Source organism: Agrobacterium leguminum, from assembly GCF_015704895.1.
Classification (GTDB): Bacteria; Pseudomonadota; Alphaproteobacteria; order Rhizobiales; family Rhizobiaceae; genus Agrobacterium; species Agrobacterium leguminum.
Window position 1 is genome coordinate 170,591 of the sequence record NZ_JADQWB010000006.1, and the last position, 57,671, is coordinate 228,261.

General features: G+C 60.5%; 47 protein-coding genes (1 of these 47 cut by a window edge). 16 read left to right on the top strand and 31 right to left on the bottom strand.

Annotated features, from left to right (window positions below):
• Nucleotides 1–82: 82 nt before the first annotated feature.
• The gene (locus I3J13_RS11705; protein WP_196378901.1) at nt 83–670 is read right to left on the bottom strand and encodes an IMPACT family protein; all 588 of its coding nucleotides are present in this window, start codon (nt 668–670) and stop codon (nt 83–85) included.
• 53 nt (nt 671–723) lie between these two features.
• On the opposite strand from I3J13_RS11705, the gene I3J13_RS11710 reads away from it, so the two are divergent.
• On the top strand, nt 724–1,968 hold the full coding sequence (locus I3J13_RS11710) for a TIGR03862 family flavoprotein (protein WP_196378902.1): 1,245 nt from the start codon (nt 724–726) through the stop codon (nt 1,966–1,968).
• Here I3J13_RS11710 and I3J13_RS11715 read toward each other — a convergent pair.
• From I3J13_RS11715 to I3J13_RS11725, 3 genes are all read right to left on the bottom strand, one after another.
• Nucleotides 1,960–3,021: a quaternary amine ABC transporter ATP-binding protein gene (locus tag I3J13_RS11715; protein ID WP_174058403.1), complete on the bottom strand. Its 1,062-nt coding sequence runs from the start codon at nt 3,019–3,021 to the stop codon at nt 1,960–1,962. The two genes, I3J13_RS11710 and I3J13_RS11715, sit on opposite strands and share 9 nt — an antisense overlap.
• A complete protein-coding gene (locus tag I3J13_RS11720) occupies nt 3,014–3,901 on the bottom strand; it encodes an ABC transporter permease (RefSeq protein WP_035263623.1) in 888 nt (295 codons plus the stop codon). Before I3J13_RS11720 ends, I3J13_RS11715 begins: the two co-directional genes overlap by 8 nt.
• 220 nt (nt 3,902–4,121) lie before the next feature.
• A complete protein-coding gene (locus tag I3J13_RS11725; protein ID WP_035263625.1) occupies nt 4,122–5,120 on the bottom strand; it encodes an ABC transporter substrate-binding protein in 999 nt (332 codons plus the stop codon).
• A 364-nt stretch (nt 5,121–5,484) separates the two neighbouring features.
• On the opposite strand from I3J13_RS11725, the gene I3J13_RS11730 reads away from it, so the two are divergent.
• Complete coding sequence (locus tag I3J13_RS11730; protein ID WP_196378903.1) at nt 5,485–8,460, top strand: PAS domain-containing protein; 2,976 nt, start codon at nt 5,485–5,487, stop codon at nt 8,458–8,460.
• 16 nt (nt 8,461–8,476) lie between these two features.
• On the opposite strand, the gene I3J13_RS11735 is transcribed toward I3J13_RS11730, so the two are convergent.
• From I3J13_RS11735 to I3J13_RS11780, 10 genes are all read right to left on the bottom strand, one after another.
• On the bottom strand, nt 8,477–9,421 hold the full coding sequence (locus I3J13_RS11735) for a 2-hydroxyacid dehydrogenase (RefSeq protein ID WP_196378904.1): 945 nt from the start codon (nt 9,419–9,421) through the stop codon (nt 8,477–8,479).
• A gap of 246 nt (nt 9,422–9,667) precedes the next feature.
• Entirely contained in the window at nt 9,668–12,016 is a 2,349-nt protein-coding gene (locus tag I3J13_RS11740) for a polysaccharide biosynthesis tyrosine autokinase (RefSeq protein ID WP_196378905.1), read from the bottom strand.
• Between the two features lie 108 nt (nt 12,017–12,124).
• Entirely contained in the window at nt 12,125–13,030 is a 906-nt protein-coding gene (locus I3J13_RS11745; protein ID WP_035263633.1) for a UTP--glucose-1-phosphate uridylyltransferase, read from the bottom strand.
• Between the two features lie 67 nt (nt 13,031–13,097).
• Complete coding sequence (locus tag I3J13_RS11750) at nt 13,098–14,093, bottom strand: glycosyltransferase family 2 protein (RefSeq protein ID WP_196378906.1); 996 nt, start codon at nt 14,091–14,093, stop codon at nt 13,098–13,100.
• Nucleotides 14,093–15,037, bottom strand: a complete 945-nt coding sequence (locus tag I3J13_RS11755) for a glycosyltransferase family 2 protein (protein WP_196378907.1) — start codon at nt 15,035–15,037, stop codon at nt 14,093–14,095. Before I3J13_RS11755 ends, I3J13_RS11750 begins: the two co-directional genes overlap by 1 nt.
• The gene (locus I3J13_RS11760) at nt 15,034–16,032 is read right to left on the bottom strand and encodes a glycosyltransferase family 2 protein (RefSeq protein ID WP_174037252.1); all 999 of its coding nucleotides are present in this window, start codon (nt 16,030–16,032) and stop codon (nt 15,034–15,036) included. Before I3J13_RS11760 ends, I3J13_RS11755 begins: the two co-directional genes overlap by 4 nt.
• A gap of 17 nt (nt 16,033–16,049) precedes the next feature.
• Entirely contained in the window at nt 16,050–17,231 is a 1,182-nt protein-coding gene (locus I3J13_RS11765) for a glycosyltransferase family protein (protein ID WP_196378908.1), read from the bottom strand.
• Nucleotides 17,232–17,292: 61 nt separating this feature from the next.
• Entirely contained in the window at nt 17,293–18,084 is a 792-nt protein-coding gene (gene exoK, locus I3J13_RS11770; RefSeq protein ID WP_196378909.1) for an endo-1,3-1,4-beta-glycanase ExoK, read from the bottom strand.
• A gap of 4 nt (nt 18,085–18,088) precedes the next feature.
• On the bottom strand, nt 18,089–19,237 hold the full coding sequence (locus tag I3J13_RS11775) for an acyltransferase family protein (protein WP_269829364.1): 1,149 nt from the start codon (nt 19,235–19,237) through the stop codon (nt 18,089–18,091).
• A gap of 372 nt (nt 19,238–19,609) precedes the next feature.
• A complete protein-coding gene (locus I3J13_RS11780; protein ID WP_196378910.1) occupies nt 19,610–21,088 on the bottom strand; it encodes a lipopolysaccharide biosynthesis protein in 1,479 nt (492 codons plus the stop codon).
• Between the two features lie 118 nt (nt 21,089–21,206).
• Between I3J13_RS11780 and I3J13_RS11785 the strand changes: the two genes are divergently transcribed.
• Entirely contained in the window at nt 21,207–22,172 is a 966-nt protein-coding gene (locus I3J13_RS11785) for a glycosyltransferase family A protein (protein WP_003522136.1), read from the top strand.
• 52 nt (nt 22,173–22,224) lie between these two features.
• Entirely contained in the window at nt 22,225–23,193 is a 969-nt protein-coding gene (locus tag I3J13_RS11790; protein ID WP_196378911.1) for a polysaccharide pyruvyl transferase family protein, read from the top strand.
• Nucleotides 23,194–23,467: 274 nt separating this feature from the next.
• On the opposite strand, the gene I3J13_RS11795 is transcribed toward I3J13_RS11790, so the two are convergent.
• Nucleotides 23,468–24,457, bottom strand: coding sequence for a glycosyltransferase family 2 protein (locus I3J13_RS11795; protein ID WP_135398630.1), 990 nt, complete (start codon nt 24,455–24,457; stop codon nt 23,468–23,470).
• 110 nt (nt 24,458–24,567) lie between these two features.
• Complete coding sequence (locus I3J13_RS11800; protein WP_059756990.1) at nt 24,568–24,846, bottom strand: exopolysaccharide production repressor protein; 279 nt, start codon at nt 24,844–24,846, stop codon at nt 24,568–24,570.
• A 340-nt stretch (nt 24,847–25,186) separates the two neighbouring features.
• Between I3J13_RS11800 and I3J13_RS11805 the strand changes: the two genes are divergently transcribed.
• On the top strand, nt 25,187–25,453 hold the full coding sequence (locus I3J13_RS11805) for a DUF6074 family protein (RefSeq protein ID WP_035239160.1): 267 nt from the start codon (nt 25,187–25,189) through the stop codon (nt 25,451–25,453).
• 72 nt (nt 25,454–25,525) lie between these two features.
• Here I3J13_RS11805 and I3J13_RS11810 read toward each other — a convergent pair whose 3' ends face one another.
• Together I3J13_RS11810 and rpsU are read right to left on the bottom strand one after the other, a co-directional pair.
• A complete protein-coding gene (locus I3J13_RS11810) occupies nt 25,526–26,422 on the bottom strand; it encodes a tetratricopeptide repeat protein (RefSeq protein ID WP_142781003.1) in 897 nt (298 codons plus the stop codon).
• Nucleotides 26,423–26,555: 133 nt separating this feature from the next.
• Nucleotides 26,556–26,783 carry a 30S ribosomal protein S21 gene (gene rpsU / locus I3J13_RS25735; protein WP_003508541.1) on the bottom strand — a complete coding sequence of 76 codons (228 nt, stop codon included), beginning with the start codon at nt 26,781–26,783 and terminating at the stop codon, nt 26,556–26,558.
• Between the two features lie 316 nt (nt 26,784–27,099).
• Here rpsU and I3J13_RS11820 point away from each other — a divergent pair, with 316 nt between their 5' ends.
• From I3J13_RS11820 to I3J13_RS11840, 5 genes are read left to right on the top strand one after another with little or no spacing between them, the layout of a single operon-like run.
• Nucleotides 27,100–28,353, top strand: a complete 1,254-nt coding sequence (locus I3J13_RS11820; RefSeq protein ID WP_196378912.1) for a sarcosine oxidase subunit beta family protein — start codon at nt 27,100–27,102, stop codon at nt 28,351–28,353.
• On the top strand, nt 28,353–28,763 hold the full coding sequence (locus I3J13_RS11825) for a hypothetical protein (RefSeq protein WP_196378913.1): 411 nt from the start codon (nt 28,353–28,355) through the stop codon (nt 28,761–28,763). Before I3J13_RS11820 ends, I3J13_RS11825 begins: the two co-directional genes overlap by 1 nt.
• A gap of 11 nt (nt 28,764–28,774) precedes the next feature.
• Nucleotides 28,775–29,089 (top strand): sarcosine oxidase subunit delta, encoded by a 315-nt coding sequence (locus tag I3J13_RS11830; RefSeq protein WP_003508553.1) that lies wholly within the window; start codon nt 28,775–28,777, stop codon nt 29,087–29,089.
• Nucleotides 29,086–32,046: a sarcosine oxidase subunit alpha gene (locus I3J13_RS11835; RefSeq protein WP_196378914.1), complete on the top strand. Its 2,961-nt coding sequence runs from the start codon at nt 29,086–29,088 to the stop codon at nt 32,044–32,046. The genes I3J13_RS11830 and I3J13_RS11835 overlap by 4 nt, the downstream gene beginning before the upstream one ends.
• A complete protein-coding gene (locus I3J13_RS11840) occupies nt 32,039–32,593 on the top strand; it encodes a sarcosine oxidase subunit gamma (RefSeq protein ID WP_196378915.1) in 555 nt (184 codons plus the stop codon). Before I3J13_RS11835 ends, I3J13_RS11840 begins: the two co-directional genes overlap by 8 nt.
• On the opposite strand, the gene I3J13_RS11845 is transcribed toward I3J13_RS11840, so the two are convergent.
• From I3J13_RS11845 to I3J13_RS11890, 10 genes are all read right to left on the bottom strand, one after another.
• A complete protein-coding gene (locus I3J13_RS11845; protein ID WP_196378916.1) occupies nt 32,590–33,633 on the bottom strand; it encodes a DUF2332 domain-containing protein in 1,044 nt (347 codons plus the stop codon). The two genes, I3J13_RS11840 and I3J13_RS11845, sit on opposite strands and share 4 nt — an antisense overlap.
• Before the next feature lie 23 nt (nt 33,634–33,656).
• A complete protein-coding gene (locus I3J13_RS11850; RefSeq protein ID WP_080853869.1) occupies nt 33,657–34,145 on the bottom strand; it encodes a MaoC family dehydratase in 489 nt (162 codons plus the stop codon).
• Nucleotides 34,146–34,199: 54 nt separating this feature from the next.
• Nucleotides 34,200–36,155 carry a glycogen debranching protein GlgX gene (gene glgX / locus I3J13_RS11855; RefSeq protein ID WP_196378917.1) on the bottom strand — a complete coding sequence of 652 codons (1,956 nt, stop codon included), beginning with the start codon at nt 36,153–36,155 and terminating at the stop codon, nt 34,200–34,202.
• Between the two features lie 106 nt (nt 36,156–36,261).
• Entirely contained in the window at nt 36,262–37,890 is a 1,629-nt protein-coding gene (locus I3J13_RS11860) for an alpha-D-glucose phosphate-specific phosphoglucomutase (protein WP_196378918.1), read from the bottom strand.
• 4 nt (nt 37,891–37,894) lie between these two features.
• Entirely contained in the window at nt 37,895–39,337 is a 1,443-nt protein-coding gene (glgA, locus tag I3J13_RS11865; protein ID WP_196378919.1) for a glycogen synthase GlgA, read from the bottom strand.
• Between the two features lie 5 nt (nt 39,338–39,342).
• The gene (gene glgC, locus I3J13_RS11870) at nt 39,343–40,605 is read right to left on the bottom strand and encodes a glucose-1-phosphate adenylyltransferase (RefSeq protein ID WP_003522150.1); all 1,263 of its coding nucleotides are present in this window, start codon (nt 40,603–40,605) and stop codon (nt 39,343–39,345) included.
• A gap of 21 nt (nt 40,606–40,626) precedes the next feature.
• On the bottom strand, nt 40,627–42,834 hold the full coding sequence (gene glgB, locus I3J13_RS11875; protein WP_035263407.1) for a 1,4-alpha-glucan branching protein GlgB: 2,208 nt from the start codon (nt 42,832–42,834) through the stop codon (nt 40,627–40,629).
• The gene (locus I3J13_RS11880) at nt 42,834–45,296 is read right to left on the bottom strand and encodes a glycogen/starch/alpha-glucan phosphorylase (protein ID WP_003522152.1); all 2,463 of its coding nucleotides are present in this window, start codon (nt 45,294–45,296) and stop codon (nt 42,834–42,836) included. The genes glgB and I3J13_RS11880 overlap by 1 nt, the downstream gene beginning before the upstream one ends.
• A 441-nt stretch (nt 45,297–45,737) precedes the next feature.
• Nucleotides 45,738–46,508 carry a class II glutamine amidotransferase gene (locus I3J13_RS11885; RefSeq protein WP_035263410.1) on the bottom strand — a complete coding sequence of 257 codons (771 nt, stop codon included), beginning with the start codon at nt 46,506–46,508 and terminating at the stop codon, nt 45,738–45,740.
• Nucleotides 46,509–47,222, bottom strand: coding sequence for an aspartate/glutamate racemase family protein (locus I3J13_RS11890; RefSeq protein WP_196378920.1), 714 nt, complete (start codon nt 47,220–47,222; stop codon nt 46,509–46,511).
• A gap of 167 nt (nt 47,223–47,389) precedes the next feature.
• On the opposite strand from I3J13_RS11890, the gene I3J13_RS11895 reads away from it, so the two are divergent.
• A complete protein-coding gene (locus tag I3J13_RS11895) occupies nt 47,390–47,851 on the top strand; it encodes an Lrp/AsnC family transcriptional regulator (protein WP_003522155.1) in 462 nt (153 codons plus the stop codon).
• A gap of 18 nt (nt 47,852–47,869) precedes the next feature.
• On the opposite strand, the gene I3J13_RS11900 is transcribed toward I3J13_RS11895, so the two are convergent.
• The 3 genes from I3J13_RS11900 to I3J13_RS11910 all read right to left on the bottom strand — a co-directional run bounded on the left by I3J13_RS11900 (nt 47,870) and on the right by I3J13_RS11910 (nt 50,750).
• Nucleotides 47,870–48,853: an aldose 1-epimerase gene (locus I3J13_RS11900; RefSeq protein WP_196378921.1), complete on the bottom strand. Its 984-nt coding sequence runs from the start codon at nt 48,851–48,853 to the stop codon at nt 47,870–47,872.
• Between the two features lie 159 nt (nt 48,854–49,012).
• Nucleotides 49,013–49,906 carry an NAD(P)-dependent oxidoreductase gene (locus I3J13_RS11905; protein ID WP_196378973.1) on the bottom strand — a complete coding sequence of 298 codons (894 nt, stop codon included), beginning with the start codon at nt 49,904–49,906 and terminating at the stop codon, nt 49,013–49,015.
• 88 nt (nt 49,907–49,994) lie between these two features.
• Nucleotides 49,995–50,750: an SDR family oxidoreductase gene (locus tag I3J13_RS11910; RefSeq protein WP_196378922.1), complete on the bottom strand. Its 756-nt coding sequence runs from the start codon at nt 50,748–50,750 to the stop codon at nt 49,995–49,997.
• A gap of 220 nt (nt 50,751–50,970) precedes the next feature.
• On the opposite strand from I3J13_RS11910, the gene I3J13_RS11915 reads away from it, so the two are divergent.
• From I3J13_RS11915 to I3J13_RS11935, 5 genes are all read left to right on the top strand, one after another.
• A complete protein-coding gene (locus I3J13_RS11915) occupies nt 50,971–52,002 on the top strand; it encodes an L-idonate 5-dehydrogenase (RefSeq protein WP_003522159.1) in 1,032 nt (343 codons plus the stop codon).
• Nucleotides 52,003–52,461: 459 nt separating this feature from the next.
• The gene (locus tag I3J13_RS11920) at nt 52,462–53,040 is read left to right on the top strand and encodes a GbsR/MarR family transcriptional regulator (RefSeq protein WP_003522458.1); all 579 of its coding nucleotides are present in this window, start codon (nt 52,462–52,464) and stop codon (nt 53,038–53,040) included.
• 17 nt (nt 53,041–53,057) lie between these two features.
• A complete protein-coding gene (gene cydD, locus I3J13_RS11925; RefSeq protein WP_196378974.1) occupies nt 53,058–54,854 on the top strand; it encodes a thiol reductant ABC exporter subunit CydD in 1,797 nt (598 codons plus the stop codon).
• Nucleotides 54,851–56,542, top strand: a complete 1,692-nt coding sequence (gene cydC / locus I3J13_RS11930; RefSeq protein ID WP_196378923.1) for a thiol reductant ABC exporter subunit CydC — start codon at nt 54,851–54,853, stop codon at nt 56,540–56,542. The genes cydD and cydC overlap by 4 nt, the downstream gene beginning before the upstream one ends.
• Nucleotides 56,543–56,609: 67 nt before the next feature.
• Nucleotides 56,610–57,671: the 5' portion of a cytochrome ubiquinol oxidase subunit I gene (locus I3J13_RS11935; RefSeq protein WP_196378924.1), read on the top strand. 516 nt of this gene lie beyond the right edge of the window; 1,062 of the gene's 1,578 nt are visible here — the first part of the coding sequence; it begins with the start codon at nt 56,610–56,612; its stop codon lies off the right edge, out of view.

A 57,671-nucleotide genomic window follows, 5' to 3' on the forward strand; every position in this document is an offset into this window, starting at 1 on the left:
GTGGACCCCGGTTTTCCGTCCGGAAATGCGCCAAAACAAAGAGTTAGAGTGCTTTCGCGATTCGAAGAAAAGCGAAAAAACTCTAGTCGGGAATATGCAAATTGACGCGTCCGCTGGTCAGGTCGCTTAAAAGCCGGGTGAGCCGTTCGGCTTCCTCCGCCGGAACCGAAAGCAGCATATCCGCGCCGGTGCCGGTGAAATCTTCCCTTTCCAGACGCAGATTCGGTGTGGCGGAAAGACGCGATTTCACCAGCGCCAGATCGGAAAAGGGGCAACTCAGCGTCGCGCTGACATAGGCGATGACCGGCGAGGTTTCTCCAAGCCGGAGACACGCTGCCGCCGTGCCGCCATAGGCGCGCATCAGCCCGCCGCTGCCGAGCAGGATGCCGCCGAACCAGCGGATGACGAGAACGGCGACATTGTCCAGCGCCTGGCCGTCGATAGCCTGAAGGATCGGTTTCCCGGCCGTGCCCGAAGGCTCGCCGTCATCGCTGAAACGATAGGTCTGGCCGCTTCGCCATGCCCAGCAATTATGGTTCGCATCCGGATCGGAATGCGCCGCTAGAAAGTTTTTCGCATCCTCTTCGCCCGTCACAGGCGCGGCAAAGGCGATGAAGCGGCTTTTCTTGATATCCTGCGAAAAGGTGACGGGGCGGTCGAGCGTGAACATGGGCGTTTCAATATCGCATATATTCGCATGCGGAAATCGGTATAAGGCTCGGAATGGCGAAGATGGCGATGGAGAGGGTTTTGGCAAAGGCGAGGCAGGTCGCGATTATCGGCGGCGGACCGGCGGGGCTGATGGCGGCCGAGATGCTTTCGGCCGCAGGCCATGCCGTGACGGTGTTCGAGGCGATGCCGACCGTGGCGCGTAAATTGCTGATGGCCGGAAAATCCGGCCTCAACATCACCCATGCCGAAGATTACGACAGCTTCCGTCACCGGTTCGGCGATGCGGAACCGAGGCTGCGCGCCGCTCTCGATGATTTCACGCCGGATATGCTGCGCGACTGGGCGCAGGGGCTGGGGCAGGAAACTTTCGTCGGCAGTTCGGGCCGGGTGTTTCCCACCGTCATGAAGGCCTCGCCGTTGCTGCGGGCATGGCTTGCCCGGCTGGAGGTGCAGGGGGTGACCATCAGGACACGGCATCGCTGGATGGGTTTTTCCGGTGAGCACCTGCTTTTCGCGACACCGGAGGGCGAGGTCGCCATCAAGGCCGATGCCGTTCTTCTGGCGCTCGGTGGCGCGAGCTGGCCGCGTCTCGGCTCCGATGCCGCATGGGTTCCGGCGCTGGCGGAGAAAGGCGTGGCGTTTTTCCCGTTCCGCCCCGCCAATTGCGGTTTCGACGTCGACTGGAGCGATATCTTCCGCGCGCGTTTTGCCGGTGAAGCGGTGAAATCCACCATCACCATTTCGCCGGCCGGAGCTTTTCAGGGCGAATTCGTCATCACGAAGCATGGTATTGAAGGCAGCGTGATCTATGCCCATTCCGCCGCGCTGCGCGACCGGCTGGAAGAGGCGGGCAAAGTGTCGCTCGCAATCGATCTTGCGCCGGGACGTACGGTGGAACGCCTCAGCCGCGATCTGGCGAAACTCGGACGGAAGGAGAGTTTTGCAAACCGCATGCGCAAGGCGGCCGGCTTATCGGCTGTGAAGGTCGGGCTTCTGCGGGAAATCTTTCCCGACATCGCGGCCATGCCGGATGAGTTCGTCGCCGCGAGAATAAAACATGCGGAGATACCGCTTTTGCGGACGAGACCGATTGCCGAGGCGATTTCATCTGCCGGTGGCGTCGCGTGGAGCGGTCTCGATGAGAACTACATGCTGGAAAAGCTCCCCGGCATATTTGCTGCCGGGGAAATGCTGGATTGGGAAGCGCCGACCGGCGGCTATCTCTTGACCGCCTGTTTCGCCACAGGCAGGGCCGCCGCAAAGGGCATGGCCGCGTGGCTTGAAGGCTCAGCCTGACAAGCGTTCAGCCGTGCCTGCTTCCTCACCATGTGCGGTCCTGACGAGGCAGCGCATGATGGCATCGGTGGTGACGGCGCCAAGCGGTTTGCCATTTTCCCCGACGACTGTGGCGCTGCTGACATTTTCCCGGACGAGCGCACGCAGGCCCTCTTCGACCGTCATATCCGCATCGAGCTGAAGCCGTGACTGGCCGGATAATTCCGGCTGGACGATGGCGCCGAGGCGAATGACCCTGCCGCGATTGACCTCCTCCACGAAGGCCTCGATATAGCTGTCGGCCGGCGACATGACGATTTCGGCCGCCGTGCCCTGCTGGATGATTTCGCCGTCGCGCAGAATGGCGATCTTGTCGCCCAGCCGCAGCGCTTCATCGAGATCGTGGGTGATGAAGACCACGGTTTTTTTCAGTTCTTTCTGCAGTTCCAGCAGCACCGTCTGCATATCGACGCGAATGAGCGGATCGAGCGCCGAATAGGCTTCGTCCATCAAAAGGATTTCGGCATTGTTGGTCAGCGCCCGCGCCAGACCCACACGCTGCTGCATGCCGCCCGAAAGCTGGTTCGGATAATGGCTGGAGAAGCCTTCCAGCCCCACGCGTCTGATCCAGACTTCCGCCCTTTCCTCCCGCTCGCGCTTGTCGACGCCCTGCACCTCGAGACCGTAGACGACATTCTGCAGCACGTTGCGGTGTGGCAAGAGGCCGAATTTCTGGAACACCATCGCCGTCTTGTGGCGGCGAAACTCCAGCAGATCCGCTTCGTTGAGGCGGCACACGTCCGTGCCGCCATAGAGGATTTCGCCGGCGGTCGGGTCGATCAGCCGGTTGACGTGGCGGATCAGTGTCGATTTGCCGGAACCGGAAAGGCCCATGATGACGGTGATCTGCCCGCCCGGCATGGTGATGTTGATATCGCGCAGGCCGAGCACATGACCATGTTTGGCGTTGAGATCCGCCTTGGACATGCCGGCCTTGACGGGTTCGACATAGTCGGCCGCCCTGGGGCCGAAAATCTTGTAGAGGCTGCGAATTTCGATCGATTGACTAGCCATGCGCCACTTCCCGGTGTTTTTGCAGGCGAAGGCCATAGGCCTGGCTGATGCGGTCGAAGATGATGGCGATGCCGACGATGGCAAGCCCGTTGAACACGCCGAGCGTGAAATACTGGTTGGCGATGGCCTTCAGCACCGGCTGACCGAGGCCCTGCACGCCGATCATGGAGGCGATGACGACCATGGCGAGCGCCATCATGATGGTCTGGTTGATGCCGGCCATGATGGTGGGCAGTGCGAGCGGCAGCTGCACCTTGAAAAGCTTCTGGCGCTTCGAAGAGCCGAAGGCGTCGGCAGCCTCCAGCACGTCGCGGTCGACCATGCGGATGCCGAGGTTGGTAAGCCGTATCATCGGCGGAATGGCGTAGATGACGACGGCGATGACGCCGGGCACGCGGCCGATGCCGAGCAGCATGACGACGGGAATGAGATAGACGAAACTCGGCATCGTCTGCATCACGTCGAGAACGGGATTGACCACGCTCTGCAGGCGGTTGGAGCGCGCCATGGCGATGCCGATGGGCAGGCCGACGACGATGGACAGCACGGCGCAGACGAAGATCATCGAGACCGTCTTCATCGTGTCTTCCCACATGCCGAACCAGCCGATGGCGAAGAGAATGCCGCAACAGAGCGAAACAATGGTGGCGCTGCGGCTGCCGAACCAGGCAAGCGCGCCGACAATAAGAATAACGACCGGCCAGGGTGCGCCGATCAAAAGCCTTTCCGCCCAGATGAGGAAGCTCTGAAGGGGAGTAAACAACCCCTCGATTGCGCCGCCATAGGTTCGGGTGAAAGCCCGGAACCCCTCGTCGATGACTTTTTTTAGCGCGCGCAGAGCATCGTCATTCATGGTCGGAAATTTGAAAAGCCATTCCATATCCTGTTCTCCATGACGAACCGGAGGCGGGGATCGATATCCTCCGCGCTCCGGGAGTAAAATCGTCAGAGCGCCGCGCATCCGTCAGGACGCAGGGCGGAACGCTCTGTTGAACCGGCGCATCGTCACCGGAAAGCCGGGAGGCATTCCAGGGCCGATGCGGGCGCGGCGTCGCCGCTGGCGGACGCCGTTTGCCGGGCAGATATGCAGGGGCCGGCTTTTAAAGGGCGGCCTTTACCTTTTCCGCGACGTCAGGAGATACCCAGCCCGTCCACAGCGCCTCGTTTTCCTTCAGGAAGTGCTTGGCGCCGTCTTCGCCGGTCGCCTGGTTGTCCGTCATCCAGGCAATCAGCTTGTTGACGGTGTCGTTGGTCCAGGCGCGCTTGTTCAGATAGTCCATGGCCGGGCCGGCACGATCGGCAAAGGTCTTGCTCACCAGCGTCTGCACGTCATCCACCTGCCATGCGTTCGGCTTCGGGTCCGCGCAGTCGGCGACGGATGTGCAGCGCTTCCATTCAGCCGCATCGTAGTCGGCGCCGAAGCCGAGCTTCACCATCTCATATTTGCCGAGCAGCGAGGTGGGCGCCCAGTAATAACCGACCCAAGGCTGCTTGGCTTCGTAAGCCTTGGCGATGGAGCCGTCGAGACCTGCCGCGGAGCCGGTGTCGACGAGGGTGAAGCCGGCCTTTTCACCGCCGAAAGCCTTGAAAAGCTGCGCAGTGACGACAGTGCCGCCCCAGCCCTGCGGGCCGTTGAACACGGCGCCCTTCGACTTGTCTTCGGGCGAGGGGAAGAGTTCGGGATGTTTGAAGAGGTCCGGAATGGTCTTGAGATCGGGATTGGCGTCGGCGACATATTTCGGAATCCACCAGCCCTGGACCGCGCCGTCAGAGAGGATCTTGGCGGCCGCAACGACCTTGCCGCCTTCCAGCCCCTGCTTGACGATTTCCGGCTGCAGGCTGACCCATGCCTCAGGCGCGATATCCGGCTGGCCTTTTTCGGCCATGGAGGTCAAAGTCGGCACGGTGTCGCCGGTGACGATTTCAGCGGAGCATCCGTAGCCCTTTTCGAGAATGAGCTTGTCCAGATTGGCGGCGACTTCGGCGGATTGCCAGTTCATGCTGGCGATCGTCACGTTTCCACAGTCGGCGGCATAGGCCGCGCCGCCTGAAAAGGCGAAGCCGGCGGAAAGAATTGTGGCACCCAAAAGTATTTTCATTGTTGTTCCCTCTGGTCGCGGTGTGGCGAAGACCCGGGCGCTGACGGCACCGCGACCGCCAGCACCCTTATTGAGGCTTAATAATTCCTTTGTCGCCATCCCGTTTGCGGCAATTTCTGGCGTATTGAGGATGCCAATTGTCAAACGAAGGCGGGGTCGTAGGGATATATTAGAGAAATTTCTCGCGCGAAGGTCCTGAAATGTCTGATGGTTTAGCATTCGCCTTGCGACATTTACGCTGCGATGGAACTTTTTCAATTTTCTGAAAAGCTTGGGAACAATAAGCGGAAGTTTCTGTTTTCTTGGACTTTTATCCTGTTCTGTATTACGGGAGATTTTCTCTCGGTTTTTGTGGTGATGTTGAATGACCAATCTTGGTGCTGCGCCGGTATGGCCGATCGGTGGCGGTGAAACGGGTGAGCTTGTGCGCCGCTTCGACTGGTCGAAGACATCGCTCGGTCCTATTTGCGACTGGCCGCAAAATCTGAGGCAAAAAGCCAATTCCGTCGTCAACTCGCCCATTCCGCAGGTGCTGATGTGGGGCAGGGATCATGTGATGATCTATAATGACGGCTATGCGGAGATCGCCGGCAATTATCACCCGCAGGCGCTGGGCGGAACCGTACCCGGCATCTGGCCGGAAATATGGGACTGGAACAGCCGCATTCTCGAAGCCGGTTTTCGCGGTGAGGTCATGGCCTATCGCGACCAGCCGATGACGCTGATGCGGCATGGCCTGCCGGAGGAGGTGATCTTCGATCTGTTCTACACGCCGATCTACAATGAGGGCGGCACGGTAGACGGCGTTTTATGCACCGTGCTTGAAAATACCGATAAGGTGAAGGCCGTGGAGGCGCTGGAGCAGAGCCGCAAGGAACTGAGCCGGCTTACCAATGCCCTGCCCATTCTGGTCGGATATGTCGACCGTGATTACGTTTATAAATTCGCCAATGACGGCTATCTGGAATGGTTCGGTCGCCGCGCCGAGGAGGTGATCGGCCGCAGCGTTCCCGAAATCGTCGGCGAGGCGTTTTTCGAGGCCCGCAGGGCCTATCTCGACCGCGCACTCAGCGGCGAGAAGATCGTTTCGGATACCGTGATCAGCAGACCGGACGGCAGCACGCGCGCCGCCGAAATCCGCTATGTTCCGCGTTACATTGCCGATGGCTCCATCGACGGCATCTATGTGCTGATTATCGATATCGAGGAGCGCAAGCGCTCGGAGCGGGAAATCCTCATCAGCAACAATCGTTTCCGTGCTGCGGTGAATGCCGTGCACGGTGTGCTGTGGACCAACAGCGCCGAAGGAATGATGCTGGGCGAACAACCCGCCTGGAGCGCTTTGACGGGTCAGACTCCGGAAGACTATCAGGGTTTTGGCTGGGCGGATGCGGTCCATCCCGAGGACAGGCAGGGGTCTGTCGACAGCTGGAACAAAGCGGTCGCGGAAAAGTCGACCTATATCTGGGAACATCGGGTGCGCCGCCATGACGGCGTCTACCGCACTTTTGCGATCCGTGGCGTACCGATTTTCGACAAGGCCGGCGCCATTGCCGAATGGGTCGGCGTCCATACGGATGTCACCGAACAGCGGCGGGCTGAAAACACCCTCAAGGAACATGCGAGCAATCTCGAGCGCGAAATTCGTCACCGCATCCGGGCGGAAGAGCAGCTTCGGCAATTGAACGAGAGCCTCGAGGCGCGTGTCGAGGCGGAAATGGCCGAGCGTCGCCAGACCGAAAAGGCGCTACAGCAGGCGCAGAAAATGGAATCCATCGGCCAGCTCACCGGCGGCGTGGCGCATGATTTCAACAATCTGCTACAGGTGATCGCCGGCAATCTGCAATTGCTGTCAAAGGATGTGATCGGCAATGAACGTGCGGAGCGGCGGCTGGAAAACGCGCTTGCCGGCGTTCATCGCGGCGCAAAGCTGGCCAGCCAGCTTCTGGCCTTCGGCCGCCGCCAGGCGCTGGAGCCGCGCGTCATCAATATCGCCCGTTTCGTAACCGGCATGGACGATCTGCTTCGCCGCTCGCTCGGCGAGGCGATCGAGGTGGAGGTCATCACCTCCGGTGGTCTCTGGAACACCTATGCCGACCCCAACCAGGTGGAGAACGCTCTTCTCAATCTGGCCATCAATGCGCGCGACGCCATGGAAGGGCAGGGCAAGCTGACCATCGAGGTCGGAAATGCGGTTCTTGACCGTGATTATGCCCGCAAGCACTCGGAAGTTTCGGCGGGGCAATATGTGATGCTCGCCGTCACCGATACGGGTTCGGGCATGTCGCCGGAGATTCTCGAAAAGGTCTTCGAGCCGTTCTTCTCGACAAAACCGGAAGGCAAGGGCACCGGCCTCGGGCTTTCGATGGTTTATGGTTTTGCGAAACAGTCCAGCGGCCATGTCAACATCTATAGCGAGGTGGGGCAGGGCACGACGGTGAAGATGTATCTGCCGCGCTCCGCCGCCGATGAGGACAGGGAAGTGGTGATGCCGACCGGCCCCGTGGAGGGTGGCACGGAAACCATTCTTGTGGTGGAGGATGACGAGGAAGTGCGCAACACCGTCGTCGAGACCTTGAGCGATCTCGGCTACCGCGTGCTCACCGCCCGCGATGCGCAGGCCGGTTTGACGGTGGTGGAAAGCGGCATTCCGATCGATGTCATCTTCACCGACGTGGTGATGCCCGGACCGTTGAAAAGCAGGGAAATGGCGCGCCGCGCGCAGGAACGGCTGCCCAATCTCGCCGTTCTCTTCACCTCGGGTTACACCGAAAACTCCATCGTGCATGGCGGCAAGCTGGATGCCGGGGTGGAGCTTCTCTCCAAACCCTATACGCGCGAAGCGCTGGCGCGGCGCATCCGCCACGTCATCGCCAACCGCAAACAGGTTTCGCTGTCGAGAGCGCGGCCGACATCGGCGCCGGGTTCTTCGAAACTTTCCGAACCGGTCAGGGCGGTCGAAAATCAAAACAGGTCCATACGCGTTCTTCTGGTCGAGGATGACGAGTTGATCCGGATGAATTCGACGGAGATGCTCTCGGAGAGCGGCTTTGCCGTCATCGAGGCCGGAAATGCGGCGCAGGCGCTGAAGGCTATCGAAGTGGATCAGATCGACGTGCTCGTCACCGACATCGGCCTGCCCGACATGAAGGGCGGCGAACTGGCGGTGGAGGCCCTGCGCCGCAAGCCGGGGCTTGCCATTGTGTTTGCGACGGGAGACAGCCATTTGCCGGAAGGAGCGCCGGCAAGCGCGGTTCTCTTGACCAAGCCCTATGACGAACAGCAGATCGTCTCCGCCGTTGAACAGGCCCATACGGGCAAGTCGGTGGCGGCCGAATAGGCCGCCTTGCCTCCGTTCAGTAACCGCGGGCCATGTCGACCGTCTCCGGCAGCCCGCCCGTTTCCCGCCATGTGCGGACATTGCCGGCCACGATCCGGGCCGAACTTTCCCGGCTTGTCGGCGCGGAAATATGCGGCAGGACCGTAACTTTGGGGTGTTGCCAGAAGGCGGAAGCGGCGGGCAACGGCTCCTGCTCGAAGACATCGAGAACGGCGTGCGAAAGCCCGCCGGAATCAAGCGCCGCAATCAGGTCATCGGCGACGATGACCGCGCCGCGGGCGAAATTGATGAGTGCCGCCCCCGGTTTCATTGCGGCGAGACGGCCGGCATCGAGAAGACCGCGCGTCGCATCGGTAAGCGGCACGAGGCAGACGAGAATGTCGCTCTTTTCCAGCAATGCCTGCAGCCCGTCATCGCCGGTCAACGTTTCCACGCCCTTTATCGCCTTGGCCGAGCGGCTCCAGCCTGCAACGTTGAAACCGGCATGGATAAGGCGCTCCGCCGCAGCCGTGCCGAGCGCTCCGAGGCCGAGGAGACCGACGGTCATCTCGCCGGGGTGGCGATAGTCCAGCTCCTGCCAGAGCGCCTTTTTTTGGTTTTCGCGATAGGCGGGCATGTCGCGTTGCAGGTAATAGGTCCATGCCAGCACGGCTTCGGCCATCACACGGGAAAGCTCCGGGTCCTTCAGCCGAACGATGGGGGCAGCCTTATCGCCCAGTTCCAGCACCAGCCGCTCGACACCCGCCCACAGGCTGTGGATCCATTTGAGGCCCGGAAGTGCCGCGATATCGGCCGGATCGGGATTGGCGACGATGGCGAAATCCACTGCCCGTCGCTGCTCGTCCGTCAATTCGGAAAAGGAAAGGATTTCCTCCTGGGGCATGGCGGCGCGCAGCGCCTGTTTCCAGACGGCTTCCGTTTCCGCATTCATCCGTGAAACAAAGGCGATGGGTGATGGCATGGGACTGATCCTGCTTGCGATTTTAGCTTCACGCCATCAATGCGCAATTTCGGCGGGCAATACCATGGGTGGAATGGGGGAATTTGTGATTCTTCCGTCATGCCGGACTAGATCAAGCATCCAGCCGCCGCGCGTCTGCGCGGCGCCAAGACTTCTTTTCAGCCCAAGGACTTGGGCTGGCTGGACCCCGGCTCGGGGGCCGGGGTGACGGAGTGTGGATGCAACCGGCCTGTTAAATCTTCACGATCACGCGTCTTCCTTTACCGGCGGCTTCGCATCGCCGTAATAGGCCGAGAATTTCTCGTGATAATGTTCCGAACCGCCGGGGCCGGCATAACGCTGCAATTCCGTCATGTCGGTCTTGTTCAGCACGATGCCGAGCGTCTTGTTGGCGATCTGCGGTTCGTTGGCCATCAGGTTCTGCACCATCTGGATCGGCGTCTTGCCCCATTCGGTGACGAAGACGAAACCGTCCACCTGCGGCGCAAAGGCCTTGGCGTCGATGACGGGAACCACGGGTGCAAGGTCGACGATGATGTAATCGCAGGCCTCGCGGGCGGAGTCGATGAACTTGCGCATACCGGAGGAGGAGAGCAGCTCGCTCGAATGGGCGAACTGGTTGCTGGTGGAAACCGGCAGGATGCCCATTTTCGTGCGCGTATCCACCTTCACCGCCTGCGTCCACGGAACTTCATCGAGCACGACTTCGACGAGGCCGGCGGATTGCCGTGTCGTCAGCATGCGGCTGAGGCCGGGATTGCGGATATCCGCATCCACGACCAGCGTGCGCTTGCCGGTGGAGGCGATCAGCCCGGCAAGATTGAGCGCCACAACCGACTTGCCTTCGTTCGGCAGGCAGGAAATCACGCCGATGACCCGGCACTGGCGTTCCTGAATGACGACATCCGCCGTCAGCTTCACGTTACGCAGCGTTTCCGCAAAGCTGGAGCGCGGGCTGTCGACGGCAAGGCGCAGCATTTTCTGGAACGAGACCTGTCCGCTTTCGTCAAGCGTCGCATTCTCGCCGCCGGGGGTGGCGGCGCTGTTGCCCGCCTTGGCGTTTTCCACGCCCCTTTCACCGATGAAGGGCAGGTAACCGAGAAAACGCATGCGCAGATTGTCACGCACATCATTGCCGGTGTGGAAGAAGCGATCCCGGAATTCGAGAAGCGCTGCGATACCGCCGCCGAGCATCAGGCCGAGAACGACCGAAAGCGCCATGGTCATGGTCTTTTTCGGGCTGGAAGGCGATGTCGGCAGGCCCGCTTCGGAGATGATGCGCGCCTTGGCGATGGGCAGCGACTGCTTCTGGGAAGCCTCCTCGAAGCGGCCGAGATAGGACTGGTAGAGGGTGCGCAGCGCCGTTGCCCGCTGCTCGAGTTCGCGCAGTTGGACCATGGTGATGTTGGCTTCGGAATTGCGGCCTGCCACCTTGTCGATATTGTCGCGCAGCGACTGAACGCGGGAATTGGCGACGTCGTATTCGTTCTTCAGGCTGCCGGTAAGCTGCTGCAGTTCCTGATAGATCTGCCGCGAAACCTCTTTCTTCTCGGCGTCCAGCGCGATCGCCTGCGGGTGATCGGCGCCGAATTGCTGGACGATGCCCTGCTGTCGGTCGGAAATGGTGATGTAGCGTTTGCGCAGATCCTGAATGACCGAATTGTCGGTGTCACGGGCGGAAACGACGGCATTGTCGACGGCCGCATCCGGTCCGCGGTCGATGATCGATTTATACTGGTTGTAACGGGCAGAGGCCGTCGCGGCATCGGCCTGCGCGGCGATCAGCTGGCCGTTCAGGTCGGCAAGCTGGCCTTCGGACATCAGCTCGCCGCGCGAGGAGACGATGTTGTTGTCCGATTTGAATTTCTGCACAGCCAGTTCAGCCGCCTGGGCGCGCTGGTTGAGGTCCGTCATGCGTTCCTGCAACCATACCGAGGCGCGCTCGCTGGCGTCGAAATTGGCGTTCAGCTGTTCGGTAAGGTAAGCTTGGGCATAGGTTTTGGCGATCTGCGCGGCAAGCTGGCGGTCGGTCGAGCGGGTGGAGATGGCGATGACCGAGCTGCGGCCGACGCGTTCCACCGTGAGCGACTGCTGCAGAACGGCGGCGGCCTTTTCGCGGCGTCCGGCGCGGATTGCGGCTTCGGAAACCGGCGGATCGCCCGGCAGGACGAGATCGAGAATGCCGCGCACGGAGGATTTGACGAGTTCGACCGGCGACATCGGCGGATTGACGATGGTGTCGTTCTCATCGAGCCTGGCCTTGTCGACCACCGTCAGCGCCATTTCCTTGGATTTCAAAATTTCAACGGCGCTGGCGATGCGGTTGTCGACGATCTGCGCGGCGGGTACCGGCGATTCCTCTTCCGCATAACGGGAAAGGCTTTCATCCAGGAGCACCTGCGTCATCGCGGTGTAAACGGGGGTCGCAAGCACCAGATAAAGGCCAGCCAGAACCACGGCGGCAATGACCGAAGCGGCAATGACATTGGCGCGACGCACCACGGCGGCCCACAGGCGGTCGAGGTCGATGAACGTGTCGGAATCCTTGCCGGACTCCGGAAAACCGATATTGGATTTAAAGGTCTTGTGGTGCATGGACCTACCTTGTGAATTAAAATGGTACGCGGGAAGCCGAACACATGCTCGCCTTCCCGCCTCCCGTTATTGGTGCGCCGGCCGCCTCCCCCGGCGGCGCGATTAAAGTCAGGCCGCCTGAACGCGGCTTTCGTGGTTTGCCACCAGTTCCTTCACCGAAGCGAGAACCTGGGCTTCCATGTCGGCGCGCATCAGCGAGAAGGCGACGTTGGCGGCGATGAAGCCCTGCTTGCTGCCGCAGTCGAAGGTGCGGCCGCTATATTTCTGCGCATGGAAAGACTGCTTTTCGGCAAGCCGCTTCATACCGTCGGTCAGCTGGATTTCATTGCCCGCGCCGCGTTCCTGCTTGGCGAGAATATCGAAGATTTCCGGCTGCAGGATGTAACGGCCGTTCAGGTAATAATTCGAAGGCGCCCGGGATGGTTCCGGCTTCTCGACCATTTCGGTGACGGCGAAGCCGTGATTGACCTTCTGGCCGACGCCGACGACGCCATAGGACGAGACTTCTTCCGGCAGGCATTCCTCGACGCCGAGAATATTGCCGCCGACTTCATCGTAAAGCTCCATCAGCCCGGCGATGCAGCCGCGTGCGCCATAGGAAACCATGTCAGGCAACAGCAGGGCGAAAGGCTCCTTGCCCACCAGTTCGCGCGCACACCAGACGGCGTGGCCGAGACCGAGCGGCACCTGCTGACGCGTGTAGCTGACGGTGCCGGCAACCGGCAGCATCTTTTCAAGCTGCAGCACCTGCACGGTCTTGCCGGAGCGGGTGAGCGTGTTGATGAGTTCCGGCGCGCTGTCGAAATAGTCTTCGATGGCGGTCTTGTTGCGGCTCGTCACGAAAATAATGTGCTCGATGCCGGCCTGCATGGCCTCGTCAACGGCATATTGCACGACCGGACGATCCACGATCGTCAGCATTTCCTTCGGCATCGCCTTGGTGGCGGGCAAAAACCGTGTGCCGTTGCCAGCTACGGGAATGACGGCTTTTCTGACAGTTTTGTTCAGGTCCATCGCGTTCTCCTTCATCAAGGTTTGATCTGTCCCCAGTCCCCGCGCAGATTTCGTCCACGCGTCAATTTCACGAAATCTGTCTTTTCACCCCAGTATTCGCCGCGGGTGCAAACATGGCGTCCCGCAGCCTCCTCAGCCGCACCGCTATCGGCATTCTTAAGTGCCCCAGCACGGCAGGATCCCTAATCGTGGTCTTCAAGGCGCCGAGTACCGAGCGGCTCTTGATGTTTTCCACCAATGTCAAAAAATTATGCGCCAGCCGCAGGCTGCGGGCTCTCGCCTGCTGCGCATCCATGGCGGCGGGCAGCAAAGTGTAATGGCTCAGGAATTCCTGATCCGCCCGCATCATCGCTTCGACGTGGTGCAGTTCGAGCACGCGCGAAATCGAGCCTTCGCGGATATTGTAGACATAACCCGGCTTCGGTTCGATGACGCAGAGACCGCCGGCAGCGAGCGCCGAGGCGAGCAGGATATAATCCTCGCCGATGCGGATATCCTCGCGAAAACGCAGTCCCTCACCATTGAGGAAATCGCGCCGGAACATCGGTTTCATGTAGCCGAAATTGAAGGTGGCGCGGAAAAGAATGTTGGAGGAAATGAAGTCCTCAAGCGTGAGAACCGGCCGTTCTTCCAGAAATTCTTCCGGAAACATCGTCTCCATTGGCCTGCCGTCGGTATAGACGACATCGAGATTATCGACCGTAATCGCCGCATTGGCGGCTTCCGCCCGACACATCATGCAGGCGGAGCGCTCCGGGCGGATGACATCGTCGGAATCGAGCACGGCGATCCAGCGTCCGGTCGCGGCTTCGATACCGGCATTGCGTGCCCCGCCCGGACCGAGGTTTTCGGCAAGAGCAAGCAGGCGGACGCGCGGATCGATGATGGCGATAGCTTCCACGAGCGCAATGGTGTCATCGGCGGAGCGGTCGTCGACGACGATCACTTCCAGCGTTACACCCTGCTGGTCGAGTGCGCTTTGAATGGCGGCTTCAATCGTATCGGCGGCATTATAGGCGGCGATGACGAAGCTGATATCGGGCGGCGAGGCAAGGTTTTCCATCAGGTCGCCTCCACCGCGCCATACTGGCGGATTTCACGCACGCCGAAAGCGCCACTCATCGAGCCCATATGCAGTGCGCCACGCAGCGCATAACGGTTGCGGCGCACGGCGTTGAAACCGTTCAAGGCGGCGAAGACGGCGCAATACAGCACTTTCGAACCTGCCTTCAGCACCTGCACCACGCGGCGTATACCGGGTTTCCTGTCCGCCAGCACGCGGCCATGGGTTTGGCCGGAGCGGAAGCGGCGTTTGGCAAGCCACATGAAGCTTGCGCGATTTTCCGGCACCGGTTCGGACAGCATGGCGTCTTCCGCAAAAACGATGCGGCCGCCAGCGGCGTGAAGATGCGAAAAGAAATGGGTGTCCTCACCGCCGCTCTGGCCGAGCGCCAGCGCGAAGCGCCGGCCCTTCACCGAGGGCGCATCCATCTTGAGCAATGTGTTGCAGGTATAGCCGGTGATGATCTCGCCATTGACCCAGACCGGAACTGTCGAGTGGAAATCGCCGCGTTTCATCCAGCCCGGCGCATTGTCCCGGTAAACCGCCGTTACGGGGCCGAGAACGGCTTCCGCACCGGTTTCATCGGCCTTTTCCAGAAGGGCAGCCAGCCAGTTCGGCGGGGCGGTCTCGTCATCATCGATGAAGGCCAGATAATCCGCCTTGCATTCCGACAGGCAGGCATTGCGGGCAATCGAAATATTCGATTTCGGGCAATGCACATAGGTGATCTCGAAGGGGGCGGTTTCGCGCAGGCGATCGACGCTTGCCCTGGCGCTCGGCTCCTCGTCATTATCGGCAACAATCAGCCGAACTTTCACGCCTTCCGGCACATCCAGCTCGAAGAGTGACAGAAGTGTGGCGATAAGTGCCGGGCGTCTGTAGGTGCAGATGCCGATATCGACGGTTTTCGAATCATCTGTGCGGGTGACGGTGTTGTCGGTCATGAGACAGCCTTTCTTCCCCGGAATTTCAGGAGTTCCAGCCAGAAGCCGGTGGACCAGGCCAGATGCATCACCATCGCCGAAAAGGCGGCGAGCGGGCCGTATGGGTTTTTCTGACCTATTGCCATCCACAAGCCATAACCCACACATGCGGCGATCCAGAGGCCGAGCGGAATAAGTGCCGCCCAATGCACAAGCGACAGCAGCGCGAGGATGAAAACCGGCAGCACGGCGAGCGGGATCATCTGGCGGATTTTCGGGATAGAGCGATGTTTCAGCAGGTTCTTCGCCCGGCCGCGGCCATAGGCGAGATATTGCCTGAAGAGCGGCATGACGCTCGCACGCGGATAATAGGTCATGCGGGTCTTGTCGGTCATCCAGATGCGGAAACCGGATTTGCGCAGGCGAAAATCCAGCTCGGCATCCTCATTATGGCTGAAGCTTTCATCATAACCGCCCACCGCATCAAAAGCGGCGATCCGCATCAGCGCGTGGTGGCCATGGTCGATCCAGTGGCCTTTCGCGCCTTCGCGGTGCTTGGAGCCGCCATTGCCGAGCTTGGAATTCTGGGCGATGGCCGTCGCCTTCTGGAACAGGCCGTGGCCGACCGTATCCATGGCGACGACGACGGAATCCGCGCCGGTGCGCTCGGCATCCTCGATCAGCCGCTGGCAATAATCATCGGGATAATCGCCATGGGCGTCGATGCGGATGAGGTAGTCGAAATCCTCGCCGAAGGTGGCGACGGCAAGATTGATGCCGGCGCTCTGGATGCGCTTCGGATTGGCGAGAAGCGTCACGCGGTCATCCGCCGCCGCGAAGGCGGAAACGATATTGGGGGTTCCATCCGTGCTGCCGCCATCGGCAACCACGATGCGGAAAAGACGCCCCTGCATCGCGCCGGTGAATTTGACAAGCAGCCCCTCGATCGTCTTCGCCTCATTGAGGCAGGGAATGACGATCAGCGTTCTGATGCCGGAATGACCAAGACCTTCCATGATTTGCCCCCTACGCACTACACGGGTGAAAACTGCGCTTCACGGGCATGGCCGGAAGCGGATTTGGCGAGAGAGGACAGTTGCTGCACCAGCAGACGGCAATCGTCGCGGTCCGTCAGCCATTGTTTCCTGTCTGTTGCCGAGAGGGTGTTGAAGGCGTCCGCATAGGTTTGCGGGTTCATCCGGTTAAACAGTGCGGTGAGATCGTCAGCGCCGGCATGTTGCAGCACGAAGCCGATATCGCGCTTTTCGATGAAGCGGGCGGTTTCCGTGCCGGCCAGCGCAATCGGCAGGGCGCCATAAAGGCAACCTTCGTAAAGCCGGTTGGGCAGCAGCCAGCTGGAATTCTGGCCTTCCTCGAAAAAGTCTATCGCCCAGGTGAACTGCACCTCGTTATAGATGGCGGCAAGGTCTTCGGGGTTCTTGTAAGGCCCATGGAAATGCAAATGCGGGGCAGCGGCCACGAAGCCGTCGAAATCGGCAAATTCCGAATAGGCCGGCCGGCCGCGCAGGATGATTTCGACCTTGCCCTCCATTAGACGGGCAAATTCGGCAAGGATTTCCAGCGATTTGCGGCAGCGCAGCGCGCCGAACCAGCCGATTTTCCATGGGTCGCCTGGGGCGGGAGCGCGTGGTTGCGGCGTGGCGGCAACGGCCGCATCGAGCGCCAGCACCTTGTTTTCCTGCAGCAGGACGGGAAGATCAAGGCCCGACACGGGCTTGAAATAATGCTCCACGAAGGCCGGAGAGCTGGTGATCAGCAGCTTGGCGTCGCGTGCGAAATAACGCTGTGCGGCATTCAGCATTTGCCCGGGCTTGCCCTTGTTAAGAAGCAGGCGGTGAATGTCGAGACATTCATAAACCAGCGCCGGCTGTCCGGCATAGATCGACATGGCCCGCTTTGCCAGTGCCAGCATTTCCAGATTTCTGGCAAGAATGACATCGGGGGCGGAGACGCCGTTCAGGGTCTTGCCGAGCGAAAGGCTGGCTTTCGCCACCGCCGCCATGCGCTGCAGAAACTGCCCGTCGGCGGTCTCCCCGAGCACGACGGGTACGACGCCTTCGATCTCCGCCAGTCGGTTCTGTCCGCGCCGGAAGCCCGCCAGCGTCACCCGCGCCCCGCCCGCAAGCAGGGTCAGCACCCGCCGACGAATGGCGGGGTCCGACAGATCATGCGCGAGATATAGAACATGGGTCATGCAAGGGTCCGGTTGGTTCATGCGTCAGAGACGCCGCGGATGACGGGTTGGTTCAAAAAAATCAGTTGAGGGCGCAGGCGATGGATTCCGGGAACTGGCATTTGTCGCCGAGCGCCGTGAAGGCAAACCGGTCGACGATCATTTGCGTTGCGCCGGAATAGGAGAAGGCGCCCATCCAGTCCTTCAGCGTATCGGTGCCCCACAGACTGAAGAAAATCTTCTGGGCATTTTGGGGAATTTTCGACTCATCCGTCACTTCATGGACGAGCTTGCCGTTGACGTAATAACGCAGGCGCTGGGGCTCCCAGACGAAGGCATAATCGTTGAAGCCGGCATCGGCGCCGCCTTCCACCGGCACCAGCTTCTCATTGCCGCCCTTGGCGGAAATATACTGGTTGAGCTGCACCTTGCCCGTGTTCTTGCCCAGAACCTCGAAGTCGATTTCATCGTGCGGCTTCTTGTCGGTCGGGCCGATATAGGTGAAGAAGGCGGAGTTGAGGCCCGAGCCGGTGGCGGCCTTCATGCGTGCCTCATAGGTGCCGTAGCGATAACGCCCCTTGGTCTGGATTTCACCGCAGGCGAATTTGCGGTCTCCGGCCTTGGCTTCTTCGAAACCGAGTGTCAGCTGGCCGTTTTCCACCGTCGCCAGTTTCTTCGACCAGGTGCAGTTCTGATGCGCGCCATTGTTCCAGCCGTCGGACACGTACCAGAAGCTTCTGTCCATGGAATCGAAGTTCTCGATGAAGGATGCGCCATTGCCTTCCTGTGCCTGGCCGGGCGTCGCAAAAGGGACGGCCAGAAGGGCTGCGGCGAGAAGAATGCGTGTCTGAACGCGGGTGACAAATGTTGTCATTGGTTCACCTCTGTCGTTGCGAATAAAGCGTTTCGGATGTCGGCGGGCCGATCATGGCGGCCCGTTTTGCTGCAAAATCGGCCTTCGTCTTGCCTTTGCCGCTGCGGCTTCCTGTCAGCACGGCATAGACGGCCGGCAGGTATTTGCGGGTCTGGGCATTGCTGACCACCAGAATGACGAAGGCGGAAAGCGTCGCGCTGATATAGAAGGCGGGGTAGAAATCCGGCCCGCCCTTGTTCCACACCATCCACATGATGACGAGGAGCGGATAATGGGCGCAGAATATCCAGAAGCTCAGGCTTCCGGTTTCCGCAAGCCGCTGGCCAAGCCGGCTGCGGATCAACAGGGCGGAAGATGCCCAGAAACCGAGCGCGCCGAAGACGGCAAGCAGATTGCGCGACATGTTGAGCCAGAAGGTGAATTCCGGGCCGGTGAAATAAAGTCCCGTCGCCAACATGGCCGAGGCGGCAAAGGTCAGCGCCATGATCGGCACGGCATAGGGGTCGAGCGCCTTGACGTCGATACGATGAAGCGCGAGCGCAATGCCGAGCGAGAAGCTGAAAAGAATGGATTTCTTCTGAACGATGAAAATCGTCAGGTCTGGCATGGCGGTGATGAAGAGCAGGATGGCGAGCGTCGGCAGGGCGAAACGGCGCATCAGAAAGGCGAGCACCGGCGACAGCAGGATGCAGACGAAAAGGTCGCGCAGGAAATACAGTGGCACATTCACCGGCAGCTCCTCAAGCGCCGTTCCATGGCTGATGATTTCACGCGGGCTGGCATTCCACAGATCGGGGAAATACCCCACGCCGACATCGAAGAGCTGGATGAGCAACACGGCCGCAAACAGTGCGCCATTCCACAGAAGGAAAGGCAGCAGTACGGTTTTCGACTTGGAGCGGATCGTCGCCGGATAATCGAAACCGCTCATGCCGCGGCGAAACAGCAGATAGCCGGAAATGGCGCTGAGACAGGGCACGCCGATGCGAAACAGCGCATCGCCCAGGAAAACCCGCAGCCAGTCGAAGAAACCGTAAAGGCCAAGAAAAGGGCTGGTTTCGGCATCGTGCGGCACATGGACGAACACGATCCCGGAGATCAGCAATATGCGCATCAAATTGATACGGGAGGATAGGTTCTGATCGACAGTCACATCAGTCACCCCTATTGGGCGGCGTCCACCCACGCCGCGTTGCAACCAGAGCGAACTTAAGCCCGCACTGGAAAGTCTGGTTTCGACTTTGGGATAAAATGTGGCGACGCGGGAAAAACACAAGCTTAGATTTTGCGGGTGAATGTCTGGCGTTCCGGTCATTCCTGTTGCTTTAAAAATTCAAATATCTGAAATTACTGGCAGTTTTATAAATATGGCCATCGTTAAAAATCGCCCAACCGTGTGAAATTGTCATTTGTCGTGATGTTGCGCTGCAAAAAGAACCGCCATCCGGCCCTGCCGCGGTGAGGAAAATCACCGCGGAAAAGGCCGGTTAACGGCGGAAATGAGGCGCGTTTTTCTGCGGTTGAACTAACCTTGGGTTGCAGTATCCCGCATGCGCCGCGATTTGACCATTCCGAGAATTTTCCCGAGCAGCGCCCGTTCGGTCAGCAGGATCAGCACCGCATAGATGAGGCCGCCGACGGCAGCGCCGATGAGAACCTGAAGCGTGGCATTGGGAACGCGCTCAGCCAGAACGTGAAGCAGATAACGCACCGCAACGGCCATCACCAGCGCAGCGATCATCGGCCGGCTGCTGACATAAAGGCCGCGGAAGAAGGGCGTATCGCTCGCCTTGAAGACGGCCCAGGAATAGGCGACCAGCGTTATCGCATTGACGATGCAGAGCCACACCATCGCGTCGATAAGGGTTCCATAAAGCGCGGCGAGCCAGACCGCGACGGTGGTGACGATGGCGCGGATGGTCGCCGACCAGAACAGCACGCGGCCGTAACCTGCACCCTTCAAATACGGGATGAAGGTGCTGCACGGCGTCAGAATGGCCTTCGACAGGGCGAGCAGACCGAGGACAGGCCAAGCATAGGCCCAGTTCTGCCCGAAGATGACAAGCATGGCCGGCTCCGCCACCGCCCAGAGGCCGAACATCATCGGTGCCAGGAGCACGGTCAGCACCTGCGTACTGAACATCAGCGCATCGCGCCGGCGCTGCGGATCGTCCATCATGCGGCTGAATGCGGGAAACAGGACACCCATGACGGCCGACAGAACCACCTGATTGGGAATGCTGGCAAAGCGGTTGGAGGCGGAATAGGCGCCGGCATCCGCCAGCCCAAGATGCCGGGCAATAACCACCATCGGCGACTGAAAGGTAACGAAATTAGCGATTTCCGAGCCCATCAGCCCCGAGCTGAAGCCGAGAAGCGGCACCAGCCGGCGCGGTTTCATGACGAAGCGCGGGCAATAGCGGGAAACGGCATAAAGCCCGACAAGCCGGATGAGGGCTGCGGCAAAAAGCTGGATGATCAGCGCCCAGACGCCGAAGCCCATGAAGGCGAGCGCCACCGCGACGATGGCCGCGATGCTTTCCGACGCCATGCTCCAAAGCGCATCCTTGCTGAAATTCATGCGCCGGGCGAGCAGCGAATAGGCGACATCGCCGGCAAGCTGCAGCGGAATGAGGAAGGCCATGATGCGCAGCAGGTAAGCGCTTTCCACCGCGCCCAGCAGCCCGCCGAAAAATTCCGCGAAGATGTAGAGGACGGCGGCCATGGTGCAGGAGATGGCCAGATTGGCCCAGAAGACGGTATGGATCGTTTCCATATCCTCTTCCTTTTCGACGATGAGGGCAGAGGTCAGCCCCGCGCCGGCGATCATCGTCAGAAACTGTACAACCGTTAGTCCTACCGCAACCACCCCGAATTCCTCCGGGGAAAGCAGTCTTGCGAGAATTGGGACCGTGACAAATTTAAGCCCGAATGTCCCTGTTTTTGATAAAACGCTCCAGCCGACATTCGTGGTGATGGTCTTTACATTTGGCGCTGGGGGCATACAAGCATCCTGTTTCTGGAGGCCGGCGGGAGGAAAGCCGGTTGGGAGTTGCCGATACCATCGGGGCCGTTTTTAGGATCGGGCCCGACACTTCTTGATCAACGCAAGGGGCGAAACAATGGCAAGATTTACTGTCGTCATTCCCTACTACCAAAAGCAGCACGGTGTCTTGGGACGTGCACTCGCATCGGTTTTTGCGCAGACTTACCAGGATTTCGATCTTGTCATCGTCGATGACGAATCGCCATACCCGATCGATCAGGAACTTGCGGAACTTTCGCAGGGTGAGAAAGACCGGATTCTCGTCATTAAACAGGCCAATGCCGGCCCGGGCGGCGCCCGCAACACCGGTCTGGACAATGTGCCTGAGGGCACCGACTATGTCGCCTTTCTTGATTCCGACGATATCTGGACACCCGATCATCTGCAGAATGCGGCCTTTGCGCTTCAGACCTATGGCGGCGAGTGCTACTGGGCATCCATGCAGGCAAGTGACGAATTTTATTATCATTTCGCCATTTCCGAACTGGAGAAGAATGAGGGCGCGGCAAGGCTTTCCGAGAAGCCGCTGGTGATCGAACTGCCGGATCTGGCAAGTGTGATGCTGCGCAACTGGAGCTTCCTGCATCTCTCCTGCATGGTGATCGGCCGCCCTCTTTTTGAGAAAATCCGCTTTGACCCGGCGCTTCGTCTGGCGGCGGAAGACGTGCTGTTTTTCTGCGATTCCATCCTTGCATCGAAGCGCACGCTTCTCTGTGACGACGCCGGCGCGATGCGCGGCATGGGGGTCAATATCTTCCACAGCATCGACAACACCTCGCCGGAATTCCTGCGCCAGCAGTTCAATACCTGGGTGGCGCTCGATACGCTGGAGGGGCGTTTCTCACGCCGGCCGGACGATGTCGCCTCCATCGCTTCCTATAAAAACACGGCGCGCAAACAGGCGCTGTGGAGCCAGGCGGGCAATCTGAAACGGCGCAAGGCGCCCGAATTCGGGCTGCTCCTGAAATGGGCGATGCGCGATCCGGCATTGCTGCGCGCCGCTTTCGAGCTCGGTGCTGGGAAAATCGTCCGCTCCAGATGAGCGAATTCTCGCCCGCAAGAATTTATATGTTTTTTCACCCAGGAGTGACCTCATGAAACCTTACCACTGGGAATCTCATCACGGAAATTTCGGTGACGATCTCAACCTGTGGCTGTGGGATTTTCTGCTTCCGGGCCTGCGCGATGTGCATGACGACGTCATGCTCGTCGGCGTCGGCACCGTGCTGAACGATGTTCTTTTGCCCGCAAAGCAGCGCAAGCTGGTGATCGGCAGCGGTTATGGTTATGGCGCGGTGCCGGATACCAGCACCGAGTTCTGGGATATTCGCTGCGTGCGCGGCGAAAAAACCGCCGCCAAGCTGGGGCTCGCGCCCGAAAAGGGCATTGTCGACCCGGCCGTCATGGTCACCGAGATGCCCGATTTCAAAGGCCTGCCGAAGCTCTACAAGAAGACCTTCGTTCCGCATTGGGAATCGGCGGAATTCGGCATGTGGGAAACCGTCTGCGAACCGGCGGGACTGACCTATCTCGACCCGCGCGGCGAGGCGAAAGCGGTGATCCGTGCCATCGCCCAGTCGGAATTCATCGTTGCCGAATCCATGCATGGCGCAATCCTTGCCGATGCCTTCCGCGTGCCATGGGTCGCGGTCAGCACCTCGCCGTCGATCAACAGCTTCAAATGGAGCGACTGGGCCGGCAGCGTGGGTGTCGAATATCAGCCGCGCTATGTGCCGGTTTCGACCCGCGCTGAGGCGGCGAAAAAGGGCTCGCGCTTCTGGGGCATGAGCTTCCCGCCGCCGCCCGGCCCCGTCATTGCCGAGACCGGTTCTGTTCCGCCGCACGAAGGCCCGGCGCATGAGGGTGACGTGCTGGTGCGGCCGCAGGAAACGCAGCCCCGGTCGTTGCGCAAATTGGCCAAGCAGGTGCTGGCCGCGCCTTCCACGCTGGCGCTCTGGCAGGCAAGCCGCGCGGAGCCGCGTCTCAGCCCGGATGGCCGGCTGGAAGAGCGCAAGGAGCGCTTTGCCGCCGTTCTGGAAACGGTGAAGCGGGATTATCTCTGAGGGTCTACATAGTCTGCAGCGGTGCTTTTTTTCGCGCCACGGATAAGGTGCAGCGGCACCTATGCGTTTGGCAAGAGCGGAGAATCCGCAGGCCGTCACCCCGGACTTGATCCGGGGTCCAGCGCGATCAAGTCATTGATCGCGAAAGACTCTTTTCACGGCGCAGACGCGCCGTGGCTGGATGCCGGATCATCCTCGGGCTAGTTCCGGGGACCGTCATGACGGAAGAGGGAAACGAGGACTTGTCGCGGTTCTTGCGGCAGTGGATCTGCCCCTACGAAACCGGCGTACCGTCCAGCAGATAACGCACATCCCGCACTGGCGGGGATTTACGGAAACGGGCGGTCTTGTCGCTCCAGATGCCGCGCGTGATGGCGGGCAGGGCGGGGAGCCGCGCAAGGGCATGGCTCAGCGCGCCGCCCATGCCCTTCTGCTTTTTCGCATCGAGAAAATGGCGAAGCTCGAATTTGGCGCGGATGTGTTTTTCATGTTCGCGCAGGATCGCCGTTTCCTCTGCCGAAAGCCGGCAGCCGGCGAGAATGGCCTTGTCCGCCTCATATAAGCGGCGAAGATCTTCGGTGCGATGGCGGCCGCTCAGCGAGTTGCCGCGCACGATCGCGCCGTAACCGCAATGGCGGATGACCTTGTAACGCGCACCGGCGGCCAGCGCCCGCACGTAAAGCTCGTAGTCTTCGCCGAGCCGCAGGCCGTCATCGTAACGCAGTGCATGTTTGTCGAGAAAAGCGCGGCGTATGATTGGCTTCAGAAACCCGGTTTCCCCGCGTTCGACGCCGGGCCTGGAAATATTGCCTTCCACGAATTCCGTCAGCGACAGAAATCGTGCCTGCGGTTCGAAGCGGGCCGGCTGCATGGAGGATGCGCCGGGGACCGATTGCTGGATGAAGGCGATATTGTCGGCCACCAGATCCCAGTCGTCATCGGCCAGCATGGCGGCGAAACGACCCCGGAAAAAGAAGTCGTCCGCATCGAGAATGCTGATGAGGGGCGCCGATGAAATCGAGATGGCGTGGTTGCGTGCAGCCGAAGGGCCTCGATTGACCTCGAATCGCACGACCCGCAGACGGCCCGTGCCGTCATCCGCCGCATGCGCCACATCGCTCGTCGTGTCGGTGGAACCATCGTCGATTACCACGACTTCGCCGACCTCCGGCTCCACAAGGGCGGAACGTATGGCGATATCGATTGTTTCGGATGCATTTTTCGCAGCGATGATGACGCAAATGGGCTGTGAACCGCTCACCATGTATTGTCCTTCTGCTTTGACCAACCGTCAGGATTTGGCCAGCAGAAAGTGTCACGGGTATGGATGCAAGCGATTTTTTTGCGACGCAATAAATGAAGCTGCGTGAAAGCTCACATATCGGTCAGTTTCGCACCGTGCGGCGGCGGGCTTTTTACGGCGTCCGCCTGCATTGCCTCGGCGCCGCGGTCCCGCGCGAAGGTTTCGCGCATGCGCCGTTTTTCCCGGGCGACCAGGACAAGAATCCCAACAAAATAACCGACTTGCAGAATGACCGCGCAGATGAGGGTCTGGATGAATGCCGTATAGAACGAGCCGTGGATGAAATATGTCGCAACCGCAAAGGTAAGCAATGCACCGATCATGCTGAAAAAAACACGAGGTGCATACATGGTGCTCTCCTCCCGAGAACGATTTCTCCATTTTTGACTTCGCTGCGGCATTTTTCTTCTTTGCAAGAAATATACGATGAGACCGGTGCTGTTTCAACACACATATACTTCTTCTAACGGTTGCGGCATGAAATTTCGGTAATCTTGATTGGTAAATTCCTCGGTAATCGATGACTTCCCCCAATCGGGGCTGCCTTACCAGGCGATTTCCTGCTTTTGAGAGGCTTAAAATCGTTCTCTTGCGGCCATCGCAGGCTGTCTTACGCCCTCTGCAGACTTCGTTAACCATCTCGCCTTTAAAAAGTCGGTATTGATTCCTCAGCAAGAGCAAGGTGCCCGCGTGACAACGAGTTCAGAAGTAATCGCCTTTCCGGCAAAGAACCGTATTGCCGACGTAAAAAGATGTGCAACCATGCTTGACCGGCTGCATGGTGTGGAGGCGAATGATTTCTGGCGCAGGGAGTGCCGCGAGCTGGCCGCCCGTCTGATGGCGCTTGGCTATGAGGACGCCGCCATGCGGCGCGAGGTCATGGAATTTCAAAACGCCGTGCAGGCTGAATTGTGGGCGGGCGACGCCACGCCAGAGGCACGCCGCGACAGCCATTGAGGCCTCAGCGTTTTCCATAAAAAAAGCCGGCAGGTGTCAAACCTGCCGGCTTTTTTGTTCATGCTCGTTTGATCAGGAAGCGCCGGCGCCGCGTGTGCGGGCAACGCCGTCGAGTGCGGGCTTGTATTTCGGATCGAGCCGGGCCGCATGCCCATAGGACTTGGCGGCCTTGGCCATCTCGCCGCGACGCTCATAAACAAGCGCCTGGTTGGCCCAGGATTCCGCCACATTGCCATCCAGCGAAATGGCGTGGTTGAAATCGGCAAAGGCGTTTTCATCGTCGTTCAAGGCGACATAGGAAAGGCCGCGGCCGTTATAGGGCTCCGGCGAGGTCGACGACAGCGAGATTGCCTTGGAGAAGTCCTCGATGGCCTGGGCATGCTGGTTGCGCAGCTGGTAGATCAGGCCGCGATTGTGCCAGGCGCGTCCGTCGGTGGTTTCAAGCTCGATGGCGCGGGAGAAATCGTTGAAGGCTTCGTTCACACGCCCGGACTGGCGGTAAAGATTGCCACGGCCGATCAGCGCCACATCGTAGCTCGGATTGATCTGCAGGGCGGCGTTGTAGTCCTGCAGGGCTTGCTGCTGCTGCCCGGAGTTGCGATAGACCAGCGCGCGGTTGGCATAGGCCTGATAAAAGCGCGGGTTGAGTTGCAGCGCCTTGTTGAAATCCTCGATGGCGCGGCGCGAATCGCCGGCGCGGCCGTAAGCCGAACCGCGGACGTTATAGCCTTCTGGATCCTGCGGATTGGCGTTGATGACCGAGGTGAGCGAGGCGATGTTTTCCTGCGAACCCTGGGCACGGTCGATCCTGAATACATCTTCCGTCTGGTTGGATGTCGCGCAGCCGGAAAGACCGGCAAGGACGGTACAAACGACCAGAGAAGCGCGGAACCCTCTGTTGTTTTTCAATGGCACCCGGCGCGCGGAGGCATCGGAGTTTTTCACAACACAGGCGTCGACAGCGATCATTCGGTGTGGGTTCCCTCGCAGGCCGGTCTCACGGTCGTTTTCAAGAGCGTTCTCCGGCCACAAACACAAAGAGCGGCGGCGAATTGATCGCCCCCGCCCAACAAGCATTCAAAAACGTCCAAAAGACGGCCTATTAACGGCCTGCGCGGGGGCCTGCAACCAGACCTTCGCGCTGTGCACGCTTGCGTGCCAGCTTGCGAACGCGGCGAACGGCTTCAGCCTTTTCGCGAGCGCGCTTCTGGGAGGGCTTTTCGTAGTAATCGCGCATTTTCATTTCACGGAAAATGCCTTCGCGCTGCATCTTTTTCTTCAGGGCGCGGAGCGCCTGATCAACGTTATTGTCGCGGACTAGTACCTGCACGTGAATCCCGTTCCTTTGGTTTGGTTAATTTGCTATGTGAATAAGGCATTCGCACGCAAATAAAAAATCGTTCGTTCGGCTGTCGAGCCGGGCGATTGGTGACGTGCAATAACAGATCATTTGCAGCAAGTCCAGCCGGTAGCGCATAATCACCCAGCAAAATGCGGCTTGCCCGGAATTCTGCCTGCGATGTCGAAACAAAATCATTGCGGCGTCGCAAAATGGATATTGCCTCCCATCCCGATTTGCCATGTGTATGATAAGGGCCGGAGCCATGTTTCCGGCTTCTGGCCGGTTCTTGAGGAGCAGATTGCGAATGCGCAAATATTCCGTTTTTGCCGTGGCGCGTGAGGCGCTCAGGGGTCATAAGGGGTGGGATGCGCAATGGGCCTCGCCCGAGCCGCGCAAGGATTACGATGTCATCATCATCGGCGGCGGCGGCCACGGGCTCGGGGCTGCCTATTATCTTGCCAAGGAACACGGCATTACCAATGTCGCAGTTCTGGAAAGAGGCTGGCTTGGCGGCGGCAATACCGGCCGCAACACCACCATCATCCGCTCCAACTATCTCTATGAAGAGAGCATGGATATTTACGAGCATTCCCTGAAACTGTGGGAAGGCCTGAGCCAGGATCTCAATTACAACGTCATGTATTCGGCGCGCGGCGTGATGATGCTGTCGCACAATATCCATGACCGGCAGTCCTTCAGCCGCCATATCAATGCCAACCGTCTTTACGGCATCGACAATGAGTGGCTGACGCCGGAACAGGCGAAGGCCTATTGCCCGCCGCTCGATATTTCCGGCAATGCGCGGTATCCGATCAATGGCGCAGCACTCCAGCGCCGCGGCGGCACGGCGCGCCACGATGCGGTGGCCTGGGGCTATGCCCGCGCTGCCTCCGACCGCGGCGTGCACATCATCCAGAATTGCGAGGTTACGGGCATTCGCCGTGGTCCGGACGGGGCGGTGACGGGTGTGGAGACCAATCGCGGTTTCATCGGTGCGAAGAAAATCGGCGTTTCCGCCGCCGGTCATTCCTCCGTCATCATGAAAATGGCGGATGTGCGCGTTCCGCTGCATTCTAACCCGCTGCAGGCGCTGGTGTCGGAGCCGCTGAAGCCGATCTTCCCCTGCGTGGTGATGTCCAACACGGTCCACGCCTATATTTCGCAATCCGACAAGGGCGAGCTGGTCATCGGCGCGGGCACCGATCAATATAACTCCTATTCCCAGACCGGCGGCCTGCAGATCATCACCCACACGCTCGACGCCATCTGCGAGCTGTTCCCGATCTTCCGCCGCGTCAAGATGATGCGGCAATGGGGCGGCATCACCGACAACACGCCCGACCGCTCGGCGATCCAGAGCGTGACGCCGGTGCAGAATCTCTTTGTCAATTGCGGCTGGGGCACGGGCGGCTTCAAGGCGACGCCGGGTTCGGCCAATCTTTTCGCGCATCTCATCGCGCGCGGTGAACCGCATCGTCTGGCGGCGGGTCTGACGCTCGACCGGTTCCGCAGCGGCCGTCTTATCGATGAGGCTGCCGCTGCCGCGGTGGCGCATTGATGCTGGCGGCGGCCATGCTTGCGATCAACATATCAGGCGCGGCCACGGTCGTGCCCGTTGGCAGCGTCATTCCCGAGGCCAGGGATTTTCGCAGCCAGAAGATTGCGAAGATGCAGGGTGAGAAAGACTGGCCTTTCGTGGCGGAAAAAGGCCTGCTTCTCTGTGCTCCGAGTCTCGCGAACAAGATGGTTTATTTTGTCGGCGAGAAGGAGGATGGCGAGCAGGATTACCCCTTCGCGATCGACACCGACATGATGGCGGTTGCCATCGTCAATATGGGTCGGGCCTCGGCGCTACGCCCTTTCGATAATTTCGAGCAGCTTTTAAAGCGGCTTTCCCCTTTCGTAGCCATGGGAAAGCGGCTGTGTGACCAACCCGCCGGAACAGCGCTTCCGGAAAATTCTCTCTAGGTGGAGCGACGATGCTTCTGATCCATTGCCCCTATTGCGGGGAAGACCGTTCCGAACTGGAATTCCGCTGGGCGGGCGAAGCCCATATTGCCCGGCCGGAAAACATCGCCGATATTTCCGACGAGGCCTTCGCCGAATATTTCTTCATTCGCGACAATGACAAGGGCCTCGTTTTCGAGCGCTGGCGTCACATTCACGGCTGCGGCCGCTTCTTCAACGCCGCCCGCGATTCGGTCAGCGACAAATTCCTGATGACCTACAAGGCGGGTGAGCCGAAACCCGATACTGAGACGGTCCTTTCCGCAGAAAAGGGAGCCGGGCAATGAGCGGCGATTATCGTATCAAGGGGGCCGGTCGTCTCACCCCGGCCAGAACCGCGCGCTTCACCTTCGATGGCAAGATTTATCAGGCGCTGGAGGGGGACACGGTCGCCTCCGCGCTTCTGGCGAATGGCGTGCATCTGATCGGCCGCTCGTTCAAATATCACCGGCCGCGCGGCTTCCTGTCCGCCGGGCCGGAAGAGCCGAATGCGCTGATCGATGTGTCGCGGGACAGCCTGCGCAAGCAGCCCAATGTGCGCGCCACGGTGCAGGAAGTGTTCGACGGCGCGATCATCGCCTCGCAGAACCGTTTCCCGTCGCTATCCTTCGATCTGAGTGCGATCAACGACCTCCTGTCGCCGATGTTCGCGGCCGGTTTTTATTATAAGACCTTCATGTGGCCGAAGGCCGCCTGGCACAGGATTTACGAACCGCTGATCCGCCGCGCCGCCGGTCTCGGCAAGGCGCCGAGCGAGCCGGATGCGGATCATTATTCCGGCCGTTATGCCCATTGCGACGTGCTGGTGGCCGGCGCAGGCGTCGCTGGTCTGACCGCGGCGCTTGCTGCCGCGAAAACCGGCGCCAGCGTCATTCTGGTCGATGAAAATGCCGAAGTCGGCGGCGCGTTGCGTTTCGACACCGGTACTGTCATCGACGGTCTGCCCGGTTACGAATGGGCGCAGAAGGTTCTTGCCGAACTGAAGTCTCTGCCCAATGTGCGGGTTCTGACCCGCACCACCGCTTTTGGTTATTACAACCACAATTTCGTGGCGCTGGCCGAGCGGGTGACCGATCATCTCGCCACGCCCGCCAGACACCAGCCGCGTGAGCGGCTGTGGCAGGTGCGCGCCAAAAAGGTCGTGCTGGCGGCGGGTGCGATTGAACGCCACATGGTCTTTGCCAATAATGACCGCCCCGGCATCATGCTGGCCTCGGCCGCACGCACCTATCTCAACCATTACGGCGTCGCCGTGGGCCAAAATGTCGGGGTCTACACCGCTCATGATTCGGCCTATGAGACGGCCTTCGATCTGAAAAAGGCCGGGGTGAAGATCGCCGCCATCGTCGATTGCCGCGAGAACCCGGATCAACGCCTGCTGGATGAGGCGCGTGCGCTCGGCATCGAAGTGCTGGCGGGCCATAGCGTTTACAACACCGCCGGCCGCCTGCGCGTCTCCTCGATGACCGTCGGCCGCAATGGCGGCTCCAACAAGCGCAAGATCGCCATCGATGCGCTTGTGGTTTCGGCCGGCTGGACGCCTTCGGTGCATCTCTTCTCGCAATCGCGTGGCAAGCTGAAGTTTGACGCGGCTAACCAGCGTTTCCTGCCGGATATCCATGTGCAGAACGGTGTCTCCATCGGCGCCTGCAACGGCACGGACGATCTTTCCGCGCTGATTGCCGAGGCTGCGGCTGCCGGTGGCGGCGTCGTGGAATTTTCCGGCGAGAATGCCAGGACCTGGACAGGCGGCATGATCGGTGCGGCCGAAGGCGCGGGTGAGGGCACCGGCGTCAAGGCCTTCATCGATTTCCAGCACGATGTCTGCGCCAAGGATATCCGCCTCGCCGTGCGCGAGGGCATGCATTCCGTCGAGCATATCAAGCGCTTCACCACCAATGGCATGGCGTCCGATCAGGGCAAGATGTCCAATATGCATGGCCTTGCCATCGCATCCGAAGCGCTTGGCCGGGATTTGCCCAAGGTCGGTCTCACCACCTTCCGCCAGCCCTATACGCCGGTCACTTTTGGCACGCTCATCAACCATTCGCGCGGCGCGCTGTTCGATCCGGCCCGCAAGACGCCGATGCACGAGGAAGAGCTGGCTGCCGGCGCGGTGTTCGAGGATGTCGGCAACTGGAAGCGCGCCTGGTTCTTCCCGCGGGCGGGTGAGGACATGCATGAGGCGATCAACCGCGAATGCAAGACGGTTCGGACAAGCGTCGGCGTGTTCGATGCCTCCACGCTTGGCAAGATCGAAGTGGTCGGCCCGGATGCGGCGAAGTTCCTGAACCTCATCTACACCAATGCCTGGGACACGCTGAAACCCGGCCGCTGCCGTTACGGCATCATGACCCGCGAAGACGGTTTCGTTTACGACGACGGCGTCGTCGGCCGTCTTGCCGAAGACCGTTTCCATGTGACGACGACCACGGGCGGCGCGCCGCGCGTTCTCCAGCACATGGAAGATTATCTCCAGACCGAATTCCCCGATCTCAATGTCTGGCTCACCTCGGCCACCGAGCAATGGGCCGTGATTGCCGTGCAGGGGCCGAAGGCGCGCGAGGTTATCGCTCCCTTCGTCGAGGGCATCGATCTCTCGCCGGAGGCCTTCCCGCATATGGCGGTGGCCGAAGGCACATTCTGCGGTGTGCCGACGCGGCTCTTCCGCGTGTCATTCACCGGCGAACTCGGTTTCGAAATCAACGTTCCGGCCGATTACGGCGCAGCCGTCTGGTCGGCGATCCGCGAAAGGGCGGAAGCCGTCGGCGGCTGCCTTTATGGCACCGAGACCATGCACATTCTGCGTGCGGAAAAGGGCTATATCATCGTCGGGCAGGATACGGACGGCACGGTGACGCCAGACGATGCCGGGCTTGCCTGGGCCGTTTCCAAGAAGAAGACGGATTTCGTCGGCATTCGCGGGCTGAAACGCCCCGATCTCACGCGCTCCGGCCGCAAACAGCTTGTCGGCCTGAAGACGAAAGACCGGCTGACCGTTCCGGACGAGGGCGGTCAGATCGTTGTCGATCCAAACCAGCCGAAACCCATGACCATGCTCGGTCATGTCACCTCCGCCTACTGGTCGGAAAATCTCCGCCATTCCATCGCTTTTGCGCTGGTGGCGGATGGCAGGGCGCGCATGGGCGAAACGCTCTACATTCCGCTCGCAGATAAAACCATTGCCGTCGAAGTGACCGACATGGTCTTCCTCGACAAGGAAGGAGCCCGTCTCAATGGCTGACAAACTTCACGCAAAACGCAAATCGGTGCTTGAGGATTTTCACGGCGGCTCTCCCTTCGTTTCGCTGAAACCCGCTGCTTCCGCATCGCGGCTGTCGCTGCGCGCCCGGGAAAGCGCCCTGCCGGCACTTTCGGAAGCGCTCGGTCTTGCCCTGCCTGCCAGCCCGAAAAGCTCCGTCACCTCGGGCCTGCGGTCCGCTCTGTGGCTCGGCCCGGATGAATGGCTGGTGATCGATCAGGGCGAGAGCGACTTGATGGCGGCTCTCGCCGGCGTTTCCGGCCTGTTTTCTGCAACCGATATTTCCCACCGCAACACGGCCGTCATCGTCTCCGGCGCCGGTGCGGAAGCGGCACTCAATGCCGGCTGCCCGCAGGATCTTTCTCTTGCAAAGTTCCCTGTCGGCGCCTGCTCGCGCACCGTTTTCGGCAAGGCGGAAGTGGTGCTGCTGCGCACGGCGGACGATACGTTCCGGGTGGAATGCTGGCGTTCCTTTGCGGAATATGTCGGCGGGCTGCTGCAGGAGGCGGCTGAGGATGTGGCGGTTTAACCCGCCATCCAGCCTCGCCATTCCACCCATCGCCCATGAAAATCGGCCCGGCCGATTTCCTGTTTCTCGCCGGTCGGCCAGATCTGCAGGGTAATGGCGGCACCGCCCGGTGTCGCATCCGCCTCCATTTGCAGCCGGGCAAGCGGGGCATCCGGCGTGGCGCGGGTTCCAGCTTCGGCAATCGCAGCCTCGCCTGCCTGTTTCAGTCCATCGGGCAGATATTGCCAGGCGACGGAATGATAGACGACGTGGACAGCACCCGCATATTGCTTGGCAAGTCGGTGTTTCAGCCAGTCGACCGCGTCCGCCTTCTCGACATGCAGACCATGCTCCACCGCTATCCGTAGGGCGGCGGCGGTTCGCTCCAGCCGGTCTGTCTGGTCGGCCCAGACATAGGACATCAGCCGCAGGCGATCTTCGGCGGATGACGGGTCGAGCGGGTTGAGATCGCAGCCGGCGCGCTCGATAACCTCGATCTGCTCATGGGCCGGGGTGTCGCCGCGCCATTCCGGTGACAGGAAAACATCGGATTGTTCACCCCAGGTGAGATCGCCGAGACGATACCGGTAACGGTCGAATTGTAGGTTGAGGCCCGCGCTGGCTCCGACTTCGGAAAGCACCAGCGGCTTGCCGGTCAGTGCCGCAATCGAAAGAAAGCCCGGCAGCAGAACGGCGGAACGGCGAACCTCGTTGGTCTGCGGCGGTGATTTCAACCTTTCGAGGATGAAGGGGGAATGAAAACGCAGGGCGCTGGCGCAGGCCTGCCAGAGCGCTTCTTCGTCTTCCGGCGGGATTTCGGCAAGCGGCGCGATCTTTTCCTCTATGGCGAGCGCATGCAGGGCGCCCGCCAGCCGCAGGGGAACGGAATCGCCCGAGGGGCCGATATCGCCGGGCCAGGATAAAATCCGCTCGCCCACCTCGGTATGGCGGTCGAGCCTTGCTGCCATGGCGCGGCAGAGCCGTGCGGTAAAGGGTGAGCCGAGGCTGTCGCAGGCTCTTGCCTGCACGAGAAACGCATTCCTTACGGCTTCGTCATGCATGCGGTCTCTCCCTTGCGGCGGTTTCAGGCGTCTTCCGGCCTGTCCTCCGGGTTGAACTGGCTGATGGTGGTCCAGCGGGCGGTAAGCGCCGGCTTTTTCTCGTTTTCGATTTCCACCGTCACGTCATAGGTCGTCATCAACATGGCCGCGCCGCGAAAACGCGCCTCCGCCAGCGTGAAGCGGCCGCGCACCCGCGCACCGCTTTTGACCGGCGTAACGAAACGAACGGCATCGAAGCCGTAATTGATGCCCATGGTCTGTTCGCGGATGCGGGGCAGGGCATCGTAATTCAGCGCCGAAAGCAGAGACAGCGTCAGGAATCCATGCGCGATGGTGCCGCCAAAGGGGCTTTCTGCTTTGGCGCGTTCCGGGTCGGTGTGGATGAACTGTTCGTCCAGCGTCGCCTTTCCGAAGGCGTCAATCATCGTCTGGTCGACGGTGATCCAGTCGGAGACGCCCATTTCCGTGCCGACCAGATTTTTCATCTCCGCCAGCGCAATTTCTTTTGTCATGTTACCTCGTCCGCATTGTTTCCAGGGACTTATACGGCTGGCGACGCGAAGGGATCAACTGCGCAGATAAAACACCACGGAACGGGCGGGCAGGAAGGCGGGATTGCCGAAATCCGTGCCGATCGCATGCCAGCCATCGCCGGGCAGCGTGAAAGGAACGACCTTGCGACCGCGATTGATGAGAACCGCAAGCTCGACCTCGTCGCCCGTTTCCCTGTCCGACGTTGAAAGCACCATGGCGAAGGCCGGTCCATTCGGGCTTTCCCAGTCCGCAACCGTCATGGGCTCCCCACCCGGGGCAAGCCATGTCACATCGCCGCTGCCGGAAAAGAAGCTGGTCTCGGAAAAGACGTCGAAGCGTTTGCGAAGCGCTGCGAGAAATGCGGTGTGATCGATCAGTTCGGGGACAAGCGAAGACCAGTCGACCCAGGTAATGTCATTGTCCTGACAATAGGCGTTGTTGTTGCCATGCTGGCTGCGGCCGCCCTCATCGCCGGCGGTCAGCATCAAGGCGCCGCGGCTGACGAACAGGGTGGAAAGCAGCGCCTTCACATCCGCAATGCGGGCGGCGACAATGGCAGGATCATCCGTCAGGCCTTCGAAACCATTGTTCCAGGAGTGGTTTTCATTGTGGCCGTCGCGATTGTTCTCGCCATTTTTCTCATTGTGCTTGTGTTCGTGGCTGACGAGATCGAACAGGGTGAAACCGTCATGGGCGGCGAGAAAATTGACGCTGCGGCTGTTCGCTCGGCCATGGCGGGAAAAGATCGGCGAAGACCCGGAAAGCGCATCGGCCAGCGCCCCGGTGGTGCCGGCGTCGCCGCGCCAGAAGCGGCGCATATCGTCGCGGGCGCGGTCGTTCCACTCCAGAAAGCTCTCGGGGAAATTGCCGAGCTGATATCCGCCGGGGCCGATATCCCATGGTTCGGCGATCAGCAGCCGGTCATAAAGTGCCGGGTCCGAATGCATGGCCGCGAGCGTTTCGCTCGCCATGTCGAAGCCATTGGCCGTTCGCCCGAGCACGGGCGCGAGATCGAAGCGGAAGCCGTCCACCCCGGCATTCAGAACGAAATGCCTGAGGGAATCGACGATGAGCTGGCGAATATAGGGATGATCGCAGGCAACCGTATTGCCGGTGCCGGTATCGTTGACCAGCACACCCGGCTTTCCCGGCGGGTGGCGGAAGGCGGTGAGGTTATCGAGCCCGCGCAACGACAGGATCGAACCTTCTATATCGCTTTCGCCGGTATGGTTGAAGACCAGATCGAGAATGACGCCGATGCCCTCCGCATGCAGCGCCGCAATCGTGTCGCGCAATTCCCGCACGCCGCCGGGGCAGAGGCGTGGATCGAGCGCCATGAAACCGACGGGATTATAACCCCAGGCGTTGGAAAGGCCGAGCGGCGGCAGGTGGCGCTCGTCGATCCATGCGGTGATCGGCATCAACTCCACCGCATCGACGCCGATTTTTTTCAGGTGCGCGACAATGGCGGGATGGGCAAGTGCGGCGACGGTGCCTCTGATCTCTTCCGGCACTTCGGGATGCAGCCGGGTGAAGGATTTGACGGCGAGTTCGTAAATCAGCCCGCCTTCGGCAAAAAGCGGCGGTTGACGCCGGACTGGCTCATGCTGAGAAAGGATCGCCTTCGGCATGATCCCGCCGGTCTCTGCACCAAAGGCGTAAAGTGCGGGATCGTGCCGGAAGGGGCGGTCGATCTCCGTGGCATAGGGGTCGAGCAGCAGCTTTGCAGGATCGAACCAGAGGCCGTGTTCGGGGGCGTAAATGCCGTGGGCGCGAAAGCCGTATCGCGTGCCGGGGCCGGCGTCGGAGACGGTCAACCGGTGAACGTCATCTTCACCGCGCGTCATCGGCAAACGCGCCGTTTCTTTTTCGCCCTTCGCATCGAAAAGGCAGAGATCGATCTGCGAGGCGTGCCGGGAATAGACCGTGAATTCCGTTCCGTTTTCCGTCTGGATTGCACCTTTGGGGAAAACGGAAGGTGTCTGCATGGTCTGTCTCTCCGGGAAATGGTGTTTCTCTTCCAGAATGGAAAAGGGAGGCAAGGCCGAGTGAGGGACGCTTTCAGTGCGTCCCTCATGAGCGGGCGGCAAGCCCTTACGTAATAACGCTCGGTGCGTTGCGGCCGGTATGGGCCTTGATGCCGGCGATCGTATCGGCAACGGAAATCAGGTCGGCGAGCGCCTCCTGCGTTTCGATGCCGTGACGGGCCGCATCCGGCTCGTAACGCTCGACATAGAGGCGAAGCGTGGCGCCCGCAGTGCCCGTGCCGGAAAGGCGCAGCACGATGCGCGAACCGCCTTCGAACAGGATGCGGATGCCCTGATTTTTGCTGACCGACTGATCGACCGGATCGTGATAGGCAAAATCATCCGCCGCCGCGACCTTCAGATTGCCATAGCTGGTGCCGGGAAGTGTGGCGAGTTTTTCGCGCAGGGTGGCGACCAGCGTGTTGGCGGCGTCCGAATCCACTTCCTCATAGTCATGGCGGGAATAATAGTTGCGGCCATATTCGGCCCAGTGCTTTGTGACGATGTCCTTCACGCTTTCCTTGCGCGCGGCGACGATGTTCAGCCAGTAGAGCACGGCCCACAGGCCGTCCTTTTCGCGCACATGGTTGGAGCCGGTGCCGAAGCTTTCTTCGCCGCAGATCGTCACCTTGCCGGCATCCATGAGATTGCCGAAGAATTTCCAGCCGGTCGGCGTTTCATACATGCCAAGGCCGAGCTTTTCGGCCACACGATCCGCTGCCGCACTCGTCGGCATCGAGCGGGCAATGCCGGAAATGCCGGCGGCATAACCGGGGGCCAGTTTGGCATTGGCGGCGATGATGGCGAGGCTGTCGGACGGGGTGACGAACATGCCCTTGCCGACGACCATGTTGCGGTCGCCATCGCCATCGGAGGCGGCGCCGAAATCGGGGCCTTCCGGGCTCATGACGTCGTCATAAAGCTCCTTGGCGTGGACAAGGTTCGGGTCAGGGTGATGGCCGCCGAAATCAGGCAGCGGCGTTGCGTTGCGGACGGAGCCCTTCGGCGCGCCGAGGCGCTTTTCGATGATCTCCACGGCATAGGGACCGGTGACGGCGCTCATGGAATCGACCACGACCTTGAAACCGCCGGCGATCAGCGCGCGGATGGCGGCGAAATCGAACAGTTCTTCCATCAGAGCGGCGTAGTCGGCAACCGGGTCGATCACCTCGACGGTCAGTTCGTCCACCTTGAAGCTGCCCACCTTGTCGAGATCGATATCGGCGGCGTCGGAGATTTTATAGCTGTCGATGACCTTCGAGCGGGCGTAGATCGCATCTGTGATCTTTTCCGGTGCGGGGCCGCCATTGCCGATATTGTATTTGATGCCGAAATCTTCGTTCGGGCCGCCGGGATTGTGGCTGGCGGAAAGCACGATGCCGCCGAAGGCCTTGTATTTGCGGATGACGTTGGAGGCGGCGGGCGTCGAGAGAATGCCGCCCTGACCGACCAATACCTTGCCGAAACCGGCGGCGGCGGCCATCTTGATCGCCTTCTGGATGACTTCGCGATTGTAATAGCGGCCATCGCCGCCGATCACCAGCGTCTGGCCCTGAAAGCCCTCAAGCGCGTCGAAGATCGACTGGATGAAGTTCTCGGCGTAATTTTCCTGGGCGAAGACTGGCACCTTCTTGCGCAGGCCGGATGTGCCCGGCTTCTGGTCCTGATAGGGCTTCGTCTGAACGGTCTTGATCATTGTTTCAATGGCCTTTCGAAATAAGCTGGCTGTAAAGCGCGGCGTAAAGACCGGCGCTTTTTTCCCAGGAAACATCGGATTTCATTCCGAGTTTCTGCATTTGTGTCCATAGTTTCGGGTCGTGGTAATAACGGACGGTCCGGCGGATCGCCTGTTTCAGACCATCGAGCGTGACGGGTGAAAATTGCACGCCGGTCGCCGATTTATTGGCGATGGCGGCATGGTTGGCGTCGATCACCGTGTCGGCAAGGCCGCCGGTGCGGGCGACGACCGGAATGCAGCCGTAGCGCAGCGCATAAAGCTGGGTGAGGCCGCAGGGTTCGAAACGCGAGGGAATGATGATCGCATCGCAGCCCGCCTGCATCAGATGCGACAGCGGCTCGTTATAACCGACGGCAACGCCGACGCGGCCATGGTGGCGGGATGCCGCCGCCAGAAGCGCGCCTTCCAGCGCCACATCGCCGGCGCCCAGCACGACCAGACGGCCGCCGAGGGAAACGATCTCATCCACGGCTTCCGCCATGAGGTCGATGCCCTTCTGCCAGGTGAGGCGGGAGATGATGCAGAAAAGCGGGCTGTCATCATCGTCGATGCGGAAATGTTCGGCGACCGCCTTCTTGTTCAGCGCGCGGTTTCTGAGATTGGCGGCTGAATAATTGTCGTGGATCAGATGGTCCGTCGCCGGGTTCCAGACATCGGCATCGATGCCGTTGACGATGCCGTGCAGCACATGGGCGCGGCTGCCGATGACGCCGTGCAGCCCCATGCCGAATTGCGGGGTGAGGATTTCCTCGGCATAGGACGGGCTGACGGTGCTGAGCGCCGTTGCCGTTTGAAGTCCGCCTTTCAGGAAGCTCACATCGTTATAATATTCGATGCCTTCCATGCCGAAGGCATGGGCGGGCAATGCAAGCTTGCTGAAAATATTCGCGCCGAACTGGCCCTGAAAAGCGATGTTGTGGATGGTGAGAAGGCTCGGAATCTCCGGCGTTTCGGCATAACGCATATAGACCGGCGCCATCGCGGCCTGCCAGTCATGGGCATGCACCATATCCGGCCGCCAGCCGGGAAGCGCGCCGGCGGCGATGCGGGCCGCAGCCAGCGAAAGCGCCGCGAAACGCTTCCAGTTGTCCGGATAATCCTTGCCGGTCTGGTCGAGATAGGGGCCGCCGGAGCGCTCGTAATAGGCGGGCGCATCGAGAATGAGGAGGTCGAGCCCCTCATGCCGCACTTCGAGCACATCGGCTTTTTCGCCGAGCAGATCGGTAAATTCGAAACATTTGACGGGGTCGGTCACGGCGGCTTTCACCGCCGGATATCCGGGTATCAATGTGCGCGTCGTGACGCCATGGGCTTCCAGCGCGATGGGGAGCGCGCCGGCAACGTCGGCGAGCCCTCCGGTCTTGATCAGGGGATAGATTTCGGATGAAACCGAAAGGACATTCATGGGCTCTACAGGTCCAGCTTGTCGATCATCGATTGGGTGATAAGGCAAATGCCGTTTTCGGTGCGGCGGAAACGTTTGGCATCCAGTTCTGGGTCTTCTCCTACAATCAGTCCTTCCGGAATGACCACGCCATGGTCGATGACGACATTGCTGAGCTGGGCATGACGCCCGATCTTCACACTCGGCAGTACTACGGCATTCTCAAGGCGGGAGTATGAATTAGCGCGCACCCCGGTAAACAGCAGGCTGCGCTGCAGGGAGGCGCCGGAAATGATGCAATCGCCGGAGACGACCGAAGACACGGCCGAACCGCGGCGGTTCTCGTCATCGTGCACGAATTTCGCCGGCGGCGTGATTTCCGCATAGGTCCAGATCGGCCAGGACTTGTCGTAGATATCGAGGTCCGGCACCACATCCGTCAGGTCGATATTGGCCTGCCAATAGGCGTCGATGGTGCCGACATCGCGCCAGTAAGGACCATGCTCGAAGTCCGAACGCACGCAACTATCGGCGAAGCGATGGGCGACGGCTTTGCCGTGCTCGACGATATAGGGAATGATGTCCTTGCCGAAGTCGCGGCTGGAAGTCGGGTCGGCGGCGTCGCGGCGCAGGGCTTCCATCAGGAATTTCGTATGGAAGACGTAGATGCCCATCGAGGCGAGAGCGAAGCCTTCATTGCCGGGAATGCCCGGCGGATCGGCCGGTTTTTCGATGAAATCGATGATCTCGTCTTTTTCATTCACATGCATCACGCCGAAGCCGGTCGCTTCCATGCGCGGCACTTCAAGGCAGCCGATCGTCACGTCCGCACCGGAATCGACATGCTGCTGCAGCATGTATTCGTAGTCCATTTTGTAAATATGGTCGCCGGCGAGGATGACCATATATTCCGGCGCATAGGGCTCGATGATGTCGATGTTCTGGTAGACGGCGTCGGCCGTGCCTTCATACCACTGCGTTTCGGAAACGCGCTGGGAGGCCGGCAGAATATCGAAGCTTTCGTTACGCTCGGGACGGAAGAAGTCCCAGCCGCGCTGCAGGTGGCGGATGAGCGAGTGCGCCTTGTATTGCGTGGCGACGCCGATGCGGCGAATGCCGGAATTGAGCGCGTTGGAGAGCGCAAAATCGATGATGCGCGCCTTGCCGCCGAAATAGACGGCGGGTTTTGCCCGGCGGTCCGTCAATTCCTTCAGGCGGCTTCCTCTGCCGCCTGCGAGGACATAGGCCATTGCATCGCGTGCCAAAGGCTGAACTCTTTTTTCCGACATGGTGTCCTCCCTCTCTGTCTGTCAGTTTTCCGGCTCGAGCATGATCGTTGCGAGCGGCGGCAGGACGAGCATTGTCCCGATGTCTCCCCCGGCATCGACCGCCTGAACGCGTCCGCCATTTCCCTTGCCGCTGCCGCCATAAATTTCGGCGTCGGTGTTGAGAATCTCCCTCCACCGCCCCGCAAGCGGAAGCGGCACATAATAGTTTTCCCGATAGACCGGCGTGAGATTGCAGATGACCGCCACCGGCTTTTCACCCGGCGCCATGCGCAGCCAGGCGAAGACGGAATTGTCGTGGTCATCCACCACAAGCCAGCGGAAACCTTCCGGTTCGCAGTCGCGGGCGTGCAAAGCGGGTTTTGAACGGTAGGTGAGGTTGAGATCGCGCACGAGGCGGCGCATGCCCTCATGCATCGGATATTGGCGCAGGTTCCAGTCGAGCGAGCCCTTTTCGCTCCATTCGCTCCATTGTGCGAATTCCTGCCCCATGAACAGCAGCTTCTTGCCGGGATAACCCCACATGAAGGCGTAATAGGAGCGCAGATTGGCGAATTTCTGCCAGTCGTCGCCGGACATCTTGGCGATCAGCGATCCCTTGCCGTGCACCACCTCGTCATGGGAAAGCGGCAACACGAAATTTTCGCTGAAGGCGTAAAGCAGGCCGAAGGTCAGTTCCTGATGGTGGAACTTGCGATGCACCGGCTCGCGCGAGAAATAACTCAGCGTATCGTGCATGAAGCCCATGTTCCATTTGAAACCGAAGCCGAGGCCGCCTTCGTGGACCGGCTGCGACACTTTCGGCCAGGAGGTGGATTCCTCGGCAATGGTCATGACACCCGGATGGGTGCCGTAGACGAGGGAATTCATCTTCTGCAGGAAACGGACGGATTCAAGATTTTCCCGCCCGCCATATTCATTGGGAATCCACTCGCCTTCCTTGCGGGAATAATCGAGATAGAGCATCGAGGCGACCGCATCGACACGCAGGCCGTCGAGATGGAATTTTTCGGCCCAATAAAGCGCATTGTTGATGAGGTAGGACATCACCTCGATGCGGCCGAAATTATAGATGGCCGTGTTCCAGTCGGGATGAAAACCCTGACGCGGATCGGCATGTTCGTAAAGTGCCGTGCCGTCGAACCAGCGCAAGCCGTGCTCGTCGGTTGGAAAATGCGCCGGAACCCAATCGAGCAGGATGCCGATGCCGACCTTGTGGGCGCCATTGACGAAACGCGCAAAGCCCTCCGGATCGCCGAAACGGGCGGACGGCGCATAAAGCCCGGTCGTCTGGTAACCCCAAGAAGGGTCATAGGGATGTTCGGTGATGGGCAGGAACTCGATATGGGTGAAGCCCATATCCGTGCAATAGGGAATGAGCTGGGCGGCCAGTTCGTCCCAGCTCAGGAACGTGCCGTCCTCGCGCCGCCGCCAGGAGCCGGCATGCACCTCGTAAATGCTGATCGGCTGGCGGCGCTGGTCCACCTGCGCCCAATGTTCCCGGTGGGCCTGATCTTCCCATTTCTGGGTGAGTTCCGGTGCGGTAACGGAGGCGTTCTTTGGCCGCAACTCGGCGCGCCGCGCATAGGGGTCGGCTTTGAGGGGCAGAAGCTCGCCGTTTGCGCCGAGGATTTCGAACTTGTAGGCACAGCCGGCATAGACGTCAGGCGCGAAGATTTCCCAGATGCCGGTATCCTTGCGGAACCGCATGACATGCCGGCGGCCATCCCAATTGTTGAAATCGCCGACGACGGAAACGCGCCGCGCATTGGGAGCCCAGACGGCGAAGTGGAAACCTTCGACGCCCTCGAGCTTCAGCGGATGCGCCCCCATCCTGTCGAAGAGCCTCAGATGCGATCCTTCGCGGACGAAATAATCGTCCATGGGGCCGAGAACCGGGCCGAAGCTGTAGGGGTCGGTCACCGCCCATTCGGCATCGTCGCGGCTGGCGCGATACCGCACCGGCTGTCGCTTCGAAAGATCGATCCGGCCTTCGAAAAAGCCGTCCGGATCGAGCCGCTTCAATTCGCCCACGAAATTTCCGTCCAGCGTCAGGACGGAAACCTCCTCGGCACCGGGAATGAAACAGCGGGCGGAAAACCCTTCCGGCGTTTCGTGAACGCCGAGAAGGGCAAAGGGATTGGAATGCAAACCGCTCTTGATCGCCTCGATTTCAGCCTTCGTGATGTCGCCAGTCTTTTTCTCTTCGGCCGAATTGAGCGGTTTTTTCATCAGGCTCTCCAGATCTCGGTGGCATATTGGCGGATCGTCCTGTCGGACGAGAACCAGCCCATGCGCGCCGTGTTGCGCACTGTCTTGGCATACCAGCTGTCCGGATCGCTCCAGATCGCGTCCACTTCCCGCTGCGCATTGGCATAGGCGTCGAAGTCGGCGGCGACCATGAACCAGTCGCTGTTGTAAATACCGTCGATCAGGCCGGCGAAACGGGAGCGGTCATCCGGCGAAAAGACGCCGGAGGCGATGGAAGACAGCGCCTGCGACAGCTCGGCCGATCCTTCGATGATCGCGCGGGGATTGTGGCCTTCGGCGCGCGCCTTGGCCACTTCATCCGCCGTCATTCCGAAGATGACGATATTCTCCGCGCCGACATGATCGCGCATTTCGACATTGGCGCCATCGAGCGTGCCGATGGTGAGCGCGCCGTTGAGTGCGAATTTCATGTTGCCGGTGCCGGAAGCTTCCATACCGGCCGTCGAGATCTGTTCGGAAAGATCGGCGGCGGGAACCATGATTTCCGCAAGCGAGACGTTATAGTTCGGAACAAACACCACTTTCAGAAGCCCGCGCACGGCCGGATCGTTGTTGATGACCCGGGCAATATCGTTGGCAAGCTTTATGATCAGCTTCGCGTTGTGATAACTCGGCGCCGCCTTGCCTGCGAAGAACTTAACGCGCGGCACCCAATCCAGTTCCGGGTGGGAACGGATCTGGTCATAAAGTGCGACCGTTTCAACAAGGTTCAGAAGCTGGCGCTTATATTCGTGGATACGCTTGATCTGGATGTCGAACATGGCCGAGGGATCGACGCGGATGCCCATGCGCTGCGCCACCGTATTGGCAAGCCGTACCTTGTTCAGACGCTTCACCTCGGCGAATTTCTCGCGGAAACCGGCATCGTCGGCAAAACGGTCGAGCGCGGTGAGTTTTTCCGCATCGTCGAGGAAATCGTCGCCGATTGCTTCGCGCAGCAGGCTGGTGAGGCCCGGATTGCACTGCATCAGCCAGCGGCGCGGTGTGATGCCATTGGTCTTGTTGTTGATACGATCAGGATAAAGGCTGTGCAGGTCGGCAAAGACCGTTTCCTTCATCAGGTCGGTATGAAGGGCGGAAACGCCGTTGATGGAATGCGAGCCGATAAAGGCGAGGTTGCCCATACGCACGCGGCGTTCGCCGCCTTCATCGATCAGCGAGATCGAACGGATCTGCTGATCCGCCATCTTCTTTTCCTTGCGGGCGTAGACCAGCGTGTTGGCGTTGATCGCATAGACGATCTGCATATGTCTTGGCAGAAGACGCTCAAGCAGCGGCACCGGCCAGCTTTCCAGCGCCTCCGGCAGAAGCGTGTGGTTGGTATAGGAGAATGTGCCCTGCGTGATCTTCCACGCTTCCTCGAATTCCAGCCCGTGCACATCGCACAGAAGACGCATCATTTCGGCGATGGAAATGGCCGGATGCGTATCGTTGAGCTGGATCGAGACCTTCTCAGGCAGCGAGGTGAAATCGGGATATTGCTGCAAATGGCGGCGCAGAATGTCCTGCAGCGAGGCGGAGGAGAAGAAGAACTCCTGCCGCAGGCGCAGTTCCTGACCGGCCGGCGTCGCATCGGCGGGGTAGAGAACCCGCGTCAGGCTTTCCGCCTTGTTGCTTTCGCGCAAGGCGCCGATATGGTCGCCGGCGTTGAAGGCGGCCAGCAGAATGGGGTCGATAGGCTGCGCCGACCACAGGCGGAGCGTATTGACGCGGGTGCCGCGCCAGCCGACGACCGGCGTATCGTAAGCCATGGCGATGACGCGTTCAGCCGGTTTCCAGACGAAACGCTGCGGATCTTCATAACCGCCGATGGTTTCCACCGAGCCGCCGAAGCCGACCTCATAGGAGCTTTCGCGGCGCTCGAATTCCCAGGGGTTGCCGTGCGCCAGCCAGGTTTCCGGCAGTTCCACCTGCCATCCGTCCGCCATCTGCTGGCGGAAGAGGCCGTGCACGTAACGGATGCCGTAGCCATAGGCGGGAATGTCGACGGTCGCCATGGATTCCATGAAACAGGCCGCAAGCCGGCCGAGACCGCCATTGCCGAGCGCCGCATCCGGCTCCAGCCCGGCGATGACATCCAGATCGACGCCGAGCGAGGACAGGGCATCGCGGATTTCGTGCATCAGGCCGATATTGGAGATGGCGTCGCGCATCAGGCGGCCGATCAGGAATTCGAGCGACAGGTAATAAACGCGCTTGGAATTGTTGGCATAGGCCTTGCGGGTGGATTCCATCCACTTGTCGATGATGCGGTCGCGCACGACGAGGATTGTTGCAGTCAGCCAGTCATGGGGCTTGGCAACCTTGACATCCTTGCCGATACGGTAGGTGAGGCGTTCGATGATTTCCGACGCCATGATTTCCGGGTTGGAACTGCGCGGGGCGGGACGGGGAAGATCGGCGGCGTTAAGATTATTGATCATTGGTCGGTCAGCACCTTGGTGGGAGGAGAGGGTCTGATGAGGTCGATCCGGTTTGCCTTTGCTGATGCCAGTTTATGCATCGATATGGAGGCGTGGCAACAGCAATTTTTTCGGAAAATTGAACAGCTTAGCGCAATGAAAAATAAGTGTTTTTCTCGGCGCCCAAAGGATCGCCGAAGGCATTGATCGCCCTGTCTGCGCCGTTCTTCAGCGGATTTTCTTGGTCCTTGCGATGCCGGGCATCGCTCGGAAAAGGGGAAGAGGCTGCAATACTTCTGAAATGGTTCACCGGTCCTGAAATCTGTTTCGAACTATCGGATCACACACTAGCCTTCGCGGTTGTGAAAATTCAATGAAAATAAACAGGGCGGCGCTGCCGCCGCGCCGACCTGTGGTGGCGCGGGTGTAAAAACCGGCTGCGATCATCGCCAATGGCGCTGTTTACGGCAGGAGAAAAGGCTCCATCGCCATCTCCCCGGCGCGGATCGTCACCCTGGTATTGGGGGGAACGGCGCACCAGGGCGCGCAATCGAAGGAAAAGGGTTCGGAACTCAATGCGATGCCGTCATCGAGCCCTCGCCAGTAGAGTGTCGGCGGCTTGTCGTCGCTCGACCAGCGGAAGGCATGCAGGCAATCGCCATCCATCAGGACGGCGCTGAATCGCAGCGCGGAAGACACGCCTGCCGCCATCATCTTTTCCTGGCAAAGCCGCAGCGCGGTGGAAATGGCGCGAACCGGCTCGGTGTCGAGGCCATGCCCGGCGGCAATCAGGAAAATGGCTTCGCTGTCTCCGGTACCGCGACGGGATGCATAGATATCGTCGGGGATGAGGGAATCGATGTCGCGCCTGATCTGCTCGTAACCGCCGATCTGGCCGTTATGCATGAACAGGTATCGCCCATGCGCAAAGGGATGGCAGTTGGCGCGGGACACTTCGCCTGATGTGGCGGAGCGGACATGGGCCATGAACATGCCCGAGCGGAGCTGGTGGCAAAGCGCCGCCAGATTGGCGTCGGACCAGGCGGGTCGGGTGTCGCGAAAAACGCCGGGCGTTCCGCGTTCGCCATACCAGCCAAGGCCGCAGCCATCGCCATTGACGACGGTTTTTGCTTCCCTTGCGGCCATGGACTGGCTGACCAGCGATGCTTCCGGCTCGATCAGCAGACTGTCGAGCCAGACCGGTTTACCGGAATAGGCAAAGAGGCGGCACATTCATGCGGCTCTGTTCAGGGCCTTGTTTCCGAGCGCGAAGCCGACGGCGGCCTTCGCGTGAATGGCGGTCGAATCGTAACCCGGCAGCGGCAGGGCATCGGGATCGATCAGCAGCGAAATCTCGGTGCAGCCGAGAATGACGGAATCGACGCCAAGTGCGCGGGCCTTCTCGATGACTGCGAGATAGCGCTCGCGCGAGCAGGACTTGATTTCGCCCTGGCAGAGTTCACCGAAGATGATGTCGTGGATCGCAACCCGGTCTTCCGCATCGGGAACGACCACCTCGATACCGTGGCGGCGCATGCGGTCGGTGTAGAAGCCGTGTTCCATCGTGTAACGGGTGGCGAGCAGCAGCGGCTTGCGGCGTCCGTCCGCCTTCAGGGCTGCGGCGGTTTCATCGATGATGTCGATCAACGCCACGCCGGACATCTTCTCCACGGTGTCCGCGACAAGATGCATGGTGTTGGTGCAGATCAGCACGCAATCGGCGCCCGCATTGGCAAGGCGCGCGCCGGCCGCACCCAGAAGCGCACCGGCCTCATCCCAGCGATCGGCCTTCTGAAGGGCGACGACCTCGGAAAAATCGAGCGAATGCATGACGATGTCGGCCGAAACCAGCCCGCCGCGGCTGTCGCGCACGGCCTCGTTGATCATGCGGTAATAGGTTGCGGTGGATTCCCAGCTCATGCCGCCGATCAGGCCGATCCGTTTCATAAGAGTTCCCTTATCAAGTTTGATTGAAAATAAGAATGCCATCGTCGGGACGAAAACGGCATGCGTTTTTGCAGGGATTTCACGGCGAAAATGCAAAATTGTGGCGCTATTTATCTAAATATCGCAAGTCTATTGCGTCATTGCGTTAACCTGTGCATTCTTTATCGATGATTGATGATCGCGACCGCCGAATCCTTGCGATTCTCCAGGAAAATGCAGAAACGCCGCTCGCCGACATTGCGGAGGAAGTGTCGCTGTCGCTGTCCGCCTGTTCACGGCGTATTACGCGGTTGCGGGCGGAAGGTTATGTAACGGGTACGATGGCGCTGCTCGACCGGCGCAAGATCAACCTGCCGACCACGGTTTTCCTGCTGGTGAGAACCGGCCTGCATGCGGAGGACTGGCTGGACCGGTTCCATGCCGCCGTCAGCACCATACCGGAAATTGTCGAGGTTCACCGGCTGACCGGCAATTTCGACTATATTCTGAAACTCGTGCTGCCGAATGTCGAATATTACGACACGATCTACAAACAGATCCTGCGCCGCGTCGAGCTTTACGACATGTCGGCCTATATCTCCATGGAGACGGTGAAGCTCTCGTCTTCCCTGCCGACGACACATATCTGAGCGATCATCGAGCCTTGATCAGCGCCCCGCCATAAAACGAACACCGAAGCGGAAGCTTCGCGTCTCGCCCGGTTGCAGCGCAATCGTATCCGCGAGTTCCGGCTGGTTGAAGGCGTTGGTCGGCGTTTCCACCGGTTCGAGCGCGATGGATTGCCGCCTGTCGCGGGCGAGCGTATCGCCGGTGAAGACATGCATGTGCCCGCGCTCCTGCCAGACCGTCAGGCTCGAACCGTCGTGCCGGTTTTCGAGCCTCGTTTCGTAAAGCCCGTTTTCGGATGCGATGAGGTCGGTGAAGCAGATATCGAGCACATGGCCGGCCAAGGGCGCATGGAGAAAGCGGGTGTCGTCCTGTTTGACCACCCCGCCCTGTGGGTTGCGCAGGGGGATCAGGTCTTCGTCTGTTTCAATCGCCGTTCGCGAGGGCAGTGTGAGAAGAAGGTCGTCGATAGACGTCGTGCCGGGCAGGCGGAAATAGGGATGCCAGCCGGCGGCGAAAGGCAGGGGCCGGTCATCGCGATTGATGCCGCGTATGTCGATGGTGACCTCATGGCTGGAAAAGCGATATTCCACCTCGATGGCGAGACGGTAGGGATAACCCTTGAAATCCGCAGGCGCTATTTCGGCGCGGAAGACGAGGATGCGACCGCCGTTTTCCTCGAAAGACTGCGCAAGCGCGAAGGGCAGGGCTCTGGCAAATCCGTGGAAGACGAGGGCTTCATGGGCAAGCACCGGTTCGATGCGGTGCATCTGCTCGCCAAAACTGAACCGACCATCCGGAATGCGATTGGTGAAGGGTGCGAGAATGCCGTTTCTCACGCCGTTTTGCGACTGCATTTCGGCGGGCGTCGAATATCCGTCGACAAGATTTTCGCCTTCGCCGCCATCGGCAGAGATCGGCCGCCAGCTTAAAAGCGTCGCGCCCTCATAAGCGATTTCGGCAGTGAAACCGTTTCCAGAAACAGTCAGACCGGCAATCCCCGTGCCTGTGGTGGAGGGTGTCATCGGGAAATTGTCCTTTGCATGCATGCGTCTGCGGTCATCGGGGCAGCCGCCGTGCCGATTCGCCCGATCATCTTCGCTGAAGGACAATTTCGCAATGGCCGTTAAAGGCCCGTTAGGGCTGTATCAACAGGCTCCTGCCATCCATGTCTGCCGGGCAAATCAGTCCGGAAAGGTTCGTTTCGCGCCGCTGAAATATTCCATCAGCGCGGCCTGATCCTCCCCACCCAGCCCGGCCGCCGTCAGCATGCGGTGCACCTCGGCGCAAACCGCCGTCAGCGGCATGGCCGTGTTGGTGCGCCGGGCGAGATCCTGCGCGCCGTTGAGGTCTTTCACCATATTGTCGATGCGGCCGGTGCGGCGGTAATCCTTCGCCACATAACGCGGCATATATTCCTGCAGGATGGCGCTGTCGGCGCGGCCGCCCTTCAGCGCCTGCGGTATTTTGGCGGCATCGACGCCGGCATCCAGCGCAAGCTGGGTTGCTTCCGCCACCGCAAGGAAGTTCAGCCCGCACAGAACCTGGTTGATGAGTTTCGTCGTCTGCCCCGCGCCGCAGGGTCCCATGTGGGTATAATTGCTGGCCACATGCCGCAGCACGCGATGCGCATCGGCCACATCCGTTTCGCTGCCGCCGGCCATCAGCGTCAATTGCCCGATGAGCGCCTTGGGCGCGCCACCCGAAAGCGGGCTGTCCACCCAGCGCAGGCCTTTTTCCGCAGCATCGACCGCCAGTTCCTTCGTCGCTTCCGGATCGATGGAGGACATGTCGATGATGAGCGTGCCGGGCTTCGCCCCCGCCGCCACACCATCCTTGCCGAAGATGGCGATGCGAACGATTTTCGGCGAATTGAGGCTGAGGATGACCACATCGGAAACCGAAGCCGCTTCCGCCGCCGTACCCGCGCTCTGCGCGCCAAGGCTCGTCAGCGCCGCCACCTTTTCCGCATCCAGATCGAAAACCGTCAGCTGATTGCCGGTCTCGATGAGCCGTGTGCCGATTGCCCCGCCCATGGCGCCAGCGCCGATCAGGGCGACTTTGTTCTTCTCGGTCATGGTGTTCACGGCCTCCTCCCAAAGTGTCGTGGTGTCGTCGGTTCAAAACCGGATGGCGGCCGCAGCCGGCCATCCGGTTTCGGTGTTTTTAAAGCGAAGCGGTGATGCCGCCGTCGACATAGAGAATATGTCCGTTCACGAAGGACGAGGCATCGGACGACAGGAAGATGCAGGCGCCGACAAGCTCTTCGACCTTGCCCCAGCGACCGGCGGGCGTACGCTTTTCAAGCCATGCCGAGAAGGTCGCGTCCGCCACCAGGGCCGCGTTGAGCGGCGTGTCGAAATAGCCGGGTGCGATGGCGTTGCATTGCAGGCCGTATTTGGCCCAATCCGTCGCCATGCCTTTCGTCAGGTTGCCGACGGCGCCCTTGGTGGCGGTGTAGGGCGCGATGCCGGGGCGGGCAAGGGCGGTCTGAACGCTGGCGATGTTGATGATCTTGCCACGGCCGCGGCTGATCATGTGGCGCGCGGCCGCCTGTCCGGCGTGGAACACCGAGGCGATGTTGGTCTGCAGCAGGCGCTCGAAGGCATCCGCCGGAAAATCCTCGAGCGGCGTGCGATGCTGCATGCCGGCATTGTTGACCAGAATATCGATGGGACCGACTTCCGCCTCGAAACCGTCGATGGCCTTGCGCACCGCTTCATGATCGGTGGCATCGAAGGCAAGCGTTTTCGCGCCCTTGATGCCGGCGGCGGCAGCTTTCAGCTTCGCCTCGTCGCGCCCGTTCAGCACCACTTCCGCTCCCGCTTCCGCCAGCCCTTGCGCCAGCGCGAAGCCGATGCCCTGGGACGAACCCGTGATCAGGGCGCGGCGGCCGGAAAGATCGAACAATTTAAGGCCCACTGTTTCCTCCAGTCTCTCGACATTGCATTCATACAGGTTTATGTTATCGATAACATTCATCCCTTTCAGACGTGGATGTCAAGGCTTAAACGCCCGGTTTCGGTACGGATCGGGCGGGTGGGGAGGCGGCACGACGTGCAAATGCGCGGCAGGCGGCGGTGACAGGGATGCGGATTATTTTGTCGCGCCGCTCAAGCGCGATGTCGAACGGGAGATATTTATGAGAGCGATTGTTGCCCATGGGGCAAAGGATGTGCGCATCGAGGAGCGGCCCGAGGAAGCGCCTGGGCCGGGAGAAGTGCGGCTTCGTCTGGTCCGGGGCGGAATTTGCGGCAGCGATCTGCATTATTACAACCATGGCGGCTTCGGCGCGGTACGGCTTCGTGAACCCATGGTGCTCGGCCATGAAGTCTCCGCCGTCATCGAAGAACTGGGCGAGGGCGTGGAAGGGCTGAAGGTCGGCGGTCTGGTTGCCGTTTCGCCGTCCCGCCCATGCCGAACCTGCCGCTTCTGCCAGGAAGGCCTGCACAACCAGTGCCTCAACATGCGCTTTTATGGCAGCGCCATGCCTTTCCCGCATATTCAGGGCGCTTTCCGTGAGGTTCTGGTGGCCGACGCCCTGCAATGCGTGCCGGCCGATGGCCTGAGCGCCGGTGAGGCGGCCATGGCGGAGCCGCTGGCGGTAACGCTGCATGCCACGCGCCGCGCCGGCGATTTGCTGGGGAAACGCGTGCTCGTCACCGGTTGCGGCCCGATCGGCATCCTCTCCATTCTGGCGGCACGTCGGGCCGGCGCAGCTGAGATCGTCGCGACCGATCTTTCCGATTTCACGCTTGCCAAGGCGCGTGAGGCGGGTGCGGATCGTGTCATCAACAGCAAGGATGAGCCCGACGCACTTGCCGCCTATGGCGCGAACAAGGGAACCTTCGATGTTCTCTATGAATGCTCTGGCGCCGCCGTGGCGCTTGCCGGCGGTATTGCCGCGCTTCGTCCGCGCGGCATCATCGTCCAGCTCGGCCTTGGCGGCGATATGAGCCTGCCGATGATGGCGATCACCGCCAAGGAACTGGATCTGCGCGGCTCTTTCCGCTTCCACGAGGAATTCGCCACCGGGGTCGAATTGATGCGCAAGGGCCTGATCGACGTCAAGCCGTTCATCACCCAGACCGTCGATCTCGCCGACGCCATCTCGGCCTTCGAATTCGCCTCGGACCGCAGCCGTGCGATGAAGGTGCAGATCGCTTTTTCGTAAGCAAGGTTTCTACGCGCGAATGCGCCGACGTTTCGATTGGCGGCGGGTCATCCCGCCGCCGATTTTTTTCGGCGGGTTCTTGCCCGTGGAGACTCGTGAAGATGTTATCGATATCATAAACTGTTTAGGTACGTCATTCCGGCCTTGAGCCGGAATCTAGCCGACGCGCGTCTGCGCGGCGAGAGAGTCCTTTCAACCCAAGGACTTGGGCTGGCTGGATTCCGGCTCAAGGCCGGAATGACGGAGGAAGAGCGACAGGCCCAGCAAACGCCCGGCCCGTCATAAAGCCCTAACACGACCGCCGCATATTTTGCCCCGTGCTGTACCCACGACCGTCTTTACCGGCGTCGTCTCTGCCCATTTGCACATTTTGACGCAGGTCAAAAAGGTGATTTGCCGCTCGTCGTTTTTTGCGTTATCGAAATTTCAGAAATTACTGAAAATTCAGGAAACGTAAAAATGCCGACCAGCCTGTCCCCGCTCGTTCAGTCCTTCGTGCTGCATTTCGGTGAGATGGGCAGCCGCTGGGGCATCAACCGCACCGTCGGCCAAGTCTATGCTTTGCTTTATATTTCGCCGCAGCCGTTGTGTGCGGACGAGATTGTGGAGGCGCTCGGCATTTCCCGTTCCAACGTGTCGATGAGCCTGAAGGAGTTGCAGGCGTGGAACCTTGCAATTCTCAAGCATTTTCCCGGCGACCGGCGCGATTTTTTCACGACGCCTGACGATGTCTGGCAAATTCTCCGCACCCTTGCCGAAGAGCGCAAGAAGCGCGAGATCGATCCCACGCTCAGCGTGCTGCGCGAAATTCTGATGGAGACGCCGGAAAACGAAGATGAGCGGCATGCGCAAAAGCGCATCGACGAGATGAAGACGCTGATCGAGCAGCTGACCGGCTGGTATGACGATGTGAAGCGGCTGGAGACGGAAAGGCTGGCTTCGCTTCTGGCGCTCGGTTCGAAGGTCACGAAGCTTCTGGAGGCCAAGGACAAGATCGTCTCCCTCGCCAGACCCCGTGGCGCTAAGAAGGACGGGTGAGGAGATCGGCCGTGAGCATGTCCGTGGAAATACGCCAGGGGACCAATGGTGACGGGTCAGTCTGTCCCGCTCCGGTTGGAGTCTCGCCCGACGCGACGCGGCGGCGCTTCTTCAGCAAGGCCAATCGCAAAACCTCTCGCGACAGAGCGGCCGGGCGGGCGAAAATGACAGGCGCGCCGGCGGTTGGGAGATCCGTTGCCTTGCTGCATGTGCTGGCGGCTTTGCTCTGGCTGCCGCAGGCAGGTTTGCTTGCCTTTTCAGTCGGAAGAATTGCCGATGGCGCGCCGATGATGGCGATCGTGCCGGCTGCGGCCGCGGTTCTCATCCTCGGCCTCATCAAGGCATGGCTGGAAAAGATCGCGGCGCGGCTGTCGTTTCGCGCTGCCCGTACCGTGCTGTCGCAGCGGCGGCTGGAAGCGCTGCAGGCCGTGGCGAAGGTTTCCCCGCTCGATCTGTCGCGCACCGCCTCCGGTGAGGCGGCAGGCGTCGTGGCCGAGGCGGCGGAAGCGCTGGTGCCCTATCTTTCCCGCTTCCAGCCAGCGCGGATGAAGGCGACCATCGTGCCGCTGGTTTTCGTGCTGGCGATCCTGCCCTTTACCTGGATTGCGGCGCTGGTGCTGTTGCTCGCCATGCCAACCATCCCGCTTTTCATGGCGCTCATCGGCTGGCAGGCCAAGGCCGCCAGCGAAAAGCAGCTTGCCGAGACGGGCAATATGAATGCCTTCCTGCTCGACCGCCTACGCGGGCTGGAAACGATCCGCACGCTTAAAGCCGTCGATCTGACGGCGGAGCGTCTCAGCGCCGATGCGCAAAACCTCAAGAAGCGGACGATGGCGTTGCTCAGGATCGCTTTTCTCTCCTCGGCGGTGTTGGAGCTTTTCGCAGCGCTCGGCGTTGCCATGACCGCCGTCTATATCGGTTTTCATCTGCTCGGTTTTCTGGATTTCGGCGCCTGGGGTCACAAGCTGACGCTTGCCGAAGGTCTTTTCATCCTGCTGCTGGCGCCGGCCTTTTTCGAGCCGCTGCGGGAACTCTCCGCCGTCTGGCACGACCGCGCCGCCGGTGAAGCAGCACTTGATGCGCTCGGCAAATTGACGGCCGGCGGTGCGGCCATCGCCGGCGAGGGCGCGGATGTGGCGTCTGTCCCATCCCCGACGCCCGGTCTGCTGGAGATCGACAATCTCTCCTTCGCTTATCCGAATGCTCCACCTGTCATCCAAAATCTCAACCTGACGGTTCAGCAGGGTGAGCGCGTTGCGATTCTTGGGCCTTCCGGTTGTGGCAAATCCACTGTACTCTCCTTGATTGCCGGGTTGGCCGAGGCTGGAGAGGGCTCGATCAGGATCGGCGGCGTCAAGCTCGATAATGCGACGGCGGATGGGCTGCGCAGGACGATCGGCTGGGTCAGCCAGAAGCCGTTCTTTTTTGCCGGTTCGCTGAAGGCGAATATTCGCTTCGGCCGTTCGGTTGTCAGTGACGGTATGGTGGAAGAGACGCTGCGCCGCACCGGGCTCGATGGCTTGTCGCAGGCGCGCCGGAATCTGCAGATCGGCGATGGCGGATATGGAATCTCGGGCGGGGAGGCGGTGCGGCTTGCCATTGCGCGTGCTTTCGCAGACCCCGCAACGCAGCTTGTTCTGGCCGATGAGCCGACAGCCCATCTCGACCGGGAAACGGCTGCTCTCGTCACGGATAACCTGCTGCAACTGGCAAATGGCAGGACATTGATCGTCGCGACCCATGATCCGGTGCTTGCGGCGCGCATGGACAGGATCGTGGATATGACGGCGATCCATTCGAGGGGGCAGCCATGATCGCGCGTTTTGCGATATTGAAACCCATTATCGGCCTGTTCTGGTCGGCACGGCGCGGCATGCTGCTGGCGGGCGCTGTTCTGGCGGTGACAACGGTGCTGGCGGGCATCGGCCTTCTCGGCGTTTCCGGCTGGTTCATCACCGCAACGGCGATTGCCGGTCTTCTGCCGGCAACGACCTATGCTTTCGATGTCTTTGCGCCTTCGGCCGCCATTCGTCTTCTGGCGCTGGCGCGCACCGCCGCCCGTTACGGCGAACGCATGACGACCCATGACGCCACGCTTTCCGTGCTCGCGGCACTTCGGGAAAAGCTGTTTCGCGGGTTTGCCGCGCCGCAGGCCGCGAAATCCCTGGAGGCGAGGCCTGCGCGCCTGCTGAACCGGCTGACGGCGGATATCGATGCGCTGGATTCGCTCTATCTGCGCGTGCTGGTTCCCGCCGCCGTGGCGGTCCTTGCTGCAATCGCGACAGGCCTCGGGCTTGCTTTTCTCCATCCTCTGGCGGGCATTCTGACGGCGGTTTTCCTCATCGCGGCGGGGCTTGGAATTTCGGTTCGCGCCGCCTTGCAGGCGGAAACATTCTCGCGCCGCCGGGCAATCGGGCTGGAAGCCCTTCGCGCCCGCACGGCCGATCTCGTGAGCGGGCAGACGGAGCTCTTGACCACCGGCCGCCTTTCCGCGCAGGTCGTGGCGGTGAAACGGGCGGATGATTACCTCTCTGCCTGCGATGATACCCTGAACCGTATCGAAACCAGTGCCGGTTTTTCCTTCGGGGTTTCCGCGGCCGTTCTTTTGAGTGCAGCCCTTCTCGGCATGGCCTGGCTTGCGGAACAGGGGGCGGTGAGCGCGCCGGCCGCAGCACTCGGGCTGCTCGTCTGTTTTGCCGCGCTGGAGCCTTTCACGGCGTTGCGTCGTGGGGCGATGGAGCTTGGGCGCACATTGTTTTCCGCAAGGCGCATCGCGCCGCGTCTTTCGGCAACGTCTGAAGGCCGCTGTCCCGTCTCGCCGGTCGACGGCATGGCGGCAGAGCTCAAAAATGTGCGTCTGGAGCGGGACGGGAACGACAATCCGATCCTGACGAATATCAACCTTGCAATCGCCTCCGGGGAACGGGTTGCCATCATCGGCCAGAGCGGTGCGGGCAAGACAAGCCTCATCCAGCTTCTGGCGGGTGAATTGCGGCCGGCTGCGGGCACGGTCAACGCCCTGCCGTCTACCCTGATGACGCAGCGAAGCCAGCTTTTCCGCGACAGCATCGCCGACAATCTGCGGCTGGCGAAACCCACCGCAACCGGGGCCGAGTTATGGGACGCGCTCGAGGCGGCGGGCCTTGCCGAACACGTCAAATCTTTGCCGACCGGGCTGGAGACAAGGCTTGGCGAGGCGGGCCAGGGGCTTTCCGGCGGCCAGTCGCGCCGGCTGGCGCTCGCCCGTTTCCTGCTCGCCGACCGGCCGCTCTGGCTTCTCGACGAGGTGACGGAAGGGCTGGATGGCGAGACCGCCCGCGACGTGCTCACCCGGCTGTTTGCGAGGGCGCAGGAAAAGACTGTCGTGATGATCACCCATAATCGCCGCGAGGCGGAATTTGCCGATCGCATCATCGTGCTGAAAGAGGGGCATCAATTTGATGAATGTCAAAGCGGCACCCCGGAATACGGCGTAGTGCTGGAGACACTGCGCCCGGACTGAGATTTTTTGAGAGCCGGCGTCGTCTTGAAAATGGAAGGCCGGCCTTCCGGAAAAGGTGGATAGGACTATGGAACTCGACATAGTGGCGCTGTCGCGCCTGCAATTTGCAGTGACGGCTTTATATCACTTTCTGTTCGTTCCCCTGACGATCGGACTATCGGTGGTGATCGCCATCATGGAAACGGTCTATGTCATGACCGGCCGCACGGTCTGGCGGCAGATGACGAAATTCTGGGGCACGTTGTTCGGCATCAACTTCGTGCTCGGCGTTTCCACCGGCATCGTCATGGAATTCCAGTTCGGCATGAACTGGAGTTATTACAGCCATTATGTCGGCGATATTTTCGGTGCGCCGCTGGCCATCGAGGGCATGATGGCCTTCTTCCTGGAAGCCACCTTCGTCGGCCTGTTCTTCTTCGGCTGGGACAAGCTGTCTAAACTCGGCCATCTCGTTGCGACATGGTGCGTGGCGCTCGGTTCGAATTTTTCGGCGCTGTGGATATTGATCGCCAATGGCTGGATGCAGAACCCGACGGGATCGGCCTTCAATCCCCAGACCATGCGCATGGAAGTGACCGACTTCTTCGAGGTCCTGTTCAACCCGGTTGCGCAGGCGAAGTTCGTCCACACGGTTTCCGCGGGCTATGTCACGGCCTCCATCTTCGTGCTCGGCGTTTCGGCTTGGTATGTGCTGAAAGGCCGTCATGTCGATCTCGCCAAGCGCTCGATGACGGTCGCCGCCTCCTTCGGTCTGGCGTCCGCGCTGTCGGTCGTCGTGCTGGGTGATGAAAGCGGCTATCTCTCCACCGAACACCAGAAGATGAAACTCGCCTCCATCGAGGCCATGTGGGAAACCGAGCCGGCCCCGGCCCCTTTCACGGCCATCGGTTTTCCCGATCAGGAAGCGCGCGAAACGCATTTCGCCGTGAAGATCCCGTGGGTGATGGGCCTCATCGGCACCCGCTCGCTCGACACGCAAATTCCGGGCATCAACGATCTGGTGGAGCAGGCCAAGACCCGCATCCGCGACGGTATCAAGGCCTATGACGCGTTGATGCAGATACGCGCCACCGGCAAGGGCGCGGAGTTGCCGGAAGAGGTGCGCGGCACCTTTGCCGAACTCGGCCAT

Bases quoted from the DNA above. Each gene is read 5' to 3' on its own strand.
- I3J13_RS11705 (WP_196378901.1), bottom strand. From the start codon at position 670: ATGTTCACGCTCGACCGCCCCGTCACCTTTTCGCAGGATATCAAGAAA.
- I3J13_RS11710 (WP_196378902.1), top strand. From the start codon at position 724: ATGGCGAAGATGGCGATGGAGAGGGTTTTGGCAAAGGCGAGGCAGGTC.
- I3J13_RS11715 (WP_174058403.1), bottom strand. From the start codon at position 3,021: ATGGCTAGTCAATCGATCGAAATTCGCAGCCTCTACAAGATTTTCGGC.
- I3J13_RS11720 (WP_035263623.1), bottom strand. From the start codon at position 3,901: ATGGAATGGCTTTTCAAATTTCCGACCATGAATGACGATGCTCTGCGC.
- I3J13_RS11725 (WP_035263625.1), bottom strand. From the start codon at position 5,120: ATGAAAATACTTTTGGGTGCCACAATTCTTTCCGCCGGCTTCGCCTTT.
- I3J13_RS11730 (WP_196378903.1), top strand. From the start codon at position 5,485: ATGACCAATCTTGGTGCTGCGCCGGTATGGCCGATCGGTGGCGGTGAA.
- I3J13_RS11735 (WP_196378904.1), bottom strand. From the start codon at position 9,421: ATGCCATCACCCATCGCCTTTGTTTCACGGATGAATGCGGAAACGGAA.
- I3J13_RS11740 (WP_196378905.1), bottom strand. From the start codon at position 12,016: ATGCACCACAAGACCTTTAAATCCAATATCGGTTTTCCGGAGTCCGGC.
- I3J13_RS11745 (WP_035263633.1), bottom strand. From the start codon at position 13,030: ATGGACCTGAACAAAACTGTCAGAAAAGCCGTCATTCCCGTAGCTGGC.
- I3J13_RS11750 (WP_196378906.1), bottom strand. From the start codon at position 14,093: ATGGAAAACCTTGCCTCGCCGCCCGATATCAGCTTCGTCATCGCCGCC.
- I3J13_RS11755 (WP_196378907.1), bottom strand. From the start codon at position 15,037: ATGACCGACAACACCGTCACCCGCACAGATGATTCGAAAACCGTCGAT.
- I3J13_RS11760 (WP_174037252.1), bottom strand. From the start codon at position 16,032: ATGGAAGGTCTTGGTCATTCCGGCATCAGAACGCTGATCGTCATTCCC.
- I3J13_RS11765 (WP_196378908.1), bottom strand. From the start codon at position 17,231: ATGACCCATGTTCTATATCTCGCGCATGATCTGTCGGACCCCGCCATT.
- exoK (WP_196378909.1), bottom strand. From the start codon at position 18,084: ATGACAACATTTGTCACCCGCGTTCAGACACGCATTCTTCTCGCCGCA.
- I3J13_RS11780 (WP_196378910.1), bottom strand. From the start codon at position 21,088: ATGCCCCCAGCGCCAAATGTAAAGACCATCACCACGAATGTCGGCTGG.
- I3J13_RS11785 (WP_003522136.1), top strand. From the start codon at position 21,207: ATGGCAAGATTTACTGTCGTCATTCCCTACTACCAAAAGCAGCACGGT.
- I3J13_RS11790 (WP_196378911.1), top strand. From the start codon at position 22,225: ATGAAACCTTACCACTGGGAATCTCATCACGGAAATTTCGGTGACGAT.
- I3J13_RS11795 (WP_135398630.1), bottom strand. From the start codon at position 24,457: ATGGTGAGCGGTTCACAGCCCATTTGCGTCATCATCGCTGCGAAAAAT.
- I3J13_RS11800 (WP_059756990.1), bottom strand. From the start codon at position 24,846: ATGTATGCACCTCGTGTTTTTTTCAGCATGATCGGTGCATTGCTTACC.
- I3J13_RS11810 (WP_142781003.1), bottom strand. From the start codon at position 26,422: ATGATCGCTGTCGACGCCTGTGTTGTGAAAAACTCCGATGCCTCCGCG.
- I3J13_RS11820 (WP_196378912.1), top strand. From the start codon at position 27,100: ATGCGCAAATATTCCGTTTTTGCCGTGGCGCGTGAGGCGCTCAGGGGT.
- I3J13_RS11825 (WP_196378913.1), top strand. From the start codon at position 28,353: ATGCTGGCGGCGGCCATGCTTGCGATCAACATATCAGGCGCGGCCACG.
- I3J13_RS11830 (WP_003508553.1), top strand. From the start codon at position 28,775: ATGCTTCTGATCCATTGCCCCTATTGCGGGGAAGACCGTTCCGAACTG.
- I3J13_RS11835 (WP_196378914.1), top strand. From the start codon at position 29,086: ATGAGCGGCGATTATCGTATCAAGGGGGCCGGTCGTCTCACCCCGGCC.
- I3J13_RS11840 (WP_196378915.1), top strand. From the start codon at position 32,039: ATGGCTGACAAACTTCACGCAAAACGCAAATCGGTGCTTGAGGATTTT.
- I3J13_RS11845 (WP_196378916.1), bottom strand. From the start codon at position 33,633: ATGCATGACGAAGCCGTAAGGAATGCGTTTCTCGTGCAGGCAAGAGCC.
- I3J13_RS11850 (WP_080853869.1), bottom strand. From the start codon at position 34,145: ATGACAAAAGAAATTGCGCTGGCGGAGATGAAAAATCTGGTCGGCACG.
- glgX (WP_196378917.1), bottom strand. From the start codon at position 36,155: ATGCAGACACCTTCCGTTTTCCCCAAAGGTGCAATCCAGACGGAAAAC.
- I3J13_RS11860 (WP_196378918.1), bottom strand. From the start codon at position 37,890: ATGATCAAGACCGTTCAGACGAAGCCCTATCAGGACCAGAAGCCGGGC.
- glgA (WP_196378919.1), bottom strand. From the start codon at position 39,337: ATGAATGTCCTTTCGGTTTCATCCGAAATCTATCCCCTGATCAAGACC.
- glgC (WP_003522150.1), bottom strand. From the start codon at position 40,605: ATGTCGGAAAAAAGAGTTCAGCCTTTGGCACGCGATGCAATGGCCTAT.
- glgB (WP_035263407.1), bottom strand. From the start codon at position 42,834: ATGAAAAAACCGCTCAATTCGGCCGAAGAGAAAAAGACTGGCGACATC.
- I3J13_RS11880 (WP_003522152.1), bottom strand. From the start codon at position 45,296: ATGATCAATAATCTTAACGCCGCCGATCTTCCCCGTCCCGCCCCGCGC.
- I3J13_RS11885 (WP_035263410.1), bottom strand. From the start codon at position 46,508: ATGTGCCGCCTCTTTGCCTATTCCGGTAAACCGGTCTGGCTCGACAGT.
- I3J13_RS11890 (WP_196378920.1), bottom strand. From the start codon at position 47,222: ATGAAACGGATCGGCCTGATCGGCGGCATGAGCTGGGAATCCACCGCA.
- I3J13_RS11895 (WP_003522155.1), top strand. From the start codon at position 47,390: ATGATTGATGATCGCGACCGCCGAATCCTTGCGATTCTCCAGGAAAAT.
- I3J13_RS11900 (WP_196378921.1), bottom strand. From the start codon at position 48,853: ATGACACCCTCCACCACAGGCACGGGGATTGCCGGTCTGACTGTTTCT.
- I3J13_RS11905 (WP_196378973.1), bottom strand. From the start codon at position 49,906: ATGACCGAGAAGAACAAAGTCGCCCTGATCGGCGCTGGCGCCATGGGC.
- I3J13_RS11915 (WP_003522159.1), top strand. From the start codon at position 50,971: ATGAGAGCGATTGTTGCCCATGGGGCAAAGGATGTGCGCATCGAGGAG.
- I3J13_RS11920 (WP_003522458.1), top strand. From the start codon at position 52,462: ATGCCGACCAGCCTGTCCCCGCTCGTTCAGTCCTTCGTGCTGCATTTC.
- cydD (WP_196378974.1), top strand. From the start codon at position 53,058: ATGTCCGTGGAAATACGCCAGGGGACCAATGGTGACGGGTCAGTCTGT.
- cydC (WP_196378923.1), top strand. From the start codon at position 54,851: ATGATCGCGCGTTTTGCGATATTGAAACCCATTATCGGCCTGTTCTGG.